General features: G+C 65.2%; 48 protein-coding genes, 1 tRNA gene and 2 pseudogenes (1 of these 51 cut by a window edge). 13 read left to right on the top strand and 38 right to left on the bottom strand.

Features of this window, described 5'->3' with window-relative positions:
• Positions 1-1,085, bottom strand: partial view of a sensor histidine kinase gene (locus AU465_RS28720; RefSeq protein WP_192255642.1) — the 5' portion only. The gene continues 796 nt to the left of window position 1, outside the view; the window shows 1,085 of its 1,881 coding nt (coding positions 1-1,085); its start codon is at positions 1,083-1,085; its stop codon lies beyond the left edge, outside the window.
• Positions 1,086-1,304: 219 nt separating this feature from the next.
• On the opposite strand from AU465_RS28720, the gene AU465_RS28715 reads away from it, so the two are divergent.
• Positions 1,305-2,639, top strand: coding sequence for a dicarboxylate/amino acid:cation symporter (locus AU465_RS28715; RefSeq protein ID WP_192255640.1), 1,335 nt, complete (start codon positions 1,305-1,307; stop codon positions 2,637-2,639).
• 244 nt (positions 2,640-2,883) lie between these two features.
• Positions 2,884-3,465: a histidine phosphatase family protein gene (locus AU465_RS28710; RefSeq protein WP_192255638.1), complete on the top strand. Its 582-nt coding sequence runs from the start codon at positions 2,884-2,886 to the stop codon at positions 3,463-3,465.
• A gap of 8 nt (positions 3,466-3,473) precedes the next feature.
• Here AU465_RS28710 and AU465_RS28705 read toward each other — a convergent pair whose 3' ends face one another.
• Positions 3,474-4,238: a pseudouridine synthase gene (locus tag AU465_RS28705; protein WP_192255671.1), complete on the bottom strand. Its 765-nt coding sequence runs from the start codon at positions 4,236-4,238 to the stop codon at positions 3,474-3,476.
• A gap of 260 nt (positions 4,239-4,498) precedes the next feature.
• Here AU465_RS28705 and AU465_RS28700 point away from each other — a divergent pair, with 260 nt between their 5' ends.
• Both AU465_RS28700 and fhuB read left to right on the top strand, forming a co-directional pair.
• A complete protein-coding gene (locus AU465_RS28700; protein ID WP_192255636.1) occupies positions 4,499-5,365 on the top strand; it encodes an ABC transporter substrate-binding protein in 867 nt (288 codons plus the stop codon).
• The gene (gene fhuB, locus AU465_RS28695) at positions 5,358-7,406 is read left to right on the top strand and encodes a Fe(3+)-hydroxamate ABC transporter permease FhuB (protein WP_192255634.1); all 2,049 of its coding nucleotides are present in this window, start codon (positions 5,358-5,360) and stop codon (positions 7,404-7,406) included. The genes AU465_RS28700 and fhuB overlap by 8 nt, the downstream gene beginning before the upstream one ends.
• Before the next feature lie 76 nt (positions 7,407-7,482).
• On the opposite strand, the gene AU465_RS28690 is transcribed toward fhuB, so the two are convergent.
• Together AU465_RS28690 and AU465_RS28685 are read right to left on the bottom strand one after the other, a co-directional pair.
• Complete coding sequence (locus AU465_RS28690) at positions 7,483-7,968, bottom strand: hypothetical protein (protein WP_246506508.1); 486 nt, start codon at positions 7,966-7,968, stop codon at positions 7,483-7,485.
• A 113-nt stretch (positions 7,969-8,081) separates the two neighbouring features.
• Positions 8,082-8,522, bottom strand: a complete 441-nt coding sequence (locus AU465_RS28685) for a hypothetical protein (RefSeq protein WP_192255632.1) — start codon at positions 8,520-8,522, stop codon at positions 8,082-8,084.
• Positions 8,523-8,883: 361 nt separating this feature from the next.
• Between AU465_RS28685 and AU465_RS28680 the strand changes: the two genes are divergently transcribed.
• From AU465_RS28680 to AU465_RS28660, 5 genes are read left to right on the top strand one after another with little or no spacing between them, the layout of a single operon-like run.
• Positions 8,884-10,137, top strand: coding sequence for a sarcosine oxidase subunit beta family protein (locus AU465_RS28680; RefSeq protein ID WP_192255630.1), 1,254 nt, complete (start codon positions 8,884-8,886; stop codon positions 10,135-10,137).
• Between the two features lie 13 nt (positions 10,138-10,150).
• A complete protein-coding gene (locus tag AU465_RS28675) occupies positions 10,151-10,417 on the top strand; it encodes a sarcosine oxidase subunit delta (protein WP_192255628.1) in 267 nt (88 codons plus the stop codon).
• Positions 10,414-13,296 (top strand): sarcosine oxidase subunit alpha family protein, encoded by a 2,883-nt coding sequence (locus tag AU465_RS28670; RefSeq protein ID WP_192255626.1) that lies wholly within the window; start codon positions 10,414-10,416, stop codon positions 13,294-13,296. The genes AU465_RS28675 and AU465_RS28670 overlap by 4 nt, the downstream gene beginning before the upstream one ends.
• A complete protein-coding gene (locus AU465_RS28665; RefSeq protein WP_192255624.1) occupies positions 13,289-13,813 on the top strand; it encodes an aminomethyltransferase family protein in 525 nt (174 codons plus the stop codon). Before AU465_RS28670 ends, AU465_RS28665 begins: the two co-directional genes overlap by 8 nt.
• Before the next feature lie 51 nt (positions 13,814-13,864).
• The gene (locus tag AU465_RS28660) at positions 13,865-14,527 is read left to right on the top strand and encodes a TetR/AcrR family transcriptional regulator (RefSeq protein ID WP_192255622.1); all 663 of its coding nucleotides are present in this window, start codon (positions 13,865-13,867) and stop codon (positions 14,525-14,527) included.
• A 79-nt stretch (positions 14,528-14,606) separates the two neighbouring features.
• Here AU465_RS28660 and dhaL read toward each other — a convergent pair whose 3' ends face one another.
• The 6 genes from dhaL to oiaX all read right to left on the bottom strand — a co-directional run bounded on the left by dhaL (position 14,607) and on the right by oiaX (position 20,315).
• Complete coding sequence (dhaL, locus tag AU465_RS28655; RefSeq protein WP_192255621.1) at positions 14,607-15,215, bottom strand: dihydroxyacetone kinase subunit DhaL; 609 nt, start codon at positions 15,213-15,215, stop codon at positions 14,607-14,609.
• Between the two features lie 5 nt (positions 15,216-15,220).
• Positions 15,221-16,228 (bottom strand): dihydroxyacetone kinase subunit DhaK, encoded by a 1,008-nt coding sequence (locus AU465_RS28650; RefSeq protein ID WP_192255619.1) that lies wholly within the window; start codon positions 16,226-16,228, stop codon positions 15,221-15,223.
• Between the two features lie 213 nt (positions 16,229-16,441).
• On the bottom strand, positions 16,442-16,897 hold the full coding sequence (derI, locus tag AU465_RS28645; protein ID WP_192255617.1) for a D-erythrulose-4-phosphate isomerase: 456 nt from the start codon (positions 16,895-16,897) through the stop codon (positions 16,442-16,444).
• A gap of 10 nt (positions 16,898-16,907) precedes the next feature.
• On the bottom strand, positions 16,908-17,666 hold the full coding sequence (locus AU465_RS28640) for a triose-phosphate isomerase (RefSeq protein WP_192255667.1): 759 nt from the start codon (positions 17,664-17,666) through the stop codon (positions 16,908-16,910).
• Between the two features lie 64 nt (positions 17,667-17,730).
• Positions 17,731-19,062 (bottom strand): four-carbon acid sugar kinase family protein, encoded by a 1,332-nt coding sequence (locus tag AU465_RS28635; RefSeq protein ID WP_192255615.1) that lies wholly within the window; start codon positions 19,060-19,062, stop codon positions 17,731-17,733.
• Positions 19,063-19,064: 2 nt separating this feature from the next.
• Positions 19,065-20,315, bottom strand: coding sequence for a 3-oxo-isoapionate-4-phosphate decarboxylase OiaX (oiaX, locus tag AU465_RS28630; RefSeq protein WP_192255613.1), 1,251 nt, complete (start codon positions 20,313-20,315; stop codon positions 19,065-19,067).
• Between the two features lie 187 nt (positions 20,316-20,502).
• Between oiaX and AU465_RS28625 the strand changes: the two genes are divergently transcribed.
• Positions 20,503-21,216 carry a transcriptional regulator NanR gene (locus AU465_RS28625; protein ID WP_192255611.1) on the top strand — a complete coding sequence of 238 codons (714 nt, stop codon included), beginning with the start codon at positions 20,503-20,505 and terminating at the stop codon, positions 21,214-21,216.
• Between the two features lie 6 nt (positions 21,217-21,222).
• On the opposite strand, the gene apnL is transcribed toward AU465_RS28625, so the two are convergent.
• The 18 genes from apnL to AU465_RS28535 form a co-directional block, all read right to left on the bottom strand.
• Complete coding sequence (gene apnL / locus AU465_RS28620) at positions 21,223-23,127, bottom strand: D-apionate lactonase (protein WP_192255609.1); 1,905 nt, start codon at positions 23,125-23,127, stop codon at positions 21,223-21,225.
• Positions 23,124-24,158, bottom strand: coding sequence for a Gfo/Idh/MocA family protein (locus AU465_RS28615; protein ID WP_192255607.1), 1,035 nt, complete (start codon positions 24,156-24,158; stop codon positions 23,124-23,126). The genes apnL and AU465_RS28615 overlap by 4 nt, the downstream gene beginning before the upstream one ends.
• Positions 24,159-24,160: 2 nt before the next feature.
• Positions 24,161-25,225 carry an ABC transporter permease gene (locus AU465_RS28610; protein ID WP_192255605.1) on the bottom strand — a complete coding sequence of 355 codons (1,065 nt, stop codon included), beginning with the start codon at positions 25,223-25,225 and terminating at the stop codon, positions 24,161-24,163.
• Positions 25,222-26,769, bottom strand: coding sequence for a sugar ABC transporter ATP-binding protein (locus tag AU465_RS28605; RefSeq protein WP_192255603.1), 1,548 nt, complete (start codon positions 26,767-26,769; stop codon positions 25,222-25,224). The genes AU465_RS28610 and AU465_RS28605 overlap by 4 nt, the downstream gene beginning before the upstream one ends.
• Entirely contained in the window at positions 26,766-27,428 is a 663-nt protein-coding gene (locus AU465_RS28600) for a DUF2291 family protein (protein WP_192255601.1), read from the bottom strand. The genes AU465_RS28605 and AU465_RS28600 overlap by 4 nt, the downstream gene beginning before the upstream one ends.
• A gap of 82 nt (positions 27,429-27,510) precedes the next feature.
• Positions 27,511-28,452 carry a D-ribose ABC transporter substrate-binding protein gene (locus AU465_RS28595; protein ID WP_192255599.1) on the bottom strand — a complete coding sequence of 314 codons (942 nt, stop codon included), beginning with the start codon at positions 28,450-28,452 and terminating at the stop codon, positions 27,511-27,513.
• 240 nt (positions 28,453-28,692) lie between these two features.
• On the bottom strand, positions 28,693-29,520 hold the full coding sequence (locus AU465_RS28590; RefSeq protein ID WP_192255597.1) for a phosphogluconate dehydrogenase C-terminal domain-containing protein: 828 nt from the start codon (positions 29,518-29,520) through the stop codon (positions 28,693-28,695).
• Positions 29,521-29,629: 109 nt separating this feature from the next.
• A complete protein-coding gene (locus tag AU465_RS28585) occupies positions 29,630-30,670 on the bottom strand; it encodes an ABC transporter permease (protein ID WP_192255595.1) in 1,041 nt (346 codons plus the stop codon).
• Positions 30,667-33,150, bottom strand: a complete 2,484-nt coding sequence (locus AU465_RS28580; protein WP_192255593.1) for an ATP-binding cassette domain-containing protein — start codon at positions 33,148-33,150, stop codon at positions 30,667-30,669. The genes AU465_RS28585 and AU465_RS28580 overlap by 4 nt, the downstream gene beginning before the upstream one ends.
• A 71-nt stretch (positions 33,151-33,221) precedes the next feature.
• Positions 33,222-34,244 carry an ABC transporter substrate-binding protein gene (locus AU465_RS28575; RefSeq protein WP_192255591.1) on the bottom strand — a complete coding sequence of 341 codons (1,023 nt, stop codon included), beginning with the start codon at positions 34,242-34,244 and terminating at the stop codon, positions 33,222-33,224.
• A 240-nt stretch (positions 34,245-34,484) separates the two neighbouring features.
• Positions 34,485-35,564, bottom strand: a complete 1,080-nt coding sequence (locus AU465_RS28570; RefSeq protein WP_192255590.1) for an ABC transporter ATP-binding protein — start codon at positions 35,562-35,564, stop codon at positions 34,485-34,487.
• Positions 35,561-36,361, bottom strand: a complete 801-nt coding sequence (locus AU465_RS28565; protein ID WP_192255588.1) for an ABC transporter permease — start codon at positions 36,359-36,361, stop codon at positions 35,561-35,563. Before AU465_RS28565 ends, AU465_RS28570 begins: the two co-directional genes overlap by 4 nt.
• Position 36,362: 1 nt before the next feature.
• Positions 36,363-37,223 (bottom strand): ABC transporter permease, encoded by an 861-nt coding sequence (locus AU465_RS28560; protein WP_192255586.1) that lies wholly within the window; start codon positions 37,221-37,223, stop codon positions 36,363-36,365.
• 54 nt (positions 37,224-37,277) lie between these two features.
• A complete protein-coding gene (locus AU465_RS28555; RefSeq protein ID WP_192255584.1) occupies positions 37,278-38,282 on the bottom strand; it encodes an ABC transporter substrate-binding protein in 1,005 nt (334 codons plus the stop codon).
• A gap of 66 nt (positions 38,283-38,348) precedes the next feature.
• Positions 38,349-39,824 carry an aldehyde dehydrogenase gene (locus tag AU465_RS28550; RefSeq protein WP_192255582.1) on the bottom strand — a complete coding sequence of 492 codons (1,476 nt, stop codon included), beginning with the start codon at positions 39,822-39,824 and terminating at the stop codon, positions 38,349-38,351.
• 10 nt (positions 39,825-39,834) lie between these two features.
• Positions 39,835-40,872 carry an LLM class flavin-dependent oxidoreductase gene (locus AU465_RS28545; RefSeq protein ID WP_192255580.1) on the bottom strand — a complete coding sequence of 346 codons (1,038 nt, stop codon included), beginning with the start codon at positions 40,870-40,872 and terminating at the stop codon, positions 39,835-39,837.
• Positions 40,869-42,665, bottom strand: coding sequence for an alpha/beta fold hydrolase (locus AU465_RS37235; RefSeq protein WP_192255577.1), 1,797 nt, complete (start codon positions 42,663-42,665; stop codon positions 40,869-40,871). The genes AU465_RS28545 and AU465_RS37235 overlap by 4 nt, the downstream gene beginning before the upstream one ends.
• Positions 42,658-43,245 (bottom strand): amino acid synthesis family protein, encoded by a 588-nt coding sequence (locus AU465_RS28535; protein WP_192255575.1) that lies wholly within the window; start codon positions 43,243-43,245, stop codon positions 42,658-42,660. Before AU465_RS28535 ends, AU465_RS37235 begins: the two co-directional genes overlap by 8 nt.
• Positions 43,246-43,380: 135 nt before the next feature.
• On the opposite strand from AU465_RS28535, the gene AU465_RS28530 reads away from it, so the two are divergent.
• Together AU465_RS28530 and AU465_RS28525 are read left to right on the top strand one after the other, a co-directional pair.
• Positions 43,381-44,058 (top strand): GntR family transcriptional regulator, encoded by a 678-nt coding sequence (locus AU465_RS28530; protein ID WP_192255573.1) that lies wholly within the window; start codon positions 43,381-43,383, stop codon positions 44,056-44,058.
• Positions 44,059-44,142: 84 nt separating this feature from the next.
• A pseudogene (locus AU465_RS28525) lies at positions 44,143-44,397 on the top strand (leucine zipper domain-containing protein); the annotation flags it as partial.
• Positions 44,398-44,505: 108 nt separating this feature from the next.
• Here the strand turns inward: AU465_RS28525 and AU465_RS28520 are convergent.
• From AU465_RS28520 to fdnG, 9 genes and pseudogenes are all read right to left on the bottom strand, one after another.
• Complete coding sequence (locus tag AU465_RS28520) at positions 44,506-44,958, bottom strand: hypothetical protein (protein ID WP_192255571.1); 453 nt, start codon at positions 44,956-44,958, stop codon at positions 44,506-44,508.
• Positions 44,959-44,977: 19 nt separating this feature from the next.
• Positions 44,978-45,073: transfer RNA gene (locus AU465_RS28515), tRNA-Sec, on the bottom strand.
• A 126-nt stretch (positions 45,074-45,199) separates the two neighbouring features.
• Positions 45,200-47,029 (bottom strand): annotated as a pseudogene (gene selB, locus AU465_RS28510) (selenocysteine-specific translation elongation factor); the annotation flags it as partial.
• Positions 47,026-47,814: a tetratricopeptide repeat protein gene (locus AU465_RS28505; protein ID WP_192255569.1), complete on the bottom strand. Its 789-nt coding sequence runs from the start codon at positions 47,812-47,814 to the stop codon at positions 47,026-47,028. The pseudogene selB and the gene AU465_RS28505, both read right to left, overlap by 4 nt.
• Complete coding sequence (gene selA / locus AU465_RS28500) at positions 47,801-49,219, bottom strand: L-seryl-tRNA(Sec) selenium transferase (protein ID WP_192255567.1); 1,419 nt, start codon at positions 49,217-49,219, stop codon at positions 47,801-47,803. Before selA ends, AU465_RS28505 begins: the two co-directional genes overlap by 14 nt.
• A gap of 7 nt (positions 49,220-49,226) precedes the next feature.
• Entirely contained in the window at positions 49,227-50,144 is a 918-nt protein-coding gene (gene fdhE, locus AU465_RS28495; protein WP_192255565.1) for a formate dehydrogenase accessory protein FdhE, read from the bottom strand.
• 104 nt (positions 50,145-50,248) lie between these two features.
• Positions 50,249-50,953, bottom strand: a complete 705-nt coding sequence (locus tag AU465_RS28490) for a formate dehydrogenase subunit gamma (RefSeq protein ID WP_192255563.1) — start codon at positions 50,951-50,953, stop codon at positions 50,249-50,251.
• On the bottom strand, positions 50,940-51,890 hold the full coding sequence (fdxH, locus tag AU465_RS28485) for a formate dehydrogenase subunit beta (protein WP_192255561.1): 951 nt from the start codon (positions 51,888-51,890) through the stop codon (positions 50,940-50,942). The genes AU465_RS28490 and fdxH overlap by 14 nt, the downstream gene beginning before the upstream one ends.
• A gap of 12 nt (positions 51,891-51,902) precedes the next feature.
• Positions 51,903-54,989, bottom strand: a complete 3,087-nt coding sequence (gene fdnG / locus AU465_RS28480; protein WP_192255559.1) for a formate dehydrogenase-N subunit alpha — start codon at positions 54,987-54,989, stop codon at positions 51,903-51,905.
• A gap of 211 nt (positions 54,990-55,200) precedes the next feature.
• Here fdnG and selD point away from each other — a divergent pair, with 211 nt between their 5' ends.
• Positions 55,201-56,265 carry a selenide, water dikinase SelD gene (selD, locus tag AU465_RS28475; RefSeq protein ID WP_192255665.1) on the top strand — a complete coding sequence of 355 codons (1,065 nt, stop codon included), beginning with the start codon at positions 55,201-55,203 and terminating at the stop codon, positions 56,263-56,265.
• Between the two features lie 519 nt (positions 56,266-56,784).
• On the opposite strand, the gene AU465_RS28470 is transcribed toward selD, so the two are convergent.
• The coding region (locus AU465_RS28470; RefSeq protein ID WP_192255557.1) for an aminotransferase class I/II-fold pyridoxal phosphate-dependent enzyme at positions 56,785-57,190 on the bottom strand (406 nt) is incomplete at its 5' end.

Below are 57,190 nucleotides of genomic sequence, written 5' to 3'. Positions count from 1 at the left end.
CGCTCGAGCTCGGCACGAGCCGCCTGTTCGGCGGCGATCCGCATCTGGGCGGATTGCCGGCGCCATAACAGATAGGCGGCAAATGCGATGAGCGGAATGACGGCGCCGAGCGCCAGGAGTCGCATTTCACGCTGGGCCGAGGCGATAGGCGCTTCCACCGGAACGAGATAGTCGAGCCGCCACGGTGTCGATGGCACGGCCGTGGACAGCCGCAGATACTCCGCATCGCTGCCACCCGGCGTGATGGCGTGGACCAGCGCGACATCCGGGCTGAGCGTTTGCGGTCTTGTGATCGGCAAGGGCACCAGCGGCGCCTCGCCGAACTGCTGGCTGGCGCGGATGTCAGCCGTGACTGAGGGGGTCAGCGGCGCCGTCGTCATGAAGCGCCAGGAGGGCACGCTGGTGATCAGCACCACGCCGTGCTCGTCGCTGACATAAGCCGGGCGGTTTGCCTCGTGCCAGTCGGCCTCGAGCTGGTCGAACTCCATCTTGACGACGACGACGCCGAGTGGGGCAGCCGCGCTGCCGACGCGGCGCGAAATGTAGAGGCCGGGACGCTTGCTGACATTGCCGAGCGCGAAATACTCGGCCGTGCCGGACTGCATCGCGCCCGAGAAATAGGCGCGAAAACCGTAGTCGTTGCCGACGAAGCTCACCGGTTCGCGCCAGTTGCTGGAAGCGATCGCCAAACCGTCCGTGCCGGTGACGTAGAGCACCGAGGCCTTGGTGCCGGAAACCAGCCCTTCGAGCTTGCGGTTGAGCACATCGATCGAGGCGGGGCTGCGCTCGGTCAGCGCGTCATGCACCTGCTGGTCTTCGGACAGAAGCAGCGGCAGCGCGCGCGGATTCTCCAGCACCGCGCGCAGCAGCGCGACCTTGAGGTTGGCATCGGTGCGGCCTTGCGCGGAGAGCGCCTCGATCTCGGTCGAGCGGCCGTAAAGGCCGGCGCCGTAGAGCGCTGCCAGCACGATCAGAAGCGCGATCGCCGCGAACAGCAGCCAGGCGCGCCGCGCCCGCCCGGCAAGCAGTTCGGGCGTCGAGGAGACGGCAGCGGCGGGGCGTTGCAGCATGGTGTATTTGTGCATGATTTCGCACAAAGCACAATTCGACCTATGCGGATTGCCGCACCGCACTCTCTCGGAAGCGAGGAACATGCGGCCAAAAACCTAACAGAATCAATGCCCCGTACTTCGAAGCGGAATCTGGCACGTCCGTTGCAAATGCTTCCGCAGCAGCCGCGATGCTGTGGAGGTCAACTGCCCCGGGAGGTCGAGCTTCTCGATCGGGGCTGAACGGAGGATACGATGCAGACGGCAATCGCTGCCGCGGAACCGCGCGGCAAAATTCCCTTTTACCGGCATCTCTATGTGCAGGTCCTGGCGGCGATCGCCGCCGGCATCCTGCTCGGCCATTTCTATCCCGACATCGGCGCCTCGTTGAAGCCGCTTGGCGACGCCTTCATCAAGCTGGTCAAGATGGTGATCGCGCCGGTGATCTTCCTCACGGTCGCGACCGGCGTCGCCGGCGTCTCCGACCTGCATAAGGTCGGCCGCGTCGCCGGCAAGGCGATGATCTATTTCCTCGTCTTCTCGACGCTGGCGCTCATCGTCGGCCTGGTCGTCTCCAACGTTATCCAGCCCGGTGCCGGCATGCACATCAATCCGGCGACGCTCGACGCCTCGAAGGTCTCGACCTTCACCGAGAAGGCACATGACACGACCATCGTCGGCTTCCTGATGAACATCATCCCCGACACCATCACCGGCGCCTTCGCGCAAGGCGATATCCTGCAGGTGCTGTTCTTCTCGGTGCTGTTCGGCGTGGCGCTGGCGCTCGTCGGCGAGCGCAGTCGCCCCGTGGTCGATTTCCTGCAGGCGCTGACCGCGCCGATCTTCCGCCTCGTCGCCATCCTGATGAAGGCGGCCCCCATCGGCGCTTTCGGCGCCATGGCCTTCACCGTCGGCAAATACGGCATCGGCACGATCGCCAACCTCGCTTTCCTCATCGGCACCTTCTACCTGACGTCGCTGCTTTTCGTGCTGGTCGTGCTGGGCGCGGTCGCATGGTACAACGGCTTCTCCATCCTGGCGCTGATCCGCTACATCAAGGAAGAGCTGCTCCTGGTGCTCGGCACCTCGTCCTCGGAAGCCGCCCTGCCAGGGCTGATGGCCAAGATGGAACGCGCCGGCTGCAACCGCTCGGTGGTCGGCCTGGTCATCCCGACCGGCTATTCCTTCAACCTCGACGGCACCAACATCTACATGACGCTGGCAGCGCTCTTCATCGCGCAGGCGACCGACACGCCGCTCACCTTCGGGGACCAGATCCTGCTGCTGCTCGTTGCCATGCTGAGCTCCAAGGGTGCTGCCGGCATCACCGGCGCCGGCTTCATCACGTTGGCCGCCACGCTCTCGGTCGTGCCCTCGGTGCCGGTCGCTGGCATGGCGCTTATCCTCGGCGTCGACCGCTTCATGTCGGAGTGCCGCGCGCTGACCAATTTCGTCGGCAATGCGGTTGCGACCATTGTCGTGGCGCGATGGGAAGGCGAGCTCGATCAGAAGCAATTCGCCGCTGCCATGGCCGGCCAGCTGCCGGAAGAGGCAGACCTGGCGCTGTCGGGCGGTCTCCAGCCAGCCTGATCGACCGACGCAATTCCAGGAAAAGTGTCCAACGGTTTTCCGTCCGGAATTGCGCAAGCAAAGAAGCAATTCCAGGAAAAGTGTCCACGGTTTTCCGTCCGGAATTGCGCACAAACAAAAGAGGCAATCCTCCCGCGCCTGGACAGGCCGTGGCTTCCGCCGCGGCCTGTTCTTTTTGCCGTCCGCCGCCTAGGGTGGCGCGGGCCGGCATTCTGCCGGCGCATTCAACCTGTGGGGCCGGCGGATGAGCGGTGCGTTTCCCGAGATCTACCTGGTCCGTCATGGCGAGACGCAATGGAGCGCGTCGGGCAAGCATACCGGCCGCACCGACATTCCGCTGACCGCGAAAGGCGAGGAGGCTGCACGGGGTGTCGCGGACCGTCTCAAGGGCCTGACTTTCGAGGCGGTATGGTCGAGCCCGTCGCAGCGCGCCTTCGACACCTGCCGGCTCGCCGGCTTTGGTGCGAATGCGGTCAAGAAGTCCGACCTGCAGGAGTGGGACTATGGCGCCTATGAAGGCGTGACGACGAAGGAGATCCTTGCCGGACGCCCCGGCTGGAATGTGTTTCGCGACGGCTGTCCGGGCGGCGAGGCGGCAGCCGATGTCGGCGCCAGGGCCGATGCCATCATCGCCGGCCTTCGTGCCGTCGCCGGCAACGTGCTCATCTTTTCCAGCGCGCATTTCCTGCGCGTGCTTGCCGCGCGCTGGGTCAACCTTCCTTCAGAGGGCGGCGAGCATTTCGTCCTCGATACCGGCAGCCTGAGCATCCTCGGCTACGAGCACGACCTGACCGAGCCGGTCATTCGCCGGTGGAACCAGCGGTAGCTGCGGTTTCACTCGGCAAGCATCGCCAGTTCTTCGGCAGTCAGGTGCCGCGCGCTGCCCTTGGCCAGATCGCCGAGTTGCAAGCGCCCGATCGCGACGCGGACTAATCTCAGCACCTCGATGTCGAAAGCGCCGAGCAGGCGGCGGATCTGGCGGTTGCGGCCTTCGTCGAGCACGATCTCCAGCCACGCCGTTCTGCCGCCGCTGCGCAGGAGCTCGATCGAGCTCGCCGTAAGTACCTCGCCATCGACGCTGGCGCCTTCGCGAAATCGCTCCAGCATCCCCTCGTCTAGGGCGGAAGCGATCTGCACGTGATAGGTCTTGGCGACATGCGAGGCCGGGTCGAGCAAGCCGTTCGCCCAGCGCGTGTCGTTGGTCATCAAAAGCAGGCCTTCGCTCGCTTTGTCGAGGCGGCCGACCGGCGACACGAAAGGCAGCTCTAAATCGGCGAGGCAGCCATAGACGGTGCCTCGCCCTTCAGGATCGTCGCGCGTGGTGACCAGCCCGCGCGGCTTGTTGAGCATCAGATAGATTTTTCGTTCCGCGGCGACCGGCGCGCCATCAACTGTGATGCGATCGCGGTCGGGGTCGACACGCAGCAACGGGTCGCGCGCCACCTTGCCGGCAACGCGCACGCGCCCCTCGGCGATCATCAGTTCGGCCTGCTTACGTGAGCAGAATCCAAGCTTCGACAGTGCCCGGTTGAGGCTGACTTTCCCGGCGATCGGTCGTCGCGGGAGATCGGGAAGCTGTCGTACGGGCTTGTGTGTCATCGGCCGACTGATGCCATGCAGCGCCACGTATGCGCAACCTGTCAGGTTCGAATCGATCCCAGTCGAAAAACCATGACTCATTTGTTGACTATTCAACTCATGTTTCATAGTCAACCGGCCATCGCGATGGATTTCGAAAACCGGGATGTGGGAGAAGGGACAGGGATGTGACGGACAATCATCGCCTCGCCCGCGCCGTGGCATCCTGTTCGCCGGCACTCGAGACAAAAACCGGCAGGTCTCGGCGTCTGCCCTCCCGCATGACCCGGCGCGCCGCGCTTGGACTTTTTGCCTTGCCCTTCGCGGCCACTCGCCCGGTTGCTGCGACGGCAAGGCCGCCGCGCATCGTCTGTCTCGATGGCGGGCTGGCAGAGACCTTGCTGATGCTGGGCGTCAGACCGGTCGCCATCGCCGACCGCAAGGTCTGGGAGGAGTGGGTGGTCAAGCCGGCGCTGCCGCCCGAAGTCGCCGATATCGGCACCCTGCTCGAGCCCAACCTCGAATTTCTTCAGCAGCTCAAGCCGGATCTCATCCTCGGCACCCCCTATCTGGATGGCATCAAGCCGCTGCTCGAGCGTGTCGCACCGGTGACGACGATCGGCATCTATACGGAGAACGGCCAACCCTACCGCAATGCGGTCGAAGCCACGCGAAAGCTCGCCGGACTGGTCGGTAGGCGGGCCGAAGGCGAGGCGCTGATCGAAGCGACCGAGGCAAGCTTGGCAAAGGTCAGACAGGAGCTGGCGCCATTTGCGGCCAGGCCCCTCTACATCGTCTCCTTCATGGATCCGCGCAATGTGCGCGTCTATGGCCGCATGAGCCTGTTCCAGGATGTGTTCGATCGCATCGGCATCCGCAACGCCTGGACCGCCGAGACCAATTGCTGGGGGTTTTCGACCGTCGGCATCGACGGCCTGGCGACGGTGGATGACGCGCGTCTTGCCTATCTCGAACCCCTGCCCGCCGGAGCCGGCGGCACGCTGACCGAAAGCCCGGTCTGGAACGCCATGCCCTTCGTGCGCAACCGCTCGATCATGCGCCTGCCTCCCGTGCTGATGTTTGGCACGCTTCCCGCCGCTGCCCGCTTCGCGCGCGTGCTTGCCGCAGCGATGACCGCCCATGGCTGAAGGCCTCGGCAGCGTGGCGCAGAGCCGCAAGATCCCGGCCGGCGCCAAACGCCGGATTGCGGCCAGGCGCGATTGGCCGCTTGTCGCTATTCTGCTGTGCGCCACGCTCGCCGCACTGGCTGCGGTGGCAACGCTTCGCAATCTGTCCGTCCAACTGCCATCGGCGTTCTGGTTCGACGCGGCGTTCATGCCCGACATCGGCGACATGCGGCAGGTGCTGGTCCACTATGCCTTCCTGCCCAGGCTTGTCGTCAGCCTGCTCTGCGGCGCGGCATTGGGCTTGGCCGGCACGGTGCTGCAGCAGGTGCTGCGCAACCCGCTGGCCTCGCCCGATACGGTCGGCATTTCCGCCGGCGCCTATCTGGCGCTGGCGCTTGCCACGCTCGTCGCGCCCTCGCTGCTTGCCTTCGGGCGCGAATGGGTGGCGCTTGCCGGCGCCTTCGCGGCGTTGGCGGCCGTGCTTGCGCTGTCCTGGCACAAGGGCCTGTCGCCGCTTTCCGTCGTGCTCGCCGGTCTCGTCGTCGGCCTTTATGCCGGAGCGATCGGCGCAGCGCTTGTCGTTCTCAATCATGAATGGCTGGCCGGTCTGTTCATCTGGGGCGCCGGCTCGCTCGGCCAGCAGGACTGGGTGACGACGCTGTGGCTGCTGCCGCGTCTCAGCGCCGCCATGCTGGCGATCGGCCTGATGACGCGGCCGCTGACTTTGCTCGGCCTCGAGGACGACGGCGCCCGCAACCTTGGCGTGCCGCTTGGCATCTACCGCTTCGCCGGGCTCGGCATGGCTGTGGCGCTCATTGCTTTCGTCGTCGCGGCTGTCGGCGTCATCGGCTTCGTCGGCCTTGCGGCCCCGGCACTCGCCCGTATCGGCGGAGCGCGCCGGCTCGGCCAGCGGCTGGTCGTGGCGCCGCTGCTCGGTGCCGCGTTGCTGTGGGCCGCCGACCAGGCGATGCAGTTGGCGACCGGGCCGCAGGGCGACCTGCTACCGACCGGTGCCATCACCGCGCTGCTCGGCGCGCCGCTGCTGCTGTGGCTACTGCCCCGCCTCAGCCTCGGCGCCGAACTTCCGGTGCTCGCCGCGGAGCATCTGCCCAGGATACGGCGCCCTGGCATCCTGCTGGGGGCGATCGGCCTTGCCTTGCTTGTGGTTCTGGTGCTTGCCGTGTTTTGCGGACCCGGGCCGGACGGGTGGAGCTTTGCCTTCGGCGATCAAATGCGGCCTTTGCTGTCATGGCGATGGCCGCGCGTGCTTGCCGCACTTTCCGCCGGCGCCATGCTGGCGCTCGCCGGGTTGATGATGCAGCGTCTGACCGGCAATCCGATGGCGAGCCCGGAGGTTCTCGGTATCAGCGCCGGTGCCGCGCTCGGCATGGTGGTGGCGATGTTTTCCGTCTCCGATCCGGGTCGTCCCGTGCAGACCGCGGCTGCCGCCATCGGCGCCTTCGCCACCTTGCTTGCCGTGCTCGCCATCGGCCGCCGTGCCGCCTACGCGCCGGAGCGGCTGCTGCTTGCCGGCGTCGCGCTGACGGCCCTCTTCGACGCGCTGATTTTGGTGCTCACCGCCACCGGCGACCCGCGCGCCATGCTGCTCATCAACTGGCTGACCGGCTCGACCTATGGTGTCGATCAAGGCTCGGCGGTTATGACCGCGTCGGTCGCGCTTTGCCTTTTGCCGACGGCGCCCTTGTTCGTCCGCTGGCTCGACATGCTGCCCCTGGGCACGCCGGCGCTGCGCGCGCTTGGCGTCGATGTGGCCGGCACCCGGCTCCTGGTGCTGCTGACGGTTGCCGTATTGACCGCCGCCGCCACCCTGATCGTCGGTCCGCTGACCTTCATCGGCCTGATGGCGCCGCATCTCGCCCGGCGCCTCGGCCTTGCGCGCGCCTTGCCGCAGGCCGTCGGCGCCGTGCTTGCCGGCGCGCTGATCATGGTCCTGGCCGACTGGATCGGCCGCATAGCCATCTTCCCGCGCCAGATTCCGGCCGGCCTCGTTGCCACGCTCATCGGCGGTCCGGTGCTGATGTGGCTGTTGCGCCGCCGCTGACAGTCAATCGGACGGCGCAGGCAGCCGGGTGGAGTAGAGCCGGCCTTTGGAGGAGCGGCAGCCGGCGCGTTGCGGGTCATGGTTCCGGCGGAGCGCTCAACCGCCGGTAAGGGACGCCGTCGAAGGTTGCGGTCACGAAGCTCTTGACCGACATCTTGCGCTTGCGGCCGTCGCTGCAGGCATAGACCGGCCAGCCGGCCTCGCTGCACTCGCTGGCCGCGCAGATGCGGGCAAGGCAGTTGCCGACGGTCAGCCGGAAGCCGCCTTTGCCGGAGAAGCCCTGCAGCAGGCTGCCATCGGCAGAGCGCCATGTCCGCTGGCGAAACTCCGGTCGCAAAGTCAGGGGTTCGAGAGGGGCGGCGAGGTTGGCCGTGCCAGTGCGCGCCATGAGCTGAAGACGGTAGCGGGCCATCCCGGTCGTATAGGCGGTCACAAGATCGGACTCATCCAAATAGGCGGCCGCCAGATCGGAGTGGTCGAAGAGATGAGCCGGCCGCTCGCCTGCTTCTGTCGGTCCCACCAGGGCAACAAGGGCGACAAGGGCCAGGCAAGCGCGCAACATCTCGATTTCCAGCAGCCATGCATCTTCGGCGTGCCAGCGCCCCGGCTGCCTTCCCACACCATCCCGCCAATTGCTGCGTGGTGCAAGCTGGCGCGAGAGATAACCGGAACGTCTCAGCCGCTGGAAGAGGGCGGCAGCTCGAACAGGGTCGCGCCGTTCTCCCGTCCTCGCTCGATATAGCCGATGACCCGGAACCATTTCGCGACGTCCGGTTCATTGAGCCAGCTGCGCGAGTGTACGGGCAGGTTGCCGGCAAGCGCCTGGATATGGCGGATGTGACGCCTGCAGAAGCGAACGGTTGCGGCTCTGAAGAAATCCTCCTGTGCGGCAAACAGCGTGTCGGCCGCGTCGCCATGCTCATGCCAGGCGATGATGGCGACGGCCTTGTCGCCTTCGACCAGCGCATGCGCCCGGCCTTCCTTCAGGTTCATCATCAGATTGTCGTAAGCGGCCTTGCTGTCCTTGCCGGCCGCCAGGTACTCGTCCGACATTCGCTTGGACAGGCCGCGGAAAACATCCTCGAGGTCTCCGACCGTCGCTGCGCGTGCTCTCATTTCTCCTCCTGACAGCCCGGCAGGCAGTTTGCCCTATCGATGGGGGATCACCAAGCAAATGAAATCCGCCATCGGCCCGACGCGCGCAAACGCATTTCACTCGGGTCCAGATCGCCGGTGCCGTGCTCGTGCGACGCGCGGGCTCGATTGCCTAATGGACACAGGTGTCCATTCAAGATAAGTTCGCGCCGCGCGAAGGTTGACGGCCTTCGTCGATCCGCGGCGGGACGGAATGGATCATGGATTTTCGAGGGCGGGGCGAGTTGATAGCGTCGGTTTGGCAATACGCCGCTGACGCGGCGTCTCAATGCCCCTTCGCACCGATGCAACATCGGTCACGTGACGATGCGGGCTTGAGTTCATGACAAGACACTATTCAGCGCTTTCACTTTTCAAGGAAGGCGTCGCCGGCCAGACCGGCTGGGAAAAGGCCTGGCGCTCGCCCGAGCCGAAGCTGCGTTACGACGCCATCATCATCGGCGGCGGCGGCCACGGCCTCGCTACGGCGTACTATCTCGCCAAGAACCACGGCGTCACCAACGTGGCGTTGCTCGAGAAGGGCTGGATCGGCGGCGGCAACACCGGCCGCAACACCACCGTGGTGCGCTCGAATTATTTCTATCCCGAAAGCGCGGCGATCTACGGGCTGGCCCACAGCCTCTACAAGACCCTGTCGAAGGACCTGAACTACAATGTGATGTTTTCCGCGCGCGGCATCCTCACCCTCGCGCACAGCGAAGCGGCAATGGAAACCGCGACGCGATCCGTCAACGCCATCCAGGTCAATGGCATCGATTGCGAATTGTTCTCGGTCGAGGACGTGCGCCGCGTCGTGCCGATCTATAATTTCGGCCCGGACGCCCGCTATCCGGTCTATGGCGGCACATGGCAGCCGAGCGGCGGCACTGCCCGCCACGACGCCGTCGCCTGGGGTTACGCGCGCGCGGCAAGCCGTCTCGGCGTCGACATCATTCAGAACTGCGAGATTGCCGATTTCATCGTCGAGGATGGACGTTGTCGCGGCGTCGTCACCACGCGCGGCGCGATCCGGGCCGAGCGCACGGGCATGGCCGTGGCCGGCCATTCGTCGGTGCTGGCGGCGAAAGCGAGATTTCGCCTGCCCGTCAATTCCTATGCGCTGCAGGCCTGCGTATCCGAGCCGGTCAAGCCGATCCTCGACACGGTGGTGATCTCACCGGACACGGGCGTCTATGTCAGCCAGTCGGACAAGGGCGAACTCGTCATCGGCGGCGCGCTCGACCGCATCCCGTCCTATGGCCAGCGCGGCAACCTGCCGGTGCTGGAAGGTGTGATCGCCGGCATGCTCGACATGTACCCGATCTTCGGCCAACTGAAGATGATGCGCCAATGGGCTGGCATCGTCGACGTGGTTCCGGATTCCTCGCCCATCATCGGCGAATCACCGTTGCCCGGCCTCTTCCTCAATTGCGGCTGGGGCACTGGCGGCTTCAAGGCGATTCCCGCCGGCGGCACGCTGCTTGCCCATCTGCTTGCCACCGGAAGGCACCACGACATCAGCCGGCCTTTCGATCTTGACCGCTTCGCCCGCGGCCGGCTGATCGACGAGGCTGCCGGCTCCGGCATTGCCCATTGAAGGTGTAGAAAAGATGCAGCTCTTTCCCTGTCCGTTCTGCGGGCCGCGCGAAGAAAGCGAGTTTCACTATGGCGGCGAGGCCGGCAACCTTAGACCCGACGGCGATGTGACGGCCGAGCGCTGGGCCGGCTATCTCCATATGCGCGACAATCCGAAGGGGCCGAGCCGCGAGATCTGGATGCACCTGACCTGCGGCGAGTTCTTTGCGATGAGCCGCGACAGCGTCAACCACAAGGTCTCGGGTTCCTCTGTGCTCGGCGAAACGGAGCACGGCGCATGAGCGCGTCGCGTCTCCCCAATGGCGGCAGCGACATCGATCGCGCCCGTCCGCTGACCTTCACCTTCGACGGCCGAAGCGTCGAGGGCTTCGCCGGCGACACGATCGCCTCCGCGTTGCTGGCGAGCGGCCAGGCGATCGTCGGCCGCAGCTTCAAATATCATCGGCCGCGCGGCATCTGGGGTTCCGGCGTCGAGGAGCCCAACGCACTGGTCGATGTCGAGAGCGACGACGGCCGCGTGCCGAATGCGCGGGCAACGACCGAGCCGGCGAGCGATGGAATCGTCGTCAAGAGCGTCAACGCGTCGCCGACGGCGCTGGCGGACCGCAACGCGGTGCTCGACCGCGTTGCCCGCTTCCTGCCCGCCGCCTTCTACTACAAGACCTTCATGTGGCCGGACTGGCATCTGTTCGAGCCGCGCATCCGCGCCATGGCCGGACTTGGTGTCGTCGACCGCGATTGGAAGCCGCGCCAGGTCGCGGACCAGATCAACCACCATTGCGACGTTCTGGTGGTCGGCGCCGGACCGGCAGGCCTCGCCGCGGCTGCCGGCGCTGCGGCGGCCGGGCACTCGGTGGTCCTGGTCGATGACAGGACGCATCCCGGCGGATCGCTGCGCCACCGCGCGGGCGAAGTCGACGGTGTCGAGGGGACGGCGTGGGTCGAGGCAACGGTCGCCAAGCTGAAGAGCGGCGGCCAGCTCGTGCTGAGCGATACGACCGCATTCGGCCTATACGATCACAATCTGGTCGCGCTCAATCAGCGGCATCGCGACGGCCGGCCGGACACGCTGTGGCGCGTGCGGCCGCGCCGCATCGTGCTGGCGACGGGGGCGATCGAGCGGCCGGTTCCGTTCGCCAACAATGACCTTCCAGGCATACTTTCCGCCGATGCCGCATTTGCCTATCTGCGCCGGCACGGCGTGCTTGTCGGCCGGCAGATCGTGGTCGCCACCAACAACGACAGCGCCTATGAGCCGGCTTCGGCGCTCGCCGCGGCCGGCGCTTTGGTGACGGTGGTCGATTGCCGGCGCGACGGCGGCGCGCAAGCGAAGACAGGTATTCGCGTCCTGGCGGGGCGCACGATTGCGGCGGCACGCGGGCGCAATGCCGTCCAGGGTGTCCTGCTCGATGACGGCACGGCGCTCGCGGCTGACTGCGTGCTCGTCTCCGGCGGCTGGACACCCACGGTGCACCTGTTCTCGCAGGCGAAGGGCGAGCTCGCCTGGAGCGATCAACTGGCGGCTTTCGCTCCGGGGGAGGCTGTGGACGGGATCGGCGTGGCCGGCGCCATGGCCGGCACGGTCTCGCTTTCCGAGACCTTGGCCAGCGGCGTGTCGGCCCTCGATGCGTTCGGTTCCTCTTCTTCGCCAGCGCCCCGCAACACAGGAGCGGAAGCAACGCTGGGCGTTGTCAGCCTGTGGCCGAAGCCCAAGGCCAAAGGCCGCGTCTGGATCGACTACCAAAGCGATGTCACCGCCAAGGACGTCGAGCTTGCGGCGCGGGAGAATTTCGTCTCCGTCGAGCACCTGAAGCGCTACACCACGCTCGGCATGGCGACGGACCAGGGTAAGACGTCGAACCTGAACGGCCTGGCGCTGCTGGCCGAAATTACCGGCCGCGCCATCCCCGAGGTCGGCACCACCACTTACCGGCCGCCATTCACGCCTGTGCCGTTTGCAAGCCTGGCGGGAACGCGCCGGGGAAGCATGCACGCCCCGGTCCGCCGCTTGCCGCTGGAGGCAAACCATCGCGCAGCGAACGGGGTGTTCCAGGAATATGGCGGCTGGCTGAGGCCAGCCTTCTATGGAAGCGGCGAAGCCGGGGCCGCGATCCAGGAGGAAGCGCGGCGCGCCCGGCAGTCCGTCGCGCTCTTCGACGGCTCGACGCTCGGCAAGATCGATGTGATCGGCCCGCGCGCGGCCGAATTGGTCGACTTCATGTACTACAACACCATGTCGACCTTGAAGCCTGGCCATTGCCGCTATGGCTTCATGCTGTCGGAAAATGGCGTCGTCTTCGATGACGGCGTTCTGGTACGTCTCGACGAGCACCGCTTCATCGTCTCCTGCTCGTCGTCGCATGTCGCCGCCGTCCATGTCCGGCTGGAAGAATGGCGGCAGGATCGTTTCGGTCGCGACGCGGTCTATATCCACAACGCCACCGCGCAATACGCCACTTTGACCGTCTCGGGTCCGAATGCGCGCGGGCTCGTGGAGGCGCTCGACCTGGGTGCCGCGCTGGACGATGCCAGCCTGCCGCACATGGCCGTCGCCACCGGCCGCTTTGCCGGCGACGAGGTGCGCATAGCCCGGGTCTCCTTCACCGGCGACCGAAGCTACGAAATCTCCATCCGCGCCGACCGGGCCGAGGCGCTATGGGAGCGGATGCGACAGGAGGGCCGCGCGTTCGATGCCGTTCTGCTCGGCCTCGAATCGCTAATGATCTTGCGCGCGGAGAAGGGGTACATCGTCATCGGCAAGGACACCGACGGCAACATCATGCCGCACGACCTGGGCGTGGCGGGGCCGCGCACCAAACGTACCGGTGAGTACGTCGGTCGGCGCTCGCTTTTCACCGAGGCGGCGAACAGGTCCGATCGCGATCAGCTTGTCGGCCTCACGGTCCGCGACGGCGAGGCGCCGCTGGCGACCGGCGCCCATGGCGTCGAGAAAAGCGGGGGCCGCCTCCGAAGCGTCGGTTTCGTCACCTCCAGCTATCATAGCCCGACCCTGGGGCGCCCGGTTGCCCTGGCGCTCATCGAACGGGGCGCCGCGCGGCACGGCGAGACGATCGACGTTCAGCATCTCGGCGTTGTGCGGCAGGCCACCATAGTCGCGCCCTGCGCCTTCGATCCGGAAGGGAGCCGCCTGCATGCGTAACCTTGCCGAAAAGTGGCTGGCGGTGCCCGACTTCGCCATCGCGACGCCGAACAAGGATGGTGTGACCGTGCGGACGGTTGGCGGGCTGAACCAGCTTCTGGTCAGCGGCGACCTGACCGCCTGGGCGCAATCATCCAGTCTCGTGGGTGAGGGCGTCGGAGCCGGCGCGGTTGCCAGCGGCGATAAATACATGGTCCGGATTGCGCGTGATCGCATTCTTGCCGTCGGCGAACGGCCATTCCCGATTGCGGCCGGCTGGCATGAGGCCGGGTTCGCGGTCTCGGTCATGGATGCGGGGTTCCATGTGTTCGAGATCGAGGGACCGAAATTGGACAATCTGATCGCGCGGGGCACAGCGCTCGATCCGAGGCCGGCAAGTCGCTCGGCCTCGATCCTTTTCGCCGGCGTCAATGTCCTTTTCTACCGGTTCGGTAACGCCGATCGTGCGCGTCTCCACGTCGACCGGGGCCTCGCGCCTTATCTGTGGGAATGGCTCGAACAATCGCCAGCATTGTAGCGGTTCGGTTTCAGGTCTATCTAGCCGCGGTTAAATTTTGTCTGGCTCGCTATGCTCTCCGATTCCAGTGTTGAAGACGTCGTGCGACGGTCCGGTCTGATCGGCAACACCAAGGTGACGCGCGAGGACTGGATGAAGCTCGCGCTGGAGACGCTGATCTCCGAGGGGGTTGAGGCGGTGCGCGTGCTCGCGCTCGGGCAGAAGCTGAACGTCTCCCGCTCGAGCTTCTACTGGTATTTCAAGAGCCGCCAGGATCTGCTGGATCAGCTTCTGGACTATTGGCGCAACAACAACACCCGTTTCATCGTCGAGCAGGCGGGCCGGCCCGCCGCGTCGATAACGCAGGCCGTGCTCAATGTCTTCGAGTGCTGGCTGGATGAATCGCTGTTCAATCCGCGCTTGGATTTCGCCGTGCGCGCCTGGTCGCGCCAGTCCGCCAAGGTCCATCGTATCGTGACCGAGGAGGACGATGCGCGGGTCGACGCCATCCGGGCGATGTTTTCGCGGCACGGTTACGCGGACACGGAAGCCTTCGTGCGGGCGCGCGTGCTGTACTTCACGCAGATCGGCTACTACTCGCTCGAGATCGTCGAGCCGGTAAGCGACCGTCTTTTCCTGACGCCGGCCTACCTGCTCACGCACACCGGCAAGGAACCTCGCGAGGGCGAGGTGGAGGCCTTCGCCGAAAAGGTACGGCTGCGAACCCGCAATTGAGCGGAACCGGACTGACACGACCCTGGGGAACGCCACGCGCCGCCGCCTTCCTTGGTTGAGGACCCGGCCGGCAGACGGCCTAAGCAGTCTTCATCGCATTGCAGATTTCTTCGACCAGCATTGCGGCCGAAACCGAGCCTGGGTCCGGATGGCCCAGCGAGCGTTCGCCGAGACGCGCGGCGCGGCCGACGGTCGCGATCATATCGCGTGTCGCCTCCGCGCCCTGGCGGGCAGCGGCGGCTATGGCATCGGCGTTCTGGCCATTGATTGCCGCGTCCGCGGCGGGAGCCCAGGCATCGAGCATTGTCTTCTGGCCGGGTTCCGCCTTGCCACGCTGGACGATGCCGTCGCGCATCGCCGCAATGACGGTCCGCAACTCGCCGCTCGGCATCGATCCGCGCGGACCCGCGGCCTTGCCGGCGCGCAGAAGCGCGGTCGCATAGAGTGGTCCGGAGGAGGCGCCGACCGCGTTGAGAAAGCCTTTGGCGGCGGCATTGAACACATCCTGCAGCGTGCCCTCGGCGGCTTGGGCTGCATCGGCCGCGGCCTTCATGCCTTGCTCCATGGCGATGCCGTGATCGGCGTCGCCGATCACACCGTCAAGCGCGCAGAGCCTGTCGCGCTCCGTCGCCATTCGCGCGGAGAAGGCGCCGAAAAGGGTTTTCAAATCCCCGGTCGTAAACTCCATCTCGCTCAGCTCCGGAACATGGCGCAGTCGCAGGGATGGTCGATCATGCGCTGCAATTCGTCATCGAGATGCATGACGGTAATCGAGGCGCCGGCCATGTCGAGCGACGTGCAGTAGGGGCCGACAAGCGTCTTGTGGACGACCAGCCCGGCAGCCTTCAGGCGTTCCGCGATCCGGGCGTTCAGGATGTAGAGTTCCATTAGCGGCGTCGCGCCGAGCGAGTTGACCAGCACCGCGACACGATCGCCGGCCGGCGCCTTCATTTCCGCCAGGATCGCGTCCATGATTTCGTCGGCGACATCGTTGGCCGAACGCAATGGTCCGCGCCGCACGCCGGGCTCGCCATGGATGCCCATGCCGATCTCCATCTCGCCAACGGGGAGGTCGAAGCTTGGCCGCCGCGTCTGCGGCAGGGAACAGGACGAGAGCGCCACGCCCATGGTGAAGGTGCGGTCGTTGGCGTGACGGGCGATCCGCTCCACCTCGTCCAGCGGCATCATCATGTCGGCGGCCGCTCCAGCGGCCTTGAAGATGAACACGTTGCCGGCCACGCCGCGGCGCTTTTGCCGTTGGTCGCGTGGCGCCGACGCGATGTCGTCGGTGGTCAGCACCGTGCGCGCCTCTATGCCTTCCATCTCCAAAAGCTCGGCGGCCATGTCGAAATTCATCACATCGCCGGCATAGTTGCCATACATGAACAGGACGCCGGCACCGCCGCTCGCGGCCATTGCCGCGTCGACCGCGGGCTGCGGCGGCGGCGAGGCGAAGACGTTGCCGATCGCTGCGGCATCCGCCAGGCCCTTGCCGACATAGCCGAGGAAGGTCGGCTCATGGCCGGAGCCGCCGCCGATTATCAGCGCCACCTTGCCGGTCCGCGGGCCATGTTTGGCGACGACGGCACGCGGCGCGTTGTCCGGACGCCAGAGATGCTCGGGATGCGCGGCGATGATGCCGACCAGCATTTCGTCGACCGCCGCATTGCCGTCATTGATCAGCTTCTGCGTCAGGCTCATTTGCGTCTCCCTGCATCGTCTTCGGCCATGAGACTAAAGCATGTCTTCCGAAAGTGGGAACCGGTTTCGGGACAAAGACATGCGTGAAATCAAAAGCTAAAGCGCATGGAGCGAATCCGAAGGATCGCGACGCGCTTTTTAGAGCGTTTCGCAGCGGCGTGGAAACGTTCTTCTTCTGGTCCAGCCAAGCTCGCGAAGCGGGAAGTATCGCGGTCAGCGAGCGTTGTACTTGGCGTCGACCCGATCGATGGCGGCGACGTTGCCGGCCGATCGCCCTTTCGGATCGAACGTCTCCTTGAGGAAGGCATCGGCGATCGACTTCGCCAGTTCAGGCCCGATCACCCGCGCTCCCATGGTGATGATTTGGGCATTGTTCGACAGCGCGGCGCGCTCGGCCGAGTAAGTGTCGTGGGTGAGCGCCGCGCGGATGCCCGGCACCTTGTTGGCCGAGATGCAGACGCCGATCCCCGTGCCGCAGATCAGAATGGCGCGGTCATATTTGCCGGCCAGCAGGTCGCTCGCGACCCGGTCGGACAGATTGGCGTAGAACGGGTCGGGGCCGGTTTCGGTGTGCGACACTTCCGACACTTCGTGCCTGTCCTTCAAATGATCGGCCAGAACCCTGGCCAGGCCTTCGCCGGCGCTGTCCCCTGCAACCGCGAGCTTCATGATCGTCTCCTCATAGTTTGGCGGCGCATCTGGACAGGATGTCGAGGTAGCCCTCGACCTGCCAGGCGGCGCGTCCGATGAACAACCCGTCGATATGCGGGCATGCGATGAGTTCGGCGCAATTGTCCTGGTTGACCGAACCGCCATAGAGGCAAGGGACGCGGCGGCCGAGCACGTCCTGTGCGGCAGCGATGATCTCCGCCTGGCGCGCGTCGGCGTAGTCCGAGGTCGCCGGAATGCCGTTGACGCCGATTGCCCAGACCGGCTCGTAGGCAAGCAGGATCGGCGCCCGCTTCTGCGGGGCGCTGAGTTTGGACAGCGCGCCGCGCACCTGCCTGTCGAGGACATCGTGGGCGAGGCCGGCCTCGCGCTCGGCCAGCGTCTCGCCGATGCAGATCAAAGGAGTCAAGCCGTGGCGTATGGCGGCCTCGGTCTTGAGGCCCACGGTCTCGTCGGTTTCGCCGAAATGCTCGCGGCGTTCGGAATGGCCGAGCTCGACGATGTCCAGATTGCAATCCTTCAGCATCACCGGCGAAATCTCGCCGGTCCATGCGCCTTCGTCGGCCCAATGCATGTTCTGGGCTCCGACCTTGACGGACGTATCCTTCAGCATCGCCTTGACCTCACGCGCCGCCGTAAAGGGCGGGATGACGAAGCGCTGGACACGCGGGTCGCCTTCCGGGTCGGCAAGCAGGCCGCTGGCGAAGGCGTGCGCCTCCGCGAGCGCCTTGTTCATTTTCCAGCTTGTGCCGATCCAGACTTGAGGCATCTGTGTCATTGGTCAGTCCCCTGGCCACAGCGAGCCGAATGCGGGTGAGTGCGGCATGGCGCTATCAACCGCCGAGACCGTCACGGATGGTCGAGAAATAGCGATCGGTACCGACCTGCCCGCCCTTCAGCGCCACCTCCAGCCCGTCGATTGCGGCGATGCTCGAATGGGCGACGCACAGCGGCGAGCCGGGCGACGCCGGCAGCGGCATCCTGACCGTCAGCGCGTCGACGCCCATCTGGCCGAGCGCGTGGCTCGACGTATCGCCGCCGGCGATAATCACGCGCTTCAACTCCTGGTCCACGGTCAATGCGCGCAGCAGTTCGCCGAGGCCGCGGCCGAGCTTGTGGCGGGCGCCCTCCTGGCGGTCGATCTCGGCGCCGCGGTCGGCGGCGGGGCCAAGCGCCGTGTAGAGGATCACGCTGCGCCCGGCCTCGAGGCTGGCCTTGCCGGCCGCCGCAGCGCGCGCGATCGCCTTGTCGGAACGCTCCGAGACCAGCTCGACCGGATCGACCTCGACGCCGTCGAACCCGTCGTTCATCGCATGGCGGATCTGCCGCTCCGTCGTCGGCGAGCAACTGCCCGACACCACCGCGATGCGGTCGGCTGCACCCGGGGGCGAGAAGCTGCCCCCGCTGCCCGGAGCCCTGTCACCAGCCCACTCGGAAAGCAGCGCGTATTCGATGCCGGAGGAACCGACGACGAAGTGTCCGCCTGGTGTTCGGGTGCGCCATATTTCCTTGCCGGCCAGCGCCTGGCTTTCGGGGCTGTCGACATCGATAAGCAGGATCGCCACGCCGGCGGCCAGCCTGTCGAAGACAACAACCCGGCCCGGCGAGCGCAGCGTCGCCAGGTCGAGCAGTCCCGAGGCCAGGTTCGTCTGGCGCGACAGATGCACCAGGAGGTCCGATTCATCCATCGGCGTTGCCGGGTGGCGGCTCATCACCGGGTGGCGGTCGATGCGGTAGTATCTGTCGCGATAGGCCGCGAAGAGATGGCCGAATGCGGTGTAGCGCTTGAGCTGCGGCGCGCCGACCACCAGCGGCACGCAGTCCTGCGCGAATACCGTGCAGCCGATTTCGATCGCTCGGCCGATGCTGCCGATCGTCGGGCTGGAATCGAAGGTCGAGCAGACCTTGTAGTGGCAGATCTCGGCTTCAAGCGTCTTCAGCCAGATGAAAGCGTCCTTCAGATGCGTGTCCATCCATTGCGGCGTTTCGCTGCGGCTGGTCCCGGCGAGCCCCACGGCACGGCAATGCGCGAAGCGCGCCATCAGTCCGGCATCCGGCTTGCGCATGAAAAGCACGGTCGGCACGCCGCCAAGCTCTAGCGCTTCCATGACGTCGGTCGAGCCGGTGAGGTCGTCGCCATAATAGCTGAGGAGCAGGTTCTGCATGTTCAGACCGCCTTGCCGTCGGCGAATTTCTCGATCGAGCGTGCCAGCTCGACATGGCTCCTGGCGTAGTCGTTGAGCGGGACACCCTCGACCGCTGCCTGCCAAGCCTGCTGCACGGCGCGCACGCCGGCGCCCGGCCCGTCGGGATGGCTGACGATGCCGCCGCCGCAGAGATAGAGGAGATCGACTGTGCGTCCCGTGCGCTCATAGGTCTCGGGCGCCTGTCCGCCCCATTGGCCGGAGCCAGCCACAGGCAGGGCGCAATCATCAGGCGAAAACAGCGGCGTCGTCACCGCCTCGAAGGAGCGGATGAAGGAGTCGTCCGGCTCCCAGTATTTCGAGGCGATGCCGTTGATCTGGAACTGGTCGACGCCGAGCAGCCGCCAGAACTGCTGCCAGACCTTGAAATCCATGCCGAGGCCCGGATGGCGGGTGAGGATGTCCCAGCCGTTGCGATGCGCGTGCAGCACCAACCCGGAGCGCTTCCTGAGATATACCATGCCGCCGAAGCCGACGGAGTTGATGTTCACCACCGCGCAATTGCCGCCGGCTTCAAGCACCAGATCGTGGTTGCGCATCATCTGGTCGGGATCGGCGTGCGAGATGCCGAAGGCGTACATCACCTTCTTGCCGGTCTTCTGCTCATGATCGTGGATCAGCGGCATGATCGCCTTCACCCGCTCCGACAGCGGCGAATAGGCCGGGCTCATCAGCTTCTCGTCGTCCTTGATGAAGTCGACGCCGGCCTCGATCAGCTCGCCCACCATCTCGGCTGTCTCATGCGGCCTCAAACCCAGCGCCGGCTTGACGATGGTGCCAATGATCGGGCGGCCCTCGACACCGGTCAGCCTGCGGCTGCCAGCGACACCGAATTGCGGGCCGGGATGGGCGCCCCTGAATTCCTCCGGCAGCTTCATGTCGACGACGCGGATGCCGGACAGCCCCCTGATCGAATAGGTACCGCCGATCGCAATCGTCATCAGCGCCGCGAGATCGGTGCCGATCGCGTCGAACGGAAAGGCGATGTCGACATCGGCGCGCCTGAAGGGACCGCCGCCGGCCTCGGGCATCGAAGGTTGCGCTGCGTCCGGCAAATGCCGGATCGCCAGCACGCCAGCCGCCACCCTTGCCTTCAGCTCCTCGGTTTCCCCAGGCAATGCGACGAAGGTGCCGGTCGACTGGTCGCTGGCGATCTTGGCCGCCAGCGCCTCGATGCTTCCCGAGGTCTCGATGCGATAGGTGAGGGTGATCATGGCCGGCCGTACTCAGTCGAAAGGCAGGAAAAGAATTCCCTGCGCTCGAAATCTGGTATAATGAGTACATAAGCATTGCAAGCAATATCCTGCCCGGCGGGGCGTCATGCGGCAGGGGCGACGGGCATTCCGGAAATTGCGGCCGCGGTGCTAGATTGGGACTCGGTCAAGGGAGTGATTCGCGGCGATGAACCGTTCGGAACCGATCGTCCGGCGCAAGCTTTCCGACGAAGTCTTCGTCAGGCTGAAGCGCTTGATCACCAGCGGCGAATTGCAGCCGGGCGACGACATGCCGTCCGAGCGCGAGCTGATGGAGCGCTTCGAGGTCGGCCGACCGGCGATCCGTGAAGCGATGCAGGCGCTGAGCAACATGGGTCTCGTCGCCATCTCGCATGGCGAGCGCGCCAAGGTGCTGCAGCTCACTGCCAAATCGATCATCAAACAGGTTGACGGCGCGGCCAAGATCATCCTGTCTTCGTCGAAGGACACACTTGAGCACCTGAAGAGCGCGCGCATCTTCTTCGAGCGCGGCATGGTCAAGGAAGCGGCCGAGAAGGCGACGCCTGAGGACGTGCAGCGGCTCAAGGCAACCGTCGCCGAGCAGCGCGCCGCGCGCGGCGATGCCGAGGCGTTCATCTCCGCCGACATGCGGTTCCATACCCAGATAGCGGCGATTTCAGGCAATCCGATCTATGTTGCGGTCAGCGAAGCGATGCTCGGCTGGCTGAAGGAATATCACACCGAGATGCTGATCTGGACCGGCAAGGAAAAGTTCACGCTGACCGAGCACGAGGAGATCATCGGCTGCATCGAGAGGAAGGACGCCGAAGGCGCCGAGAAGGCGATGATCAAGCACCTGGAACGCTCGCGCGCCCTCTATGTGATGAACTCCGGGAAGTAGCTTCGCTCAGCCGATCCTGGCTATGGCATAGGCCGACATCGTCAGGCGGCCCGAAGCTGCGCTGAGGCCGAGCCTGCGCACACCCGCCCCCTCCCAAATTGTAACCTGGCCTGCCGTTTCGCGAACCAGCGCCAAGGCATCGACAGGCACGTCGTCCGAGGTGATGTTTGCCAGCCAGGCTGTGACGGCGCCCGCCGGCGAGCGGCCCGCCAGCGCAGCCACGCGATCGTCGCTGACGCGCACAGCGATATGCGTATGGCCGGCCAACGCGGCGAGACCTTGCACGGCGTGGAAGATCGGCCGCGGCGTTCCTTCCTCGGCGGGTTCGCCGGCGGCCGCCAGCACGCCGAACGACCCTGTGAAGCCGGAAAGCGTCAGCATCTCCAGCCCGGCCGGCGCCACGCGCGCGGCATAGCCGACTGTCCAGGCGGCAGCGAACAGTCCGGCATGGCGCGGATCGCGATTCGCCATGGCGATGCGCTGGCCGCGAAGATTCTCCTTGGTCGCGCCGCCATAGGGGTTCTGTCGCATGGCGATGGTCGAGGGGCCGATGCGATAAGGCTTCGCGCCGTAGATCGCCCGTGTCGACTGGGTGATGAAAGGCAGCGCCTCCAGCGATTGCATGACGCTGAGATCGTCGGCCGCATGCACGATCGGGCAGGTGCAATGGGTGATGAAATCGAGCGCGCCGGCCGGAACGCGCTTGCGGTTGAGCTCTGTGAAATAGCTGAACATGCCGCCGCCGAGCCGGATGCCGGGGAAGGCGCGGCGGGCCGCGGCATAGACGTCCTCGAGCGGCGGGCAGGCCGGCCAGACGCTGCCGGGCGGCGTCGACTGCCGGTCGACCGAAGGCGAGATCGCGATGGCATCGAGCCGCAAACCTGCCCTGCGCACCATCTCCGCGACGCCGGACAGTTCGACGTCGAGATCACCGGCGCAGGCGACCACGCATTCGAGGGTCGTCTTGGCGGGGAATGCGGCGGCGAGTTCGGCATGGGCGCGCAAGGCATCAAGGCCGTGGCCGCGTGTCGGATCGTAGTGGAGGAGAAGCTGCCGCGGGCCAAGCTTCGACAGCAGCGAAAGGTTGCCAAGCGCTGACTCGACATCTTCCGGATAAATGACCACGCCAACATCGGGCAGCTTCGCCCCGGCCTCGCCAAGTTCGGCCTGGACAGGTTCGCTGTCCGTCGTCGCGGTAGCAGCCTTCGCGTCGCTGGTGATGCGCAGGCTGACGGTCTGGCGCATCGGCTGGCCGGCCGGCAGCACATAGGGCCATGGCAGAGCGAGCGGCCGCACATAGGTCTTGTAGGAGGCGTCGGACCAGTTGCGCTGGTCTTCCATCTCGAACGTGTCGCCTTCCATCCGGCATTCGGCACTGACGCCGGGCCGCACCTGATGAGTGATGGCGCGTATATCCTTGAAGGGTTGCCAGGGGTCGATCAGCAGCGGCAGTTGCGTGTCCACCACGCTGCCGTTCGTGTGCTCGACCTTGACCGGGCTGCCAGCGAGGCCGGCGATCGGATGCAGGATGCAGAAGCCGCAGCGGTTGGTCTCGAAATCGCTGTCGGGCAACGCGCTCACATCGAAGCTGAGACGGCCGTCGGCGCGGCCTTTGATCCTGGCGCCAAAGCCGAGCCGGCTTCCGCCCGGCCCCTCGCAGCTTGCCGAGTAGCGCACCGAGAAATTGTCATCGCTCTGTTCGATGACCAGATCCTCCAGCGCCGGCTCGTAGGTGCCCCAGTCGCGATCGCGCACGATGTAGGCGATGGCGCGCAGCACCTCGATGCCGCCGTGCCGGATGGTGCGCAGATTGCCGTTGACGAAATCGGCGCTGAGCGGGCCGGCGCTGAGCCGGACCGGTTCGGCGTCGACCGCGCGCGTGCCGTAGAGGAGGAGGGGATCCATGGTCATTTGAGCAGGTCGTCGATCCGCACCGGTTGCCGGCCGGCGGCACCGGCATAGGCAGCCTCGACCAGCGCGAAAGTCTTCAGATTGTCGGCGCCGGATGTCGCCGGTTCCTTGGCCGTCATCAGGCAGTCCACCCAATGCTTCTGGATCGCCGCGACGCTTTCCTGGATGTTGTGCCATGGCCGTGACGCCCAGGAAAGCAGCGGCGGCGACACGTCGCTCACAGTGGTTCCGCTCTTGCCGGTGACGGTGAGTTGGTAGCCCTGCGCCAGTCGGATCGTGCCGTCGCTGCCGTCGAGCTCGATCAGCGTCTCGGGGAACGGCTCGGTGGCAAGCTTTGTCGCATAGCTGCAATCGACCACGGAGGTTGCGCCGCCTTCATGGTCCATGAGCATCGTTGCCACGTCCTCGCCGGCGATGCTGGGGTTGACGCGCGCGGTGCGTGCGGTGAGGTTCGAAACGTCGCCGAGCAGGAAGCGGGCGATGTCGAGGATATGGATGCCGAGATCCTCGATGATGAAGCGCTTGCCCGTCGCCAGGTAAGGCTGGCCGGAAAACACGTCATAGGCGGAGCGGAACGAGATGCGGCCGAAGAACGGCCTGCCGATCTCGCCGCTGTCGAGCACGGCGCGCACCGCCTGGATCGGCGACTGCCAGCGGAAATTCTCGTGCACCATCAGCGGCACGCCGGCGTCGGCGCAGGCCTTCACCATAGCCTTGGCGTCGGCAAGCGTCGGCGCGAACGGTTTTTGGCAGATCGTTGGCACGCGATGCCGCGCCGCGAGTTCGACCAGCGGCCGATGGCTGCCGACAGTGGTCGCGATGTCGACGAAGTCGAGCGTCTCGCTGGCAAACAGCACCCCGGCATCGCCGTGGCGCCGCTCGATGCCGAATTGATCGCCGACGATCCTGAGGCGCTCGGGGTCGCGGTCGCAGATGGCGACTATCGAGACGCCGTCGATGTCGCGCCAGGCGTGCATCTGGTTGATGGCGAAGAAGCCGCAGCCGATCAGCGCTCCACGCAATTCCGCCATGCTCAGCCTGCCTTCGCCATCTGCAACAGCGTCACGCGGCTCTGCAGTCTGCGCTGCGCCTGGTCGACCACGACCGCGACGATGATGACGAGGCCCTTGATCACCATCTGCCAGAACGAGCTGACCCCCATCATCACCAGCCCGTCGGAGAGGATGCCGATGACGAAGGCGCCGACGATGGTGCCGCCGATCGTGCCGCGTCCGCCCGACATCGAAGTGCCGCCAAGCACCGCTGCCGCAATGGCGTTGAGCTCGAAGCTCTCGCCCGTCGCCGGATGCGAAGCCATCAGCTCGGACGAGATGATGAGACCGACGATCGCCGCGCAGAAGCCGGAAAACATGTAGACGAACATCTTCACCATGTTGACCCGGACACCCGAGATCCGTGCCGCGCGCTCGTTGCCGCCGACGGCGAAGATGTGACGGCCGAGCGGCGTGTACCTGGCGAGATAGGCAGCGCCCAGCGCCACCACGACGAGGATCCAGATCGAGACCGGCAGGCCGAGCAGCTTGCCGGCGCCGAGATAGCCGAAGCCGGTGGTGCCGAGCTCCGGCTTGCCGGCGAGGTTGGGGAAGGTGCGTCCGTCCGACGACAAAAGTGCCAGCCCTCGCGCGACATAGAGCGTGCCGAGCGTGGCGATGAAAGGCGCGACGTTCAACCTGGTGATCAGCAAGCCGTTGACGGCGCCGATCAGTATGCCGATGCCAAGCGTGATCAGGGCGATCTCGACGACGTTGAAATAGACGGTGTAGCCGATCTGCAGGTCGATGCCGTTGAGCACGAGATAGCCGGCGACCATGCCGCACAGACCGACGATCGAGCCGACCGACAGGTCGATGCCGCCGGTTATGATGACGAAGGTCATGCCCATGGCGAGGAAGGCATTGAGCGCGACGTGCTTCGCCATCAGGATCAGATTGGCGGCCGAGAGGAAATTCGGCGCCGCGATCGAGAAGAACACCAGCACGGCGATCAGCGCGATGAAGGTCCTCAGCTTCATCAGCGTCAGCAGCACGGAGCCGCCGGATGCCGATGGCGCGGCAGCCTTGGCTGGAATGTCGGTCATCGGCGTTGCTCTCCATGCACGGGTCCATGGCCAAGCGCCGAAGCGGCGACGATCGCTGCTTCCGTCGCCTCGGCTCGTTCGAACATGCCCGTCAGTTTTCCGTTGCTCATCACCGCGATCCGGTCGGACAGCGCCATCACCTCGTCGAGGTCGGAGGTGGCGAAGAGGATGCCCAGCCCATCGCGCGATAGCTTGCGCATGGTGCGGAAGACGTCGGCCTTGGCGCCGACATCGATGCCGCGGCTGGGTTCGTCCATCAAAAGCACTTTCGGCCCCGTGAGCAGCGCCTTGCCGATCACCACCTTCTGCTGGTTGCCGCCCGACAGCGACGACACCTCCTGCGCCGGGTCGGCGACCTTGATCGAAAGCTCGCGCACCATCTGCGTGACGGCCTGCCGCTCGGCGCCGCCACGGATGTGGAACAGGCTGACGAAGCGCGACAGGCTGGCCATCGTCAGGTTGCTGGCGACGGACAGGATCGACACCAGTCCCTCGCGCTGCCTGTCTTCTGGGATCAGCGCCAGGCCGCGCTGGATGCGCCGCGCCGTGTCGCGCTCCTTCACCTGTCTTCCGTCGATGAAGATCCTGCCGCTCGCCTGGCCGTGGCGGCCCATGATGCAGTCGAACAGCTCGCTGCGCCCGGCGCCCATCAATCCGTAGATGCCGAGGATCTCGCCGGCGCGCAAGGAGAGCGAGACGTGATCGACCGCAAGTCCGCCGGTGACGCGCGGCAGGCAGATTTCCTCGGTGCGGAACACCTCCGCGCCGGGTCGATGGCCGTCGGCCTTGGCGAAATCCTTGGCGTCGGAGCCGATCATCTGCCGCACGATCCACTGCGTGTCGACGTTCTTCATCTCCTCCTGGCCGGTGATGCGGCCGTCGCGCAGCACGGTGATGTAGTCGCCGATGCGGATCAGCTCTTCCAGCCGGTGCGAGATATAGACGATCGCGACGCCGCGCGCCTTGAGGTCGGCGATCACCTTGAACAGGATCTCGACTTCCGCCGCGCTCAGCGCAGAGGTCGGCTCGTCCATGATCAGGATGCGAGCGTCGAGCGAGACCGCCTTGGCGATCTCGACCAGCTGCTGCTGGCCGATGCGCAGGTCCTCGACCAGCATGTCGGGCCGGATGCCGGCTTCCAGCTGTTCGAGGAATCCGGCGGCGCGCCGCTCCTGCTCCCTGTGGTCGATCTTGCGGAAGGCGTTGGTCAGCTCGCGCGTGGCGAAGATGTTCTCGGCGACCGAGAGATTGCCGAACAGGTTCAGCTCCTGGAACACCATGCCGATGCCGCGGCTGACGGCGTCTCCGGACGACGAGAACGAAACCTCGTTGCCGTCGAGCAGGATACGGCCCGCGGTCGGCTGCTCGACGCCGGCGATGATCTTCATCAGCGTCGACTTGCCGGCGCCGTTCTCGCCGACCAGCACGTTGACCGCGCCCTTGCGCACCTCGAAATTCGCGTGCTTGACCGCCACGGTGCCGGCATAGACCTTGGAGATGTCTTCCAGCTTCAGGATAACGTCGTGACCGGGCGAGGAACTCATGGCTTCGGCCCGATCTCGGCCTCCGCCGGCGTCACCAGCGGCAGGTCCTGGCCACCCTCGATCGTGTAGGCGCCGAGCACCTTGGCGGTGCGGCCCTCAAGCCCGTCGCGCGGCAGCTTGGACAACACCGACTTGTCGGCATAGGCGTTGAAGGCCTTGCCGAACTGGGCGAAGTCGATCTGGTTGGTGAAGTCGTTGAACTGGACGAAGTCCAGGCTGTCGCGCAGCGCGGTTCCGCGCATGGCCGGTCCGATCTGCACCCGCGCATTCGCCTTGCCGTCGCCATCGACGTCGACATCGATGGTTGCCGCGCGCGACTGCGTGTTGGCGGCGACGATCTTGCCTTCGACGCGCACGGCGAAGGTCCACGGCGAATTCGCCTGCTTTTTCGGATTGCCGTACTTTGCGCCGGCAGCGGCGGGATCGGTTTTCGCCAGCGCATGGACCTCGGCGAACGGCCCGGCCTTCTGCTGCAGATAGGGGATGACCTTCGAGGCCCAGATCTCCTCGACCATCTTGTCCGGATTGAAGGCCGAGCTGTTGGCGCTGTCGCCTCCCTGCGCCGAGGGCGTCGGCAGGATCTTGCAGGCGCCGAGGCTGAGGCCTGCGAGCGCGGCAAGGGTCAGCCCAAGGGTCAGCCAGGTCAACTTGTTCGGCATGGCGGTCAAAAAGCACCCGGGTAGTGAAATGGAGGCGAGGGACGAACGAGCGTTCGCCCCTCGCAGATTGCATCGCGCCGGCTCAGTTCTTGAGCGCGAAGGTCTCCAGCTTGGGAGCATTGTCGCCGTTGATGAGGACGCAGTCCATGAGCTGCTTTTCCTTCTCGGGCGACTTCTTGTTCTTGACGTACTCGTTGGCCTGCTCGACGGCCGTCTGCGCCTGAGCATAGGCCGGCTGCAGCACCGTCGCCTTGATGCCGCTCGAGGTGATGGAGTCGCGCACGTCGTTCGAGCCGTCGAAGCCGACGACGATGACGTCCTTGCGTCCGGCGGCGGCCAGCGCCGCGTAGGCGCCCATCGCCATCGTATCGTTGCCCGAGATCACGCCCTTGATGTCGGGGTTGGCTTGCAGGATCGATTCCATCTTGGAATAGGCTTCGGTCTGGCTCCAGTTGGCCGACTGCTGCGCGACCATCTTCAGGTCCGGATAGTCGTCGATGACGTCGTGATAGCCCTTGGAGCGGATGCCGGCATTGGTGTCGGACTCCTTGCCGACCAGCTCGACATAATTGCCCTTCTCGCCCATCAGCTTGACGAATTCCTGCGCGCCGAGCTGGGCGCCCTGGTAGTTGTTGGAGACGATCTGCGCCACGGCAACGCCGGTGGCGTTGATCTCGCGGTCGATCAGGAACGAGGAGACGCCGGCGTCCTTGGCCTTCTGCACGGCGGCGACGGTGGCGTCGGCGCCGGCGTTGTCGAGGATGATCGCCTTGGCGCCGCGGCCGATCGCGGTGTCGATCAGTTCCGACTGCTTGTTGGCGTCGTCGTCATGCACCAGCACCAGCGTGTCGTAGCCGAGCTCCTTTGCCTTGGCCTCGGCGCCCACGGCTTCCGCCTTGAAGAACGGATTGTCGTGCGAGGGCGTGATGATGGCGATCAGGTCCGCCGCATAAGCGGGCATCGCGGTGCCGAGTGCGAGCACGCCGGCGAAAGCCGCAAGCGTCATTCTGCGAGTAAGTTTCATGAAGTCCTCCCGTTGAAAAAACCTGCCCCGGACGGCCGGGGCCATTTGTCTGAATTCCTCAGGCGGTGGAGGCTGCGCCGCTCGGATCTGAAAGCTTTTGCCGGCTTTCATCCGAGCCTCGCTGCCGGTCCCCGCCATTTCCTCCGCTCGTCCCAGCGATCCGAGCTCGAACAGCTAAAGCCAACTGGTATGATGAGTCAATCACTAATTCAGGTGATGTGTACCTGACAAGCGGCCGTCTCAGGTGATGCGCTGGATGCTGGCTGCGATCTCCTCCGGCTCGAAGACCCGTTTCCAGTCGTCGCGCATCAGCACCGGCTTGCCGAATTCGATGGCCTTGTTGCAGGCGTCCGAGAACACGCCCTTGGTTTCGCCGAAGATGACGGCGCCGAGCACGTTCATGTGGCCGAGCAGGAAGTCGAGCGCCGCCTGACGGTCGACGCCCCGCGCCACGACCTCGTCGAGCGCTTCCTTCATGACGACAAGCAGCGAAGCGCAGACCGTCTCGGAGAGCCCGGGCTCGAGCAGCGCCATCTGCTCGACGGTCACACGATGCGATCGCATCACCGGCGCCCAGATGATCCTGGCGATCTCCTCGCCCTTGGCGTAGTCCGCCTCCGGGCCCTGCATCAGGGCGCTGACGAAATGCTGCTTGGCCTTAACGCCGCCAAAGAAGTCCTTCTTGGCGGCCATGTCGGTCTCGTCGTTGAAGATCGGCGGATGGCAGGGATGCGTGACGAAGTAGGTGAGGTCGGGGCGCTTGGGCAGATGGCCGGCAAAGGGCGCTGCCGCGTCGAGCACGATCACCATCGTTCCCGGCGCCAGCTTGCTTTCGATGCTGGCCGCGACCTTGCCGATATGCGTGTCGGGAACCGCCAGGATCACCACTTCGGCGCCCTTGAGCGCTTCGTCGACGCCGATCGTGTCGATGCCGAGCCCGCTCTTCAGCCGCTCCTTGCCCGCTTCGCTGATCTCGACATGGCGGATGGTGTAGGGGGAACCGCGAAAATTGGTCGACAGGCGGTAGCCCATTTTGCCGCCGGCACCGAACAGCGCAATCGTTGTCATCTAACCTACTCCTGATGTTCAGACGACGATCCACGCCAATCGTCATCTTATATACTGGTATGATCACTCTACCATGATTTGGCAAGAGGAATCGTCTGTGGTCTGTCCGTCATTCCGGCTGAGCCGTCGCCGCGTTCACTTCCGTTTTCGCCGTCGGGTCCTTGCCGCCGTCCGCGAGGTCGACCGACGCACGCCGCGCCAATGCCTGGCGTCCGGCCAGTGCCAGCACGAAGATGACGACGATGCCCTGGACGATGTCCTGCGCGCCCGGCGGCAGGCCGATGATCTGCATGGTGGTGACGATGAGGATGAGCAGGATGCTGGCGAAGAGCGTGCCTAAGGCCGTCGCCGAGCCGCCGAAGATCAGCGTTCCGCCAAGCACCACGGCGGCGATCGACTGCAACAGATAGGGTTGGCCCATCTCGAGGAAGGCTCCGCCGATATAGGCGCCGAGCAGAAGCCCGTCGAGCGATGCCAGCACCGAGGAGATGATGAAGGCCGCCGCGATGATCGGGCCGTTGCGGATGCCGGCGAGCCGCGCCGCGGCTCGGTTCTGGCCGACCGCCGACAGCAATTGCCCGAACACGGTGTAGCGCAGCACGAAGGACGTCGCCACCACGCCGACGATGGCGATGACGGCCATGATTGGCACGCCGGAAACGCGCCCCGTCGCCAGGTCCTTCAGCGCCGAGCTGACGGCGAAGCCGGGTATCGCTCTGTTCGACAGGAGCGTCGCGGTCGCCAGCACATAGCCGGTCGCCAATGTCGCGATGATCGCCGGAATGCCCAGGCCGACGACGAGCAGCGAATTGAGCGCCCCGACGGCAAGGCCAAGCAGGATGGCGGCGGGCACGCCGATGGCAAGGTTCGCATCCTGGCCCTTGACAGTGAGCAGCGCGACGAAGGCGCTGAGCGTGATCACCGAGGCGACCGACAGGTCGATGTTGCCGCGCCCGGTCGTCACCACGAACATCTGGCCGATGCCGACAACCGTCAGGAAGGACGCCGACAGAATGACGCCGGACAGGCTGGACAGGCTGAAGCGGTTGGTGACGACGGAAAGCACCAGCCACAAAAGCACCACGCCGATCGCCGACCAGATCCAGCGGTTGCGTTGCGCCCAGATGCCGAAGCCGGCGAGTGCGTTCATGGCTCGCTCCTGCGATCGGCGGTCAGGCTGCGCAGCGTGAGCAGCGCGATCAGGATCAGCCCTTGCGTGGCGGCGTTGTAATCGCTGCTGACGCTGAGCGTGCCGAGCAGCGCCCCGATCAAGGACAGCGTCACCGCGCCGGCGACGGCGCCGACCGGCGAGATGATGCCGCCGAGCAGCGAGCAGCCGCCCATCACCACGGCGGCAACGCTGAGCAAGGTATAGGAATTACCGGAATTGATGTCGCTCGCCGTGTTGATGGCCGTCAGCGACAGGCCGGCGGCAGCGGCAAACAGTCCGGCGATGAGATAGCGCACCAGCGCGTAGCGCGTCGGTGACCATCCCGAGCGGATCATCGCAGCCGGGTTGTTGCCGAAGCCGCGCAGCACCACGCCGAGCGGCAGCCGGTCGATGACGAGCACGATCAGCGCCACCGCCGCGATCAGGATGATCGAGGTGGGCACGAAGCCGAGCGACCAGTTGAAAAGCGTCGACAGCCAGTCCGGACTGGAGCCGCCCGGTGTCGGCTGCAGCGCATAGCCTATGCCGACCCAGATGAAGGATGCGCCGAGCGTGACGACGATCGCCGGGATCTTGCGCGCCTGGATGACGCCGCCAAGCCCCGCATAGGCGGCGAGAGCGGTCACCAACGCCAGCGCGCCGAGCCAGGGCTGGTCGTAGAGCAGCGTGGCGCTGAGCACGCTGACGAGGCCTGTGAAGGCGCCGACGCCGAGATCGATCTCGCTGCCGCCGACGATGAACATCTGTGCTGCCGTCACCAGCACTAGCGAGAGCGCCGGCATCAAAAGCAGGTCGAGCCCGAAAGTCGAGGCGACTGCCGGGTTGATCGCGATCATGATGGCGAGCACGGCGGCAAGCCCGATGAACGGCGCGGCATTGACCAGCCGGCGGCCGAGCCCCACCATGGCGGTCTGGTTCCGTTCGGTGCTCGCCTGGCTATCCGTCGATTGCGCGAAGGAGGCGCCGACGATCGCCTGCTCGGTAATCGCCTCGCCTGCCAGCTCCTTGACGATCCGGCCGCCGGAAAAGACCAGCACGCGGTCGCAGGCAAGCAGTTCCGCATCCTCGGTCGTGTGCCAGACCAGCGCGCGGCCGCCGCGCGCGACCTCGTTGCAGAGCCGGTAGAAATCCTGCTTGGTGGCGATGTCGACGCCGCGCGTCGGATCGTCGAGCAGGATGACGGGCGTGTCGGCGACCAGCGCTCGCGCCACCAACGCCTTCTGCTGGTTGCCGCCGCTGAGCTCGGTGATGTTGGACTGGAAGCGCCGGTCGTCCAGCCGCAGCTTGCTGGCGGCGCCGGTTGCCGTGTCGCGGTTGGCGCGATCGGAAACCAGCCCCAGTGTTGGTCGGCGCGCGAGCGCGCCGATGCTGATGTTGGAAAGCACGCTCCACAGCGGGAACACGCCTTCCTTCTGCCGGTCGCCGGCGATGAAGCCGGCATCCGCATGCCTTGTGACGGCAGCGTGTTGCTTTCGGCCGGGGTTGAAGATCGCGTGCAGCAATTCCTTCTGCCCGCTGCCTTCGAGACCCGCCAGCCCGACGATCTCGCCGCGCACGATGTCGATGTCGCGGCCGAGCCCGGCTGTCAGCGGCCCGGAGAGCCGCACCAGCACATCCTGGGAGGATGCGGCCGCGACGGCGTGCTGGTGGACCGGATTGGCATCGCCGCCCATCAGCTGAACCAGTTTGCCGATCGAAGCGTCCGCGGCATGGCCCTGCCAGGCGGTGCGGCCGTTGCGCAGCACCACGACTTCGGTGGCGATGTCGATGATTTCCTGCAGCTTGTGGCTGATGAAGATGAAGGCGAGCCCGGCTTTCGCCCGCTTGCGAATGAAGGCTCTCAGCTGCTTCGATCGGTCGAGATCAAGCGAGGATGTCGGCTCATCGAGCACGATGAGCTTGACGCCGGGCGTCGCCGCGGCGCGCGCGATCTCCACCATCTGCCGCTCGGCAATGGTGAGGTGTCCGACCTCGGCGTCGGCGTCGATGCCGTTGTCGGGAAAGACGGCGTCCAGCGCCGCGCGGGCGCGGGCACGGTAGAGCGCGCGCCAGCCAGGCCGGCTTGCGGAATCGCTTGGGGTTTCCAGGAAAAAGTTCTCGGCGACGGACAGGTTGGCGCAGAGCGACAGTTCCTGGTGCACCATGCGGATGCCGCGCCGCTGCACTTCGCCGGTGTCGTAGCCGGCGAAAGCCACATCTTCGCCGGCAAAGGAAATCGAGCCGAGCGTCGGCCACATCGCGCCGCACAGAATGCGCATCAGCGTCGATTTCCCCGCGCCGTTGCCGCCGACCAGCCCGATCACGTCGCCGGCGCCGACGGAGAGATCGATCCCCGCATTGGCGAGTGTCGGCCCAAAACTCTTGGTGATCCCGCTGAGCGAGACGACACTTGGCCGGACAGGAGAAGATGGCGCCGCGGCTGTGGCGATGCCCTGCGCGGCAACGGCGATATGGGACATTCGTCCTCCGGTTCGTCGCAGGCGAAGATCGGGCGTGGCCATGGGCGACGCCCGATCCGTGGCGGGTCGCGTTACTTACTGAGCAGGTTCTGCTTGACCCAGTCCAGCGAATAGCTCGGGCTGATGATCTGGCCGCCCGGCAGCTTCGCGTAGTCCTTCAGGTTGCTGGCATCGACCGTGGCCACCGGCATGATCATCAGCTTGGGCGCCTTGGCGCCCTTGAGCAGCGACAGGCCGAGCCAGAAGGCGGCGCCGCCGATGCCCGGCGTGGTGTTCATCGACACGGTCTGGTAGCCATTCTTGGCGTTCTCGTCGGCCCACCATTTGACGAAGTCGGTGCCGCCGCCGCCTTCGATGACCGGCATCTTGTCCTTGTACTCGCCGCCATACTGGACGAAGGCCTGCGCGATGCCGACATCGTCGCTGCCGCCCTGGCCCAGAACCGCATCGACACGCGGCAGCGAGGGCAGCACGTTGGCGATCGCCGCCTGCGCCACCGAGGCCGTCGCCTGGCCGTAGACGGTCGCGACCACCTTGATGTCGGGATACTTGGCCAGCACGGACTGCTGTGCGTTGAACATGTCATTGTCGGGCGCCGAACCCTTCACGCCGCGCACCTGGATGACGTTGCCCTTGCCGCCGAGCATCTTGAACACGGCTTCCGCCTGGGCGGCCTTGTAGCCCTTGAAATCGAAATTGAGCTGGTAGTTGCAGGGCGCCGAAGCGACCGAGTCGAAGGAGATGACGATGATGCCGGCCTTGCAGGCCTTCTCGATGACGCCGTTGACCGCGGTCTCCGAGGCAGCGTCGACGGCGAGCACGTCGACCTTCTTCAGGATCAGCTCGGCGATCTGGCTGTTCTGCTGCGCGACCGAGCCGTCGCCGTTCATCACGATGTAGTCGGCGATCTGTCCGGCCGCCTTCGCTTCCTTGGCCGAGGCCGCGAAAGCCTCCACCATCTGGTGCCGCCAGGTGTTGCCGTAATAGGCGTTGGCCAGCGCGATGACCGGCGCGTCCGCAGACGCCATTGCTGGCAATGCCGCAACACTTGCCAGTGCGGCGCCGGCAAGCGCCGCAACGATTGAAGCTCTCATGGTTTCTTCCTCCCAACGAACGATCGGCTTGACAGCCCTCAGCATAGCGCATCTGCTGACGATGACGCTATGTCAGGTACACATTATACCAGCATACCAAATAGGCAAGCGCTTTGCTGATCTGATCATGCAGCCGCTCGAACGAAGGAAATCCCGCTGCACATGGGCGCGAAGCGATCACGGTTGCGATCAGGTGGCGCTGGATGACGGCAAGGTCGCTGGACGACCCAGTCCGGATTTTCAGGCCGGAAACAGGAATGCCGTGGCGGGATCGAAGAAGATCTGCCGGCCCGAGGCGGCATCGGCGCCGCCCGGTTCAGCCGTATCCGAAGTCGGCCTGACATCGATCTCGTCGCCCGACCCGGTGCGGGCCACGACGCGCCGGCGGTCGCCGAAGAAGGCCGTATCGACGATCTCGACGGCGAGCGACGCGTTCCCCGGAACAGGCGTCAGGCGGAACGCTTCCGGCCGCACCATCAGCCTGGCCTTCTGGCCGCGGCCGAGCGCGTGTGTCGCTTTCACCCCCTTGATGATCGAGCCATCGGCCAGCCGGACCTTCGCCGTGCCGTTCTCGGTTTCGAGATGCTCCGCCGGCAGGAAGTTGGAATTGCCGATGAAGCCCGCGACGAACTCGCTCGCGGGCCTGAGATAAAGGTCCTCGCCGGTGCCGATCTGCTCGATGCGCCCCTCCTTGAACAAGGCGATGCGGTCGGAAAGGTGCAGCGCCTCCTCCTGATCATGGGTGACATAGAGGATGGTGACGCCGGTCTCGCGGTGGATACGGCGGATCTCAGTCTGGATTTCCTGACGCAGCTTCTTGTCGAGCGCCGACAGCGGCTCGTCCATCAAAAGGATCGGCGGATCGTAGGCAAGCGCGCGGGCAAGCGCGACGCGCTGTTGCTGGCCGCCGGACAGCGCGCCCGGATAGCGGTCGGCGAATTTTTCCAGGCGCACCAGTGCCAGCATGTCGGCGACCTTGCGCTTCACCTCGGCATCCGGCCGGCGGCGTACCCGCAGCGGAAAGGCGACGTTCTCGGCGACGCTGAGATGCGGAAACAGCGTGTAGCGCTGGAACACCATGCCGATGTTGCGCCTGTGGGAGGGCACCAAAAGCAGCGACTTGTCTTCCAGCAGCACATCGCCCGAGGTCGGGTCCTGGAAACCGGCGATCGCATAGAGCGTCGTCGACTTGCCGGAGCCGGATGGCCCCAGAAACGTCAGGAATTCGCCCTTGGGCACATCGATCGTGACGTCATGGACGGCGACGAAAGCGCCGAACGCCTTTCTCACCGCGCGTATGGACAGGAACGGAAGGGTCATCTGGACAGTCTTCTGCGAAGGAGCGCGGTCACGATCATCAGGGCGAGCGTCAGGCCGACGAGCAGGCTGGAGGCGGCGGCGACGACCGGGCTCAAGTCGGCGCGCAGGCTGCCCCAGATCTTCACCGGCAAGGTCTGCAGGGTCGGGCTCGCCATGAAGATCGCCACCACCACCTCGTCCCAGGAGGCGAGGAAGGAAAAGATCGCTGCCGAGAAGATGCCGATGCGGATCGAGGGCAGGGTGATCCTGAGCCTTGCCTGCAGCGGGCTGGCGCCGCAGACGATCGCCGCGTCCTCGATGGATTTGTCAAAACCTTCGAGCGCGGTGGCGATCGGAATGATGGCGAAGGGCAGCGCCAGGATGGTGTGGGCGATGACGAAGCCGGTCGTGGTGCCGGCGAGCCCGATGCGCAGGAAGAAGGCATAGATGGCGATGGCGAAAACCACGACCGGCAGCACCATCGGCGTCAGCAACAGGCCCCGAAGCAATTGCCGCCCGCGAAACTCGCCCCTGACCAGGCTGAACGAAGCGAGCAGGCCGATCAGCACGGCAAGGATGGCGGCCATGGCGGCAATCTTGGCGCTGGTCAGCGCGGCGTCGATCCAGGCCGGGTCGGCGAGCAATTCCTGATACCACTTCAGCGTCCAGCCGGGCGGCGGAAAGGCCAGCCACCGCGACGAGCCGAACGACAAAAGGACGATGAAGACCACCGGCAGCAACAGGAAAGCGGCGACCAGCGCGGTGAAGCCGGCAAGCGCCGCGCGCAGCCATCCGAGCCGGTCGTAGTCGAGCAGCATCTCAGAGCCCTCCGCCGAGGCGCTTGGCGCCGACCAGGCGCAGCTGGATCGCGTAGAGCGCCATGGTGACGGCAAGCAGCACGAAGGCGGCAGCACTTCCGAGCCCCCAGTTGAGCAGCGACTGCACCGTCTGGGCGATCATTTCCGCCAGCATCATGTTCGATGTGCCGCCGAGCAGCGCGGGCGTGACGAAATAGCCGAGCGACATGACGAAGACCATCAGCCCGCCGGCGGCGATGCCGGGAAGCGACAGCGGCAGCAGGATGCGGCGGAAGGCCTGGAGCGGACTTGCGCCGCAAAGGGCGGCGGCGCGCAGCGTCATCGGGTCGATCGCGCGCAGCGAGCCGACCAGCGGCAGGATCATGAATGGCAGCATGATGTAGACCATGCCGATGGTGACGCCGGTGAGGTTGTTGATGAGCGGCAGCGGCTCGTGAATGACGCCGAGCCCCATCAGCGCCCGGTTGATCACCCCGGTGCGCTGCAAGAGCACCATCCAAGCATAGGTGCGGGTGAGAAGGTTGGTCCACATCGACAGGATGATGATGCCGAAGACGATCGAGCCGAGCGCCGGCGGCATGATCGCCAGCATCCAGGCAACCGGAAACGCAACGAGGATGGTGACGGCGGTGACGACGGCGGCCACCAGGAAAGTGTTGAGGAACACCCGCACATAGGTGCCGCTGCCGAACAGCGCTGCGTAGTTCTGCAGGCCGGGCTCGGGATCGGTGACGCTGCGCAGCAGCAAGGCGACCACCGGCACGATGAAGAACAAGCCGACCAGGGTGAGCGCCGGCAAGGCGCCGCCGCTGCCGGCCGGCAGGCCGGCAAAAGACTGGCGTCTGAGAGCATTCGCCGTCATGGGACGTCCCTTTCAAGCAGGGGCGCGTTGCCGCGCCCTGCTCCTGTCGCGGGGCTACTTGGTTTGCCAGGCGTACCAGCGCGTGGCGATCTCGTCGCGATGCTCGGCCCAGTAGTTCATGTCGAGGTTGATCTGGCCGTCGACATGGGCGTCAGGCAGGCCCTTGACGACATCGGCGGGCATCTCGGCCTTGGCCTTGGTGTTGACGGGCGCGTAGCCGCTCGCCTCGGCGAATTTCGCCTGCCCGGCCGGGCTGGCCGCGGCGGCGAGGAACTTCATGGCGCTGTCCTTGTTCTTGGCGCCTTTAGGCACGACGAGAACGTCGGCGGCGGTGAGGTTCTGGTTCCAGGATACGCCGACATCGGCGCCGTCCTTCTCCAGCGCGAAGACGCGACCGTTCCAGAGCTGGCCGAAGGCGGCCTCGCCCGAGGCGATCAGCTGTTGCGACTCCGCGCCGCCACCCCACCAGACGATGTCCGACTTGATCATGTCGAGCTTCTTGAAAGCGCGCTCGAGATCGAGCGGATAGAGTTTGTCCGCCGGCACGCCGTCGGCGAGCAGCGCGATCTCGATCACGCCCGGCGCCGACCATTTGTAGAAGGTTCGTTTGCCGGGAAACTTCTTGGTGTCGAACATGTCGGCCCAGCTCGTCGGCTCGCCCGAAACAGCGCCCTTGTTCCAGGCCAGCACGAAGGAATAGTAGAAGCTGCCGACGGCGTGTTCGTTGCTGAAGCGCGGGTCGAGATCGTCCTTGGGCACGACCGCGAAGTCGATCGGCTCGAGCAGGCCGTCCTTGGCGGCCTTGATGGCGAAATCCATCTCCACGTCGACAACATCCCAGGTGACGTTCTTGGCGTCGACCATGGCCTTCAGCTTGCCGTAGTCGGTCGGGCCGTCCTGCAGCACCTTGATGCCGGACGAGGCCGTGAACGGCTCCGCCCAGGACTTGATCTGCGCTTCCTGCGTGGTGCCGCCCCAGCTGGTGAACACCATTTCGTCGGCCTTGGCGGCGGTTGCCGCCAGCAGCCCGGCGAGGACGCCGGCTAAGATCAGTTTCATGTCATTCTCCTCTGATTTCTCTGTTCCGTTTCTTGTTCTTGTCAGTGCACCTTCGTCATGCCGTTCTCAGCGCATGACGAAGGGATCGGGGATCGGCTCGTCCGAGGTCTTGATCCAGACCGATTTCGAGCGCGTGTAGTCGCCAATGGCATCGAGCCCGCCCTCGCGTCCGAGCCCCGACAGGCCGTAGCCGCCGAAGGGCACGAGTGGCGAGACCGCGCGGTAGGTGTTGACCCAGACGACGCCGGCATGGATGTCGCGCGCCATGCGGTGCGCCTTGCCGAGATTTGAGGTGAAGACGCCGGAGGCGAGGCCGAACGGCGTGTCGTTGGCGAGCGCCAACGCCTCGGCCTCTGTGTCGAAGGTAAGCACACTCAGTACCGGCCCGAACAGTTCCTCGCGCACGCAGGCTAGGGCCTGATCCGGGGCCTCAATGATCGTCGGCGCGTAGTAGAATCCGTCCGTCTTGTCTTTGGGGCGTGCGCCGCCGGTGACCAGCGTGCCGCCCGCGGCGAGGCTTTCTGCGACGATGGTCTCGATCCGGTCGCGCTGTCGCTGGGTGGCTAAAGGGCCCATCTCGGTGGCCGGATCCTGCGGATCGCCGATGCGGATCGCTTCGGCCTTGCGCTTAAGCCGGCCGAGGAATTCTTGCCTCACGGAGCGTTCGATCAGCAGGCGTGAGCCGGCGACGCAGCTTTGTCCCGTCGCCGCGAAGATGCCGGCGACGACGGCATTGGCGGCGCTGTCGAGATCGGCATCGGCGAAGACGACGACGGGGCTCTTGCCGCCGAGCTCGAGCGTTGTGTAGGCGAGGTTCTCCGCCGTGTTCCTGACGATGGCGCGCGCCGTCGACGGGCCGCCGGTGAAAGCGACGCGCGAGACCAGCGGATGGCTGGTCAGGCGCCGCCCGCAGTCCTGGCCGAAGCCGGTGAGGATGTTGACAGCGCCGGCTGGAAAGCCGGCTTCGCTAACCAGCTCGGCGAAAGCGAGCAGCGGCGCCGGGCCATCCTCGGAGGCCTTGAGCACCACCGTGCAGCCCGCCGCCAGCGCGGGGCCCAGCTTGACCGCCGAGAGGAAGAGCTGCGAGTTCCATGGCACCACCGCCGCAACGACGCCGATCGGCTCGCGGCGGATGGTGACGTCGAGATCCGCCTTGTCGATCGGCACATGCGCGCCTTCATGCTTGTCGGCGAGCCCGCCATAGTAGCGGTAGTAGTCGCCGACATAGGCGATCTGGGCGCGGGTCTCGCGGATGATCTTGCCGGTGTCGCGCGTCTCGAGTTCCGCCAGCCGCCCGGCATTGGCGGCGACGAGGTCGCCGAGTTTCACCAGCAGCTTGCCGCGCGCGGTCGCCGTCATCGACGCCCAAGGGCCGGAGCGCAACGCGCGATGCGCGGCCTCGACGGCGCGGTCGACATCGGCTTCGCTCGCCGCCGGCATCTTCGCCCATGGCGCGCCGGTCGACGGATCGACGCTGTCGAAGTTGGCGGACGGCTCGTCGAAGCGGCCGTCGATGAAATTCCTGAAGAGAGCGTCGGTCATGGGCTCGCGATCAGTGGAAGGCCGGCATCACCCGGTCGATGAACAGTTGCAGCGATTTCTTCTTGCGCTCATGTGAAAGGCCGCTGTCGATCCAGATCGAATACTGGTCGTAGCCGAGCGCTTCATAGGCCTTCAGCCGCGCGATCACCTCGTCGGCCTCGCCGATCACCAGGTTCTGGCGCATCTTGTCCGGCGCGTATTGCGGCATGGCGGCAATCTCATCGGCGGTCAGCGGCTCCAATATGCCCTGACGCACCGGCTTTTTGTTCTGGAACCAGGCGCCGAACTGGCAGTAGAAGCTCGACAGGTCCTGGCTCAGCCGGTCGGCATCGGCCGCGTCCTCGGCGACGAATGTGTGCATCAAAAGCATGATCTCCGGGCGCGGGATCTCGGGATGGGCGGCGCAGGCGGCGTTGAAGCGCTGCATCAGGCTTGTCACCTCGTCGTCGCCGGCGGCCAGCGGCGTCACCTGGACCTTGCACTCGTTGGCGACGGCGAAGTCGTGCGAGTTCGGGTCGCGCGCCGCCACCCAGATCGGCGGGTAGGGCTTCTGCAGGGGCTTTGGCGAGGAGGTGGTGGAAGGGAACTGCCAGAACTCGCCGGAGAACTCGAAATCGCCGTCCCAGAGGCCGCGGATCGCCGGGATGATCTCGCGCATGCGCTGGCCGGCGCCCCAGGCGTCGAGCCCCGGAAAGACGCGCTGGTATTCGTAGCTGTAGGCGCCGCGCGCGATGCCGATGTCGAGCCGGCCGCCGGTGATGACATCGGCCATCGCCGCTTCGCCGGCGAGCTTGATCGGGTGCCAGAAGGGCGCGATCACGGTGCCGGTGCCAAGTCGGATGCGGCTGGTCTTGGCCGCCAGATAGGCGATGTTGATGAAGGGATTGGGTGAGATGGTGAACTCCATCCCGTGGTGCTCGCCGATCCAGGCGGTCTCGAAGCCCGCCTCTTCCGCCAACAGGACCAGCTCACTGAGCTCGCCCAGCAGCTCCGAATGGGACTTGGCGAGGTCCGAGCGTTCCATATGCACGAAGAGAGAGAACTTCATCCTTGGTCACCTGTATTGAAGGCGGCCCTGGCGAGCGGCCTCACCTCGCCCTCGACCTCGTTGCCGACATAGACGCCGAACGCGTCCTCGGTGCATTCGCGCACATAACGGATGAGCATCGAGCGGATCGCCGGATCGGCGATCTTCAAGCCGTCGATCGCGTCGATGTCGATCAGCCGGATGCCGCGATCGCTGGAGGCCGGCACATCGAACGTGCCGCGATAGTAGACATGCGTGCGCGATTGATTTCCAGCATCGTCCCAGACGGCGTAAAGGAAGCCGAGCTGCGCTTCGATGGCCTTTGCGGCCAGAAGCCCGTTGAGGCTCTTGCCGTCGCTTGCCGAGCCCAGTCCCCGGCCGCGCGGCAGTTCGAGGAAGCCATCCGGCGTTTCCAGGAACAGGATACGGCCGCCGTTTTCGAGAATGGCGCCGACATCGGTGCCGGGCTGGGCGGCGGCCAGCGCCTCCTGGCTGAGGCCGGGCGTGATGTAGGCGCCGCGGCAATAGCCGAGTGGCTGCGCCGAGTTGTGCTCGAAATCGCGAACGCGACCGATGAGGATCGAATGATCGCCCGCCTCGACCAGCCGCTCCATGTCGCAGTCGAAGCACGCGACCGAGCCGTCCAGAACGGGGCTGCCGGTCTGTCCCGGGCGCCATTCGACCGAGGCGAACTTATCAGCCGCTTTCGAGGCGAAGATGCCGGAGGCGGTCTTCTGGCTCTCGTTCAAGATGTTGATGGCGAAGCTCTTCGATGTCGTAAAAACAGGATGGCCCAGCGCCTTGTGGGCGATGCAGACCAGCACCAGAGGCGGATCGAGCGACACCGAGGTGAAGGAGTTGGCGGTGAAGCCGCGCGGCTCGCCTTCCGGTCCGATCGTGGTGACGATCGTCACCCCGGTGAGGAAGGACCCCAGCGCGCGACGGAACTCGCCGCTGTCGAAGCCGGCGTCCGCGGCCGCTCCGTCACTTTGCTCCAGGCTTTCACCTTCGTTGAGAAAGTCGACGATGTGGCGTGTGGTGAGATCGGGTGCCGCCACCGCCATCATGTGCCTCTGGCCTAGGAGCACGGTGCAGCGCCCATGCGGCGCGAGCCTGGCCATGGCGGCCGACATTGCCGGCGAGGAGTTCTTGTCCTCCGAGCCGGTCATGAACAGGGCCGGCATGGCCAAGGCCTGCAGGCGGTCTGCGTGGTCGCTGTCGGCGCGGGCGAACAGGCGATAGGTGCGGGCATAGCCTTCGGGGTCGACCTCACCCAACGCCGCCGCCGTCTTCCCGGCCGCCGCGATGAGCTCGGCCGGAACCGGATCGCCGAACCAGCGAGCGATGGTCTGCGCGGCGCCCGTCGCATCGCCGCGGCCGGTGAGGGCGGCGGCACGCTGGCGCACGGCTTCGGCGAGTTCAGGCGAACGCCGGAACACGGCGTTCAGCGAAACGACGCGGCGGATACGCTCCGGCGCCGACAGAGCGAGTTCCTGCGCGATGAGCGCGCCCATCGAGTGGCCGACGACGGACACACGATCGAGGCCGAGATGATCGAGCAGCCGGATCGCCTGCCGGGCGTAGTCGGCCAGCTCCGGCGCCTGCGGCGGCAGCGGCGACAGGCCGTGACCGAGCATGTCGATGGCGATGACGTCCCACAGATCGGCCATCCTTTCGATCTGCGGCTGCCAGATCGCCGCGTTCATGCCGACGCCGTGGATGAACAGCACCGGCGCGCCCGATCCGGCGCGGATGAAGCTGGTGCCGTCGGGCGCGGCGGCCCGGATCCATCCATATGCGACCGCGTCAGCCATGCAGGTCGCCCACTTCCTTGAGGTCCTGGTAGCGGTCGCCGATCCTGTGATGCGGACGGCCGCCGATGGAAGCGCCAAGCGCCACGACCAGCTCGTCCGGCGCCGGCGCGTCGCCGATCTGGAAATGCACGGTCAGATAGTGCGAGCGGCGGCCTTCATCGTTCTTGTCCATCAGCGGGATCATGATCGGCGTGTTCGGTCCGCCGCGCAGATTGGTGAAGGCGAGATAAGTCTTGGCGCCGACGGCGCGGCGATAATGGTTGCCGAAATGCAGCGTGTGGATCAGCGCCGATGCGTGCTCGATTTCTCCAGACGTGCCGCATATCGCGGCCTTGCCGTATCCTTCGATAGCCTCAGCCGAACCGGCGGCGGCGATGATCTCGTGCGTCAGCATCTCTCCGAGCACCGGCGCATAGGCGCGGATCTCGGGCGAAAGATCCTCGGTGAAGCCGCGACCCGCCCAGGGGTTCGTCAGCACGGCGGCGACGCCGATCAGACGCAGCGGCCTGGGTGCTACCTTGCCGCCTTCGATCAGCGTGTTCTCGCTGTAGGTGACGATCTTACGAATGGCTGGCTGCATGAAACCTCTGTCGGGCGACACTCGAGAAAAACGTCATTTCCTGCATCGTCTTATGGTATACCATACTATGGAGCGCCAAATACCTTGTCAACCGGCCATGGAATCTGTTTTCGTTGCGGCGCAGGGAGCAAGCACATGCCGGACGATACGCTTCGCATCGATCGCAGCGCCAAGACGTTGAGAACATTGGCTCTCGAACGCATGCGCGAGGCCATCATGGATTTTCATTTCCAGCCGGGCGAAAGGCTGGTGGAGCGGCCGCTTTGCGACCAGCTTGGCGTCAGCCGCTCGGTTGTGCGCGAGGTTCTGCGGCAATTGGAGGCTGAGGGCCTCGTGCAGATGGTCCCCGGACATGGTCCGGCGGTGGCCAAGCCGGATCTCGGCCGCACCGACGAGATCTATGAGCTCAGGGCCCTGCTCGAAGGGATCGCCGCGCGGGCCTGTGCCATGTCCGCGACTGACGCGCAACTGGCTGTCCTCGAGGCTGCGCTGGGGGCCCTTTTTGAGGCCTGGGCCTCAGGCAAGCCGCCGGCTGTGATGCGGGCGACGACAGGGTTCTACGAAGCGCTTTTCGAGGCCGCTGACAAGCGCGTCGCCTGGGAGATCGTCAGTGGGCTGAATGTGCGCATCAACCAGCTGCGCTCGATGACGATCGCCTCGGCGAACCGGCGCGAGCCGGCGATCGCCGAGATGAACGCGATCATGGACGCGATCCGGGCGCGCAAGCCGGAGGAGGCGGAGGCGGCGGCGCGCCGGCATGTCGAATCCGCTTGGAAGATCGCGCGGGACAAACTGCGCCTTGCCCCGCTCTAGCTGTGAGCTTTCAGGAGGTTGTCCATTCGGCCCGGGCCGGGAAAGCTGAGGTTGTCAAAGCTTCAGTGGTTCCCGGAGGGCCGAATGAACATCCACAAGAATGCCCGTTTGACGCCGTTGCCTCGAGAGGAGATGGCCCGCGCGGTTGTTGAAGGGCGTCTTTCCAAAGCCGCTGCGGCGCGGACCTATGGCGTGACGGCGAAGATCGTGGCGCGCTGGGTCGAGCGTTTCCTGTCGCAAGGACCTGCCGGCATGGCGGATCGCTCGTCGCGACCGAAGAGGAGCCCGGCACAGACCCCGGCAACGATTGCCGACGAGATCGCGGCGTTGCGTCGCCGGGTTGGAGACGCTCCATTGCGGCAGTCCGAGTTGCCAATGCGACCGCGCAAGTCGACCGAAGCCGTCCTCAGCATTGCGGGTGCTGCAATGCGCTGGGGACCGCTTGTTTCAAAAATCGACGACAGGCGTGTCCGGCATCTGGTGCTCGAATAGTGTCCAGAACGGAGATCCTCGCGTTTCGGCGTACCAATTCTCGAAATCCGCGAGGGCGTCGTGGAGGTCCGTTGCAGGTCCGTCCTTTCCCGATTTGGAAGCGCGGAACACCGCCAGCGCAACCGGGGCGAAACGTGTAGTCACTTCGGAGCGCGGCTCGCTGTCCGAAGTCCAGCCGAGACGCATGCTCAGGACGGCGAAGGCGCCCGCTACGGCTACCTCCTCGCTTTCCGCCGAAGCGATGGCCTCGGCGATCGCCTGCATGAGGTTGAAGCGCCTGAAAGCGAATGCGCGTTCCTGCTCAAGCGTCGCAATCCGCACGGCGGCATCCCGCCGGAAGTGTCCCTCGGCAGTCTTGGCAGCCTCGGCCGCAGCTTTCAGTTCATGCAGGAAAGGGGCCGTCACCATTGTCGCGTCTTCAACCGGATGGCGGAAGAGAGTGGGAGTCGAACCCACCAAGGACCGTCTCGCGGCCCCTCCCGGATTTGAAGTCCGGACGCCCCACCGGGGACGCTGCTCCTCCAGAAGTCTTTACAGTCTGCGACTCATTATCGTCTGCGTTGCGAAACAGATCCAGCCGTTGGCTGTTGAGGCGTCGCAGATCGCCGCGCCGCAAGGTGACGCCGTGCCGATCCAGAAATTCGAGAATATTAATGGCGACCTTGCGCCCGCAACCCGCCCGGTCGCGAAACCGGGCAGCGCTGAACTGCCCGTCAAGCTCGCCGGCTAGATCACGGGCGATTTCAACGATCTCGGCCAGCGCCGAGCGCAGGAAAAAGTGATCGTGCGCGATCTCATGCACTTTCCCAATGCGGCCGGTGAGCTTCAGAATCCGGCGGATTTCCGTTTCCGGTCTGGCCAACGCACCGGCGATATCGCGCACCCGCGGCGGATGCAATCGCTCAAAACCACTTATCAGCGGCTTGATCTGCAGCCAAAGCGCCTCTTCCCTTGGCGCGAGATGGACCTCGTGGCCCGGAAGCCGCACCCAGGCGCCGTCAAGGCCAAGCTCGCCGCTTCGAGCCAGGCTGCGCAGAAGGGCGGCAAATGGGGGAGCCGGGAGACGCGGATCGAGCTGAAGGCGCAACCTTTCCGCTGCAATGCCCGGCACATCCGGATTGCTGGCGTGAAAGGTCTCCAGGGTCGCGATCAGGTCCCGTTTGAGCTGCGCCCAGCATGTTGACGATACTGCAAAGCGTGTCCGATCGGCGGGAATATCGAAGAGGCCGAGACGCTCGATCAGACGTGCGGTCTCGCCGGCGCCAAGCGCTCTATCGCGCGCGAACACGCCTAGGTCCAGGTAGTGGGGAGGAGCCTCGAGAAGCGCTGCTACGGCCTTCTCGGGGGAGGGGATTGCATATGCATCGAGCCTAGCCAACCGTTCAGGGCCACGACGCTTGCGGCTCGGCGCCCTCAAATCAATGAAGCGCCCGCCGCCGATGGTCCGCTGTGCCGAGGTGTCTCGAACCACATAGGCGTCGCCGGCGGCGGCCGCGATCGGGCTCTCCAGAACCAATTGAACCTTGGCAATGCCGCCGGGCGCGATCGGGTCGTCGCCGAGAAGCACAATCCTGGCTCCGACCTCGGCGGCAACATGATGGAGCCGTACCGGAAACCATTGACCGATCGACTTGTGCTCTCCCGATAAAACACGCAGCTCCGCGTCGATCCGATCCGTGGGTGCATGAAGTTCTGGATCGAGGACGACGTCACCGCGGCGGATTGCTGCCTTGTGGATGTCTTCGCCCGTTAGGTTGAGCGCGCAGCGGTCGCCGGCCTTGCCGCGTTCGGCCGCCCGGTTCTGGGCGTGGATCGAGCGCACTTTCGCTTCCAGCCCCGATGGGCTCACCGCAACCTTGTCACCGATGCCGACGGAACCTGAAAGGACGGTACCAGTCACGACCGTGCCGATTCCATGCAGCGTGAAGCAGCGATCCGCCGCCAATCTGAAGCGGCCCGAAGCCGCGCGACTGACAAATCGCCGCGCCTCCTCGAATAGCCGGCGTCGGAGATCGTCGATGCCTTCGCCGGTGGCGGTTGAGACCGGAATCAATTCGGCCTCGGCGAGAGCGGTATCCGCGAGCGCGGAGCGGATGTCCGCTGCAACGGCAGCGCGACGATCGGATTCGGCCAGGTCGGACTTCGAGAGCACAATCAGACCGCGCTTGATGCCAAGGAGATCGATGATCGCCAGATGTTCACGCGTCTGCGGCATGACGCCGTCGTCGGCCGCCACGACCAGCAGCACGAGATCGATGCCGCTGGCGCCGGCGATCATGGTATGCACGAAGCGCTCATGGCCAGGAACGTCGACGAAACCGACGATGTCCCCGCTCGGCGTCGGAAGATAGGCGAAGCCAAGATCGATCGTCATGCCTCGCGCCTTCTCTTCCTGGAGCCGATCCGTGTCGACGCCGGTCAGCGCATGCACCAGCGCCGTCTTGCCGTGGTCGACATGTCCAGCCGTCCCGACGATCATGGCATAGGCTCCTCGAGCGACGTCGTGGCGCGGCGCTCGGCCTCGGCGATTTCGTCCGCGGTGAGCGCAGCGCGTGCCGCCTGCATATACCGGCCTGCGAGGACGCTACCGCCTGCTTGCGCGCGCAGGAGCCAGGCGTAGGCTTCGACAGCGTCGGCGGGAACGCCCGCCCCGAGATGGTAGGCAGCGCCGAGCATGGCCTGACCGTCCGTATCGCCGAGCAACGAGGCCTTGCGCCACCATCGGACCGCTTCGCCGGGATCGCGCGATACGCCGAGTGCATTGTGATAGAGCATGCCGACACGGGTCATCGCCGATGCGATTCCTTGCTTGGCGGCGGCCAGCGCCCAGCGTCGCGCTTCGGCAATGTTAGGCTCGATCACCTCACCCTCGAGCAGCATCCAGCTCAACATGTCCTGCGCCGGTCCGTCGCCTTGTTCGGCCGCGACCAGATAGAGTTCGGCCGCGCGGCGGTAATTCTGTTCGACGCCTTCGCCACGGAAACAGAGGGAGGCGAGGTTCCGCTGCCCGACCGGATCGCCGGCTTCGGCGGCGAGCGCCAGCCAGCGGAAGGCGAGATTGCCGTCACGCTCGACGCCGAGCCCCTCGGCGAAGCAGGCGCCGACGTTGTTTTGGGCGCGAGCCGATCCAGACCGCGCCAGCGGCTCCCAGATGCCGAGCGCCGTGGCGTAGTCGCCGCGCTTGGCAGCGTTGAGGGCGACGGCTAACTGGTCAGCCACGGATGTCCGGGACTGCTTGTGCGCGAGACGATCAAGCCACCGCACCACTGCCTCCTGGAGAGAAGCTCGCAAGATTGGCCGCCAAGCCGGCCTCGTCCTCGAGGCAGCGCAGATCGAGCATGAGCGCATGCTTTTCGATGCGCCCGATCACCGGAACGGGCAGCGCCCTCAATGCTGCCGCGAGCGCTTCCAGGGCCTGACCGCTTCCTGATTGGTGGCTGATGGCAAGCCCGGCGCTCGGCACAGTGTCGAGCGGCATTGCGCCCGATCCGACCTGGCTGCGGCAGTCCGCGACGTCCACTGCAAATTCATCGCCGAGAACGTTGGAAAGGACGGGAGCGAGACGCCGGGCCTGCGCGACAATATCGACAGCGGGGCGCGCGAGCAGCCTCAGGGTCGGCAAACGTTCCACCAGACGATCCGGATTGCGGTAGAGTTTCAGCGTCGCCTCCAGCGCGGCCAGCCGGAGCTTATCGAGGCGAAGCGCCCTCTTCATCGGATTTCGGTTGATCTCGGCAAGAAGATCCTTCCGGCCGACGATGAAACCCGCCTGCGGCCCTCCGAGGAGCTTATCGCCAGAGAAGGTGACGAGATCGGCGCCGTCCGCAATCGCCTCGCCCACGGTAGGCTCGTGCGTGAGTCCGTATTGTGTGAGATCGATGAGCGTGCCGGAGCCGAGATCGTGGATGAGAGGCACACCACGCTCCCTGGCGATCACCGAAAGCTCGCGCGCCGAGACCTCCGCCGTGAAGCCATCGATCCGGTAGTTGGACGTATGCACCTTGAAAAGAAGCCCGGTCGCCGGACCGATGGCCGACAGATAATCTTTGGGATGCGTGCGGTTGGTGGTGCCGACCTCAACGAGTTTCGCGCCCGCGCGGGTCATGATGTCCGGCATGCGGAAAGAGCCGCCGATCTCGATCAATTCGCCGCGCGACACGACGGCCTCGCGGCCAAGCGAGAGCGTGTTGAGAACGAGAAGGACTGCGGCGGCGTTGTTGTTGACGACGGTCACGTCCTCGGCCCCCGTGAGCTCGCATATGAGCATCCGCAGGTGATCGTCACGTTCGCCGCGTCTGCCTGTCCCGATGTTGAATTCGAGCGCCACCGCTTCGCCCATGGCAGCGCACATCGCCTCTAACGCCTCGCTCGCGATGAGCGCACGGCCGAGATTGGTGTGCAGCACAGTGCCGGTCAGGTTGAAAACCGGGCGCAGCGATGGGCGCTCCGCGGCCTTGAGGCGGACGAGCGCGTCGGCGGCGAGGTCGCTCGGCTCAGGCACTGCGGCCCCGGTACGGCAGGCCGCCCGTGCTTCTTCGAGCGCTTCCCGGATGGCGCGCGTCGCGGCCTGCTGCCCGAAGCGCTCGACCGTTGCGGCTGCGAGCGGAGACTTGAGCACGCGATCGACTGACGGGAGATCGCGCAGGCGGCTTGTAGGCAGACTAGTCATCGCGCCCTCAATAGCCGATCAGGAAAGGGTTGAAGGATCCACGGCGATAGCCGCCTTCGCGGACGAGGATGTCGAGCCCAAGCGTCGCCACGTCATCGGCGACAGGATCGAGGCCGGGATCCTTATGCTGATGGAGGACCTTCACATAGCAGCCGCAGGAATCGCAGGTCTCGGCCTTCACCGTGCCCGGCCCGCCGTCGATCTCCTGGTAGCCGATGCCCTTGGTCGAGCCGCACAGCGTGCATTTGATGCGCACGTAGTTCCACAAAGTGCCGCACAGCGAGCACGCGCAGAACCGCGCCCCGTGCGCGCCCTGCCAGCCGACGATGATCGAGGATGTCGGCGGGCTGCCGCAGGCGGGACATGCGCCGTCGCCTACCGGCACCAGCGCGCGGGCATCGAGGCGGGCGGCGAGACGGGCGAAGTGAACCTGCAGCGCGGCCGCGACGTAGATGTGCTCGGCGAGCGCCTCCATCGGAATCGCGTCGGCGAGCACATTGCGCACCATGCCAGCGCGCTTCGCCGGAGTAGCCTGCTTCAAACGGTCCAGCGCATCGGTCGCGGCGACCGTCTTCTTGATCTCCGACGCCGCGACGACCAGGCGGTCGAGTGTTTCGGCGGCCCTGTCGAGCGCGAGGTTGCCGCGGTCGAGCGGCGGCATTCCAAAGCTGCGCGCACGCTCGCGTGCTGCGGCATCAGGCATCTCCGGCTCCGCCAAGCCTTCCTGGATGCGGTGCTGGACATCGGCGAGAGCGGCAAGAAAGCGAAGATAGGGACCCAGGTCATGGCCTGCCGCCAGCGCGTTCCACCGCTCAGCGCGGCGACAGAACAGAAGCATAGGCTCAGGAAGGCGGGCAAAAGGAGGAGCGGAGACTTCGCCAATGGCGGTGGGGTCGGAACCGGCCGAAATGATCTGTCTTGGCATTCGAACCTCACGAACCGCACGGGCCACGTGGTGCCTGACCGGCGCACACAATCATGCGCAAACACAAAAACTAGGGCGCAAAAGTCATCCCGCCAGCACCCGCTCTATTCGGCGGGCTTCGACCCCGACGATCCCGTTCCCTTGCTCGATCTGGTGACGAGCTCCCGCAGCCATTTGCGATGATGCCGCCAGGCCCAACCGCCAGTCACCCGTCCGCGGGTCATGGCGGAAATGGTGCCACGCACCCAAATGGCCGAGTAGAAATGGACGATCCAGACGCCGATGATCACCACCGCAGCGATGGAGTGGACAAGTATGGCCACGCGCTTCTGATCGATTGTCGTATACTGGGAGAAATATTGATCCCATGCCACCAGTCCGCTGGAGATCAGGATCACAATCAACACCGACATTGACCAGAAGACGAGTTTCTGGCCGGCATTGTACTTGCCGACCTCGGGGACATTGTCCTCGTGATTGGCCAACACGTCACGGAAACGCGCGAGCCACGTTCCGTCATCGCGTCTCCACAGGTTGGCCTTCCAGAACCGAAGGAAAAGCCCAAGGAAGCTGAAGAAGAGCACGACGCCGATCCATGGATGGATGAAGCGCGTGAATTGACCCCCGCCGAAAAGGCGCGACAGGAAGAACAGGCTCGGGTGAAACATCGCGAGGCCGGACAGGGCGAGCAGGATCAGGCTAGCCGCCGTGATCCAGTGGTTGATCCGCGCCCCGACTGTGTAGCGGTCCACGATAACTGGCTTGCCGGGATGTATCTGTTCGTTTGGCTTCAGGTCATCGGCGGGCATGGCTGTCGCCTTCCGTCAACTCTTCGGCGTGCTCCTCATCCGCCTCGGTTACCCTGTTCGGTCCCATGATCAGATGATGGAGCAAGCCGACGCCGGCTGCCACGCCCAAGACCGTGAGGCCCGCATATTTGGTCACACCTTTCCACGCCTCCACGAGCGGACTGATCCTCGGGTCCTTCGGCAGGCCCGAGTAGAGTTCCGGCTGGTCGGCATGATGGAGCACATACATCACATGCGTTCCTCCGACGCCCGGCGGATCATAGAGGCCGGCATTGGCGAAACCGCGCGACTTCAGATCCTCCACACGCTTTGCGGCCCAGCCCTTCATCTCATCCTTGGTGCCGAACACGATCGCCTGAGTTGGACAGGCCTTGGCGCAGGCCGGGCCCTGGCCGACCGCGACGCGGTCTGAGCAAAGCGTGCATTTATAGGCCGTGTGGTCGACCTTGGAGATGCGCGGGATGTTGAACGGGCACCCCTTGATGCAGTAGCCGCAGCCGATGCAGTTCTCGTGGACGAAATCGACAATGCCGTTCGAATACTGCACGATGGCGCCCGGCGCCGGACAGGCCTTCAGGCAACCGGGGTCGGCGCAGTGCATGCAGCCGTCCTTCCTGATCAGCCATTCGAGCTCGTTGGTTTCGGGGTTGTCCCATTCGCTGTAGCGCATCAGCGTGAACATGTCGGGCGTCAGGTCGGGAGGATTTTCGAAGGCACCGGCGAAGACGCCGACCTCCGGGTGCGTGTCGTTCCACTCGATGCAGGCCGTCTGGCACGCCTTGCAGCCGATGCATTTGGAGACATCGATGAGCTTGGCGACTTCCGTCAACTGCTGCTCGGGGGCAGGCACGGTCGACGCCGAGCGGCGGATGAGGTCCTTCTCGGAAAAACGCGGCGCCGTCTGCGTCGTCGAAGGATTGGGAAGAGGAGGAAACATCGCTTGCCCCTCCTATGCCACCGGGCCCGGTGCGGGCTCGATATTGACCAGGAACGCCTTGTACTCGGGCGTCTCGATATTGGCGTCGCCGACAAAGGGAGTGAGCATGTTCGGGCCGAAGCCTTTCTTCGCCGCTCCAGTGAAGCCCCAGTGCAGCGGAATCCCGACGATGTGAATGGTCTTGCCATCGCAGGTAAGCGGCTTGATCCGCTTGGTCACCATGGCCTTCGCCACAACCGAACCGCGCTTCGACCAGACGCGGACCCAGCCGCCCTTGGTGATGCCCTTCTCGGCCGCCAGCTGTTCCGAAATCTCCACGAAGAATTCCGGCTGCATCACCGCATTGACGATGACGTGCTTGGTCCAGAAGTGGAAATGCTCGGTCAGCCTGTAGGAGGTCGCCGCATAGGGGAAGTCCTTGGAAGCCGCTTCGGCAAACTGGGCCATGTCGCCCTCGAATACACGAGCGGCCGGATTGCCGCGGACTTTCGGCGCGACCGGATTGACGATCGGCGACTCGAACGGCTCGTAGTGCGCGGGGAATGGTCCGTCGCGCATCATGCCTCGGGTAAAGAGACGCGAGACGCCTTCCGGGTTCATGATGAACGGACCGACCTGATCGGGCTTGGCAGTAGGCACAATGTCGGGCACGTCGTAACCCGACCACTTGGCGCCATCCCATTCGATCACTTTGCGGCTTGGATCCCAAGGTTTTCCGGTGAGGTCAGCCGACGCCCTGTTGTAGAGGATGCGGCGGTTGGCGGGCCATGAGAACGCCCATTTCGAATAGAAGCCGGCGTCGTCCGGATCGGTCGTATCGCGCCGGGCCATGTTGTTGCCGTTCTCGTTGAAGCAGCCGGAATAGATCCAGCAGCCGCAGGCGGTCGAGCCGTCGTCACGCAGCGCGGCAAAGGCCGGCAGCAGCTTGCCGGCCTCGGCCAGCACCTTCGTCGGGTCGGCCGTGTCGGTCACCCTGGCAAGCGCCCTGCCGTTGATCTCCTGGGCAAGCTCCTCGGCCTTCGGATCGCCGGGATCGGCATAAGGCCAGTTGAGCTTGACGATCGGATCGGGGAAGGCGCCGCCTTCCTTGGTGTAGAGCTCCTTCAGGCGCAGATAGAGCTGCGCCATGATCCACGTATCGCGCTTGGCTTCGCCGGGGGGCGTGCCACCGGCCCAATGCCACTGCAGCCAGCGCCCGGAATTGACCAGCGAGCCGTCGTCCTCGGCGAAGCAGGTTGAAGGCAGCTGGTAGACCTCCGTCTGGATCTGCGACGGATCGACATCGTTGTACGGCCCATGGTTCTCCCAGAACCGCCCCGTCTCCGTGTCCAATGGATCCATGATGACGAGGAATTTGAGCTTCGAGAGGGATTCGATCACCTTCTTCTTGTTCGGGGCCGCCTGCAGCGGGTTGAAGCCCTGGCAGAAATAGCCGTTCATCTTGCCTTGGTGCATCAGCTCGAAAGCGCGCAGCAGATCGTAGCCCGGCACGTCGAGCTTCGGCAGATAGTCATAGGCGAAGTCGTTCTGCGGGGTCGCCGCGCTTCCCCACATCGACTTCTGGAAGCTGACAAAGAACTTTCTGTAATTCTGCCAGTAGCTCATCTGGTTCGGCCGCAACGGCTTGAAGCCGCGGGTCGACATGTAGGCTGCCAGATCCGGCTCCTTCTGCGTTGGCAGCGTGAGATAGCCGGGTAGCAGGTTCGACATCAGCCCGAGATCGGTGAGCCCCTGGATGTTGGAGTGGCCGCGCAGCGCGTTCATGCCACCGCCGCGTATCCCGATATTGCCGAGAACAAGCTGCAGCATCGCCATGGCGCGGATGTTCTGCGAGCCCTTCGAGTGTTGGGTCCAGCCGAGCGCGTACATCGACGTCATCGCCTTGGTCGGCGAAGAGGTTTCCGCGACCATCGCGGCTACCTTCAGGAAGCGGTCCTTGGGCGTGCCGCAGATGCGCTCGACCATCTCAGGTGTATAGACCGCGACATGCTTCTTGAGCAGATTCCAGACGCAGCGGGGATTCGCCAGTGTCTCGTCGACAACCGCAAAGCCATCCGGACCTATGTCATAATCCCAACTGGATTTGTCATAGTCCCGCTTCGCCTCATCATAGCCGGAGAAGAGGCCGTCCTGATATGTGAAGCCCTGCTTGACGACATAGGTCGCGTTCGTGAACGCCTTCACATAGTCCCATTGCACCTTGTCTTTCTGGATGCAGTAGTTAATCAGGCCGAGCAGGAAGGCGATGTCAGTTCCCTGGCGGATCGGCGCGTAAAGATCCGACACCGAAGCCGAGCGCGTGAATCGCGGGTCGATGACGATAAGCTTGGCGCCGCGGTTGGCCTTCGCTTCCGTGACCCATTTGAAGCCGCAAGGATGCGCTTCCGCGGCATTGCCGCCCATGATTACAACAAGATCCGTATTCCTGATGTCCGTCCAGGAATTGGTCATTGCGCCGCGGCCGAATGTTGGGGCGAGACTCGCCACCGTTGGGCCGTGTCAGACACGCGCCTGGTTGTCGAACACCAGCATTCCGGCGCTGCGCACCACCTTGTAGGTCGCGAACGCGGTTTCATTGGTCGAAGCCGAGGCAGCGAGAAAGCCTGTGGTGATCCACCGGTTGACCGTCACGCCGTCATTGTTCCTCGCGACGAAGTTCTTGTCGCGATCGTCCTTCATCAGGCGGGCGATGCGGCCAAGCGCGTTTTCCCAGCTTATCGGCTCGAACTTGTCGGACCCGGGTTTGCGGACCATCGGATGCTGCAGGCGGGTCGGAGATTTCACGAAGCCGAGCAAAGCCGACCCCTTGGGGCACAAGGTGCCGCGATTGGTCGGGTGGTCGGTATCGCCCTCGATATGGGTGATGTCGGCCTGCTCGCCCTTTCTAAGATCGCCCTTCGAATACATGATGATGCCGCAGGCCACCGAGCAGTAGGGGCAGGTGTTGCGCGTCTCGACCGTGGTTGCGAGCTTGAAGGGCCGTATGGCCACCGCGTATGCGGCCTCGATGTCGCCGAAGCCGAGGGCTCCGATCGCCGTGCCGGCGAGACCCGCGCCTGCCGCCTGCAGGAACGCGCGCCGTGAGAGTTCAACATTCATCTGGATTTCCTCCCGAATTCCATGCCCATGGGGCATCCAGAACCAAGGAATACTGACGCCATTTTGAGCCGAATTGGCGCAATGTCAAACACTTAGAGCGCAGATCGAAGTCGGCAAATGTTTCGCGCAGGAAAATGCGATTGACGCTTTTCGGAACGTGGTCCTACAGTATCGCGTGGTCTTGGAAACGGCTCCCGCGTTGCGGGGCGATATCACCGAAGCTCCTCTGCGCCTGACCAGCCTTGCTCATGGCGGCGGTTGTGGTTGCAAGCTGGCGCCGTCCGTCCTCCAGCAGCTTCTTGCCGAGCAGGCGGAACCTGGCCCCTTCAGGCAGCTCCTTGTCGGTACCGAAACCGGGGATGATGCCGCCGTCTGGCAGATCGACGACACGACCTGCGTGATTGCGACCACCGATTTCTTCATGCCGATGGTGGACGATCCATACGATTTCGGCCGGATCGCCGCGGCCAATGCGCTCTCCGACGTCTATGCAATGGGCGGGCTGCCGATCATGGCCTTGGCAATCGTCGGAATGCCGATCGAGAAATTGCCGACGCACATGGTCCGGGAAATCCTGAAAGGCGGCCGCGACATCTGCGCTTCGGCAGGGATACCGATAGCGGGCGGCCATTCGATCGATTCACCGGAGCCGATCTACGGGCTTGCCGTGATCGGCACCTGCCGGCCAGCGGACATCCGGCGCAATTCGGGAGCCCAGCCGGGAGATGCGCTGATCCTGACCAAGGGGCTCGGCGTCGGGGTCTATTCAGCGGCCATCAAGAAGCAGACGTTGTCGCCTGACGGCTACGAAGAGATGATCGCTTCGACAACCCTTCTCAACCGGGTTGGTTCGGATCTCGCGCGGGATGCGTGCGTCCACGCTATCACCGATGTGACCGGCTTCGGCCTGCTCGGACACGCCCTTGAGATGGCGCGCGGCTCCGGCTGCACGTTCGTCATTTGCGACCACGACGTTCCCGTCTTTGAGGAAGCGGCAGTGCTCGCGGAGCGCGGTTTCGTCACCGGCGCGTCGCGGCGCAACTGGTCGAGCTATGGCGATGCAGTGCTCCTGCCGCCGGATATGCCGGAGTGGCGACGCCATCTTCTTACCGATCCACAGACTTCGGGGGGGTTGTTGGTTGCCTGCGAGGGGGACAGCGCCGCGGCGCTCGTCGACAAGATTATCGCGGCAGGTTACCCCTCGGCCAGACTTGTGGGCCGCGTCGAACCTGGCTCGGCCTCCATAGTCGTCAATGCGAGACCGCGAAAAGCGTAGGGTTTCACTCCAGCCGCCGCAGCGCCCTCGGCACCGAAGTTGAAACATTTCGGTCTAAAAATCGGCGGGTACCGCGACGGCCCGCATGGCGCTGGATTGGAATGCTGGCGAGTTTGGTGCAGCGTCCGTCAGGCGTCGCGTTGTTGTCCGATTCGTTCGCGACAGATCGCGGTCGCCTGTGCACCGAAGGTCGAACTTCGCATTGGGTCAGATCATGTCGATGCATACAGCGAGCCCCGAGTCCGCTTCTGAACGTCCGCGCACCAGGGCCATCACGACTACTATTCAAGTAACTGGCTCTGCTGATAAGTTTTCGATCTGCCCATAAATGCCAAGCTTCTGACACGAGAGTTTGGCGACGAGCCAATATTTCTGTTGCAGTCTTCGGCGGCCGCTGACGGATACTCGGCTCCAGTAACGGCTCGGACCAAGAGCTCAACTCCCATCCGAGCGTCTTGGCATCAGCGCGAAACTTCGCGGACGACGCGGTCTTTGTGGCCCGCCTGGTAGATTCCGCTCTCACCCGCCTGACTTCGGCACCAGCAGCGGAATGATGCGGTCGCTCTTGGCCACCGCAGGGCGCCCGGAGGCGGCATAGGGGATGCCGAGCGCGTCCCAGGTCTCGACCAGCGCGTCCTGCAGTTCGGCGATCAGCGCGTCCGAATGGAACGGCGTCGGCGTGATGCGCAGCCGCTCGGTGCCGCGTGGCACGGTCGCATAGTTGATCGGCTGGATGTAGATGCCGTGCACGCCGAGCAGGCGGTCGCTCGCCATCTTGCAGAGCTCGGGATCGCCGACCAGCACCGGCACGATATGGGTGGAGGATTCCATCACCGGCAAGCCGGCCGCGGCAAGGACCTGCTTGGTTCTGGCTGCCTGGCGCTGCTGCGCGTCGCGCTCGGCCTGCGAGCGCTTGAGATGCCTG

The organism is Mesorhizobium silamurunense (assembly GCF_014843905.1).
Taxonomy (GTDB): domain Bacteria; phylum Pseudomonadota; class Alphaproteobacteria; order Rhizobiales; family Rhizobiaceae; genus Mesorhizobium; species Mesorhizobium silamurunense.
The sequence above is the reverse complement of the archived record's forward strand: the minus strand, read 5'-3'. Positions and strand labels throughout refer to the sequence as shown.

Excerpts from the sequence above, each read along its gene's own strand:
- AU465_RS28520 (WP_192255571.1), bottom strand. The coding sequence starts at position 44,958 with ATGGTGACGGCCCCTTTCCTGCATGAACTGAAAGCTGCGGCCGAGGCT.
- AU465_RS28660 (WP_192255622.1), top strand. The coding sequence starts at position 13,865 with ATGCTCTCCGATTCCAGTGTTGAAGACGTCGTGCGACGGTCCGGTCTG.
- AU465_RS28640 (WP_192255667.1), bottom strand. The coding sequence starts at position 17,666 with ATGCCTCAAGTCTGGATCGGCACAAGCTGGAAAATGAACAAGGCGCTC.
- AU465_RS28635 (WP_192255615.1), bottom strand. The coding sequence starts at position 19,062 with ATGCAGAACCTGCTCCTCAGCTATTATGGCGACGACCTCACCGGCTCG.
- AU465_RS28670 (WP_192255626.1), top strand. The coding sequence starts at position 10,414 with ATGAGCGCGTCGCGTCTCCCCAATGGCGGCAGCGACATCGATCGCGCC.
- AU465_RS28595 (WP_192255599.1), bottom strand. The coding sequence starts at position 28,452 with ATGAAACTTACTCGCAGAATGACGCTTGCGGCTTTCGCCGGCGTGCTC.
- dhaL (WP_192255621.1), bottom strand. The coding sequence starts at position 15,215 with ATGGAGTTTACGACCGGGGATTTGAAAACCCTTTTCGGCGCCTTCTCC.
- AU465_RS28700 (WP_192255636.1), top strand. The coding sequence starts at position 4,499 with ATGACCCGGCGCGCCGCGCTTGGACTTTTTGCCTTGCCCTTCGCGGCC.
- AU465_RS37235 (WP_192255577.1), bottom strand. The coding sequence starts at position 42,665 with ATGGCTGACGCGGTCGCATATGGATGGATCCGGGCCGCCGCGCCCGAC.
- AU465_RS28575 (WP_192255591.1), bottom strand. The coding sequence starts at position 34,244 with ATGAGAGCTTCAATCGTTGCGGCGCTTGCCGGCGCCGCACTGGCAAGT.
- AU465_RS28580 (WP_192255593.1), bottom strand. The coding sequence starts at position 33,150 with ATGTCCCATATCGCCGTTGCCGCGCAGGGCATCGCCACAGCCGCGGCG.
- AU465_RS28615 (WP_192255607.1), bottom strand. The coding sequence starts at position 24,158 with ATGGCGGAATTGCGTGGAGCGCTGATCGGCTGCGGCTTCTTCGCCATC.
- AU465_RS28675 (WP_192255628.1), top strand. The coding sequence starts at position 10,151 with ATGCAGCTCTTTCCCTGTCCGTTCTGCGGGCCGCGCGAAGAAAGCGAG.
- AU465_RS28550 (WP_192255582.1), bottom strand. The coding sequence starts at position 39,824 with ATGACCGACGCTCTCTTCAGGAATTTCATCGACGGCCGCTTCGACGAG.
- AU465_RS28490 (WP_192255563.1), bottom strand. The coding sequence starts at position 50,953 with ATGCCCGCCGATGACCTGAAGCCAAACGAACAGATACATCCCGGCAAG.
- AU465_RS28690 (WP_246506508.1), bottom strand. The coding sequence starts at position 7,968 with ATGTTGCGCGCTTGCCTGGCCCTTGTCGCCCTTGTTGCCCTGGTGGGA.
- AU465_RS28715 (WP_192255640.1), top strand. The coding sequence starts at position 1,305 with ATGCAGACGGCAATCGCTGCCGCGGAACCGCGCGGCAAAATTCCCTTT.
- AU465_RS28625 (WP_192255611.1), top strand. The coding sequence starts at position 20,503 with ATGAACCGTTCGGAACCGATCGTCCGGCGCAAGCTTTCCGACGAAGTC.
- AU465_RS28710 (WP_192255638.1), top strand. The coding sequence starts at position 2,884 with ATGAGCGGTGCGTTTCCCGAGATCTACCTGGTCCGTCATGGCGAGACG.
- AU465_RS28555 (WP_192255584.1), bottom strand. The coding sequence starts at position 38,282 with ATGAAACTGATCTTAGCCGGCGTCCTCGCCGGGCTGCTGGCGGCAACC.
- oiaX (WP_192255613.1), bottom strand. The coding sequence starts at position 20,315 with ATGATCACCCTCACCTATCGCATCGAGACCTCGGGAAGCATCGAGGCG.
- AU465_RS28685 (WP_192255632.1), bottom strand. The coding sequence starts at position 8,522 with ATGAGAGCACGCGCAGCGACGGTCGGAGACCTCGAGGATGTTTTCCGC.
- AU465_RS28590 (WP_192255597.1), bottom strand. The coding sequence starts at position 29,520 with ATGACAACGATTGCGCTGTTCGGTGCCGGCGGCAAAATGGGCTACCGC.
- AU465_RS28610 (WP_192255605.1), bottom strand. The coding sequence starts at position 25,225 with ATGACCGACATTCCAGCCAAGGCTGCCGCGCCATCGGCATCCGGCGGC.
- AU465_RS28600 (WP_192255601.1), bottom strand. The coding sequence starts at position 27,428 with ATGCCGAACAAGTTGACCTGGCTGACCCTTGGGCTGACCCTTGCCGCG.
- fhuB (WP_192255634.1), top strand. The coding sequence starts at position 5,358 with ATGGCTGAAGGCCTCGGCAGCGTGGCGCAGAGCCGCAAGATCCCGGCC.
- AU465_RS28650 (WP_192255619.1), bottom strand. The coding sequence starts at position 16,228 with ATGAGCCTGACGCAGAAGCTGATCAATGACGGCAATGCGGCGGTCGAC.
- AU465_RS28665 (WP_192255624.1), top strand. The coding sequence starts at position 13,289 with ATGCGTAACCTTGCCGAAAAGTGGCTGGCGGTGCCCGACTTCGCCATC.
- AU465_RS28570 (WP_192255590.1), bottom strand. The coding sequence starts at position 35,564 with ATGACCCTTCCGTTCCTGTCCATACGCGCGGTGAGAAAGGCGTTCGGC.
- AU465_RS28585 (WP_192255595.1), bottom strand. The coding sequence starts at position 30,670 with ATGAACGCACTCGCCGGCTTCGGCATCTGGGCGCAACGCAACCGCTGG.
- apnL (WP_192255609.1), bottom strand. The coding sequence starts at position 23,127 with ATGACCATGGATCCCCTCCTCCTCTACGGCACGCGCGCGGTCGACGCC.
- derI (WP_192255617.1), bottom strand. The coding sequence starts at position 16,897 with ATGAAGCTCGCGGTTGCAGGGGACAGCGCCGGCGAAGGCCTGGCCAGG.
- AU465_RS28605 (WP_192255603.1), bottom strand. The coding sequence starts at position 26,769 with ATGAGTTCCTCGCCCGGTCACGACGTTATCCTGAAGCTGGAAGACATC.
- selA (WP_192255567.1), bottom strand. The coding sequence starts at position 49,219 with ATGACTAGTCTGCCTACAAGCCGCCTGCGCGATCTCCCGTCAGTCGAT.
- AU465_RS28545 (WP_192255580.1), bottom strand. The coding sequence starts at position 40,872 with ATGAAGTTCTCTCTCTTCGTGCATATGGAACGCTCGGACCTCGCCAAG.
- AU465_RS28560 (WP_192255586.1), bottom strand. The coding sequence starts at position 37,223 with ATGACGGCGAATGCTCTCAGACGCCAGTCTTTTGCCGGCCTGCCGGCC.
- AU465_RS28535 (WP_192255575.1), bottom strand. The coding sequence starts at position 43,245 with ATGCAGCCAGCCATTCGTAAGATCGTCACCTACAGCGAGAACACGCTG.
- fdhE (WP_192255565.1), bottom strand. The coding sequence starts at position 50,144 with ATGCCAAGACAGATCATTTCGGCCGGTTCCGACCCCACCGCCATTGGC.
- AU465_RS28530 (WP_192255573.1), top strand. The coding sequence starts at position 43,381 with ATGCCGGACGATACGCTTCGCATCGATCGCAGCGCCAAGACGTTGAGA.
- fdxH (WP_192255561.1), bottom strand. The coding sequence starts at position 51,890 with ATGTTTCCTCCTCTTCCCAATCCTTCGACGACGCAGACGGCGCCGCGT.
- AU465_RS28680 (WP_192255630.1), top strand. The coding sequence starts at position 8,884 with ATGACAAGACACTATTCAGCGCTTTCACTTTTCAAGGAAGGCGTCGCC.
- AU465_RS28565 (WP_192255588.1), bottom strand. The coding sequence starts at position 36,361 with ATGCTGCTCGACTACGACCGGCTCGGATGGCTGCGCGCGGCGCTTGCC.
- AU465_RS28705 (WP_192255671.1), bottom strand. The coding sequence starts at position 4,238 with ATGACACACAAGCCCGTACGACAGCTTCCCGATCTCCCGCGACGACCG.